Raw genomic sequence first — 46404 nt, 5'->3', positions numbered from 1 at the left:
GCATGGTTGAAAAGCCGCGTTCGCAAGTTGTTACCCCAATCCTCAAGTTTACGAGAGGCGATGGAATCCGTTCTCAAGCAGGCAGCGTCCTAACAAGCATGAATACAGCTATAAAATCAAAAGTCAGTAGATTTTCGATGAAGGGTTTAACGACTTGGGCAAATTTTAAGTAGATATTTTTGACAGGTTGCTATAAATAATTAGGGATGACAAATAAAACCCATATTTATACCTAAGTGTTTACCACATTCTTCTGCCTTCCGTTTTGAGTGCTTACGTAGTTATACGGGTAAAGTTAAGAATAAGCATAGCTACTTAAAATTCTCTGAGTGAATTTGACAGCAGCGGTATGGTGTATTAGTCATAAAACGATCGCCTGCACCAGCATCAAAAGAAGTTAGCGATCGCATCGTTGAACCTTTTGGCCAGCAGCCCAGTCTAAAGTCTCGTCCATCAAACAGCGGTGAGTGGAGATGCAATCGGTGTCATCTGTACCAATCGATGCGCTAACCAACGATCAACCCAACGACAAGCGCGACACCGACGCCAACCTCATCAAGCGTTGCAAGGAAGGCGACACGCAGAGCTTTCGACAGCTTTATCTGCGTCATCAGCAGCGAGTCAGGTCAACTATTTATCAACTTTGTGGCACCTCATCCCTGGACGATTTAGTGCAAGAGGTCTTCCTTCGCGTCTGGAAAGGATTACCAAAGTTGAGGGAAACATCTCAATTTTCCACCTGGCTTTATCGCATCAGCTGGAATGTCGCCTCCGACCAGCGGCGACAGTTTGCACAAGCGTATTCCCAGAGGCAAACCCTGACAAATTCTCTGCCAGTCGAGCAGTCAGCTCCCGATTTGATGCACCTGCACTATCAGGATATTGTGCAGCGCGGACTCAATGAACTAAGTTTCGATCATCGCGTTGTACTGGTTTTGCACGACTTGGAAGACGTTCCGCAAAAAGAGGTAGCAACTATCTTGTCGATTCCAGTAGGTACAGTGAAGTCTCGCCTCTTCCATGCCAGAACGTTGATGCGGCAATTTTTCCAGCAACAAGGAGTCCAACTATGACTCAGTTTCCTAATGATGACAAACGTTTGGTAGAGTTTCTACGCCAAAACCAGGGTGATGTTCCAACGGCTGCACCAGGCTTAGAGAGCAAGATTATGCAGGCGGTGGCGTCTTCGCCTAGACAATCGCACAAGCGGCGGCAGATGTGGATTGTACCACCAGCGATCGCTGCTTGTCTGCTAGCGGCTGTAACAGGATATCTGATGCTGGTGCCTACCACAGCATCCGTTAAAACTGCCGAGTTAGAAGCATTTATGGAAAATAACTGGGATAGCGTCGTAGACGAAACCCCAGAGACATCCAAAAGCCAAGATGCAGAAGCCTCTTGGTGGCTTGCAGACAATAACAATTAATTAGTCAGTAGAAAATAACTGATAACTGACAACTCACAATTAACAACCAACCCTAACAAAGGATTTCATTTCCATGTCACTAAGTCGTGTTTCTCTTGTAGCCCTTCTCATGCTATCTGTAGGTAGCAGCACAGCTTTTGCCGCTCCTATGCTGTTACCCCAAACGGTCGCACAAACCCCCGGCGATACCAGTCCTCAACCGCAGCGTCGTAAAAATCGGGATTCGTTCCTGAAGGAACTTAATTTAACCCCGCAGCAAATGCAGCAGATGCAGGCAATGCAGGCTAGATACAAACCCCAGATTTCCCAACGCGCACAAGCCATGCGTCAAGCTAAGCAAGAACTGGCTTCGCTGATGAGCAGCACTACAGCTTCCACTAGCCAAATTACCGCTAAAAATCAGCAAGTTGAACAGTTGGCGCAGCAGATAAGACAGCTGAAGTTTGAAAGCATGATGGCGATGCGGGAAATTATGACTCCAGAGCAACGCACTAAGTTTGCCCAGCTGATGCAACAGCGTCGGCAAAATCACCAAAATCGCGCTGGAAAAAGAAACGCACAATAGGGGCTGGGGGCTGGGTATAGGGTAAGATTCTTCCCAATTCCCAATTCCCAATCCCCAATTCCCAATGACCAATTACATTTATCTACACGGATTTGCTTCTAGTCCGAAATCTGCAAAAGCTGAATATTTCTTACGTCGCTTCCAATCTCTAAATATTTCCCTAAAACTCCTCGACCTCAATCAAGGCGACTTTTCTCACTTGACAATAACACGACAAATAGAACAAGTTGCCGCCGAATTTCCTACAGATGAAACACCAGTAACTTTAATTGGTTCCAGTTTAGGCGGTTTAACTGCTGCACATACTTCACAAAAATATTTAAAAGTCAAACAATTAGTTTTATTAGCTCCAGCCTTTGGGTTTCTCTCCCACTGGTTGCCAAGATTAGGGGAAGAACAAGTGCAACGCTGGCAGGAGGAGAAGTATTTGCAGGTGTATCACTATGGAGACAAGCGATCGCTTCCTCTGCATTACAAGTTTGTCACCGACGCTTCCCAATATCTAGACGAACACCTACAACGGCCAATTCCCACCCTCATCCTACACGGGCGTTACGATGAAGTTATTCCGATCACAGCCAGCCGCGACTATGCAGCCTCACGCCCTTGGGTGGAATTAATCGAACTAGAAGACGATCACAGCTTGGGAAACGTCCTCTCTGAGATGTGGAAATTGATTCAAGCCTTCTGCCAGTTGTAGTAGGTTGGCCCCTTGGAACCTCACCCAACACTGAAACTTTCTTTTGACTGCACCCCAATTTATCGGGGAGTTTAGGCGATCGCATGAGTACCTAAAAAAATTAAACCCGCCACAAGAGAGGCGGGTTTATCAACGAAATGAACGGTCAGAATACTCAAACGAAAGACGAAAAGTTAATGACAACTAGGATTAATTTAACTTACTAGAGTGGGCTGAATTCGCAACGAACCTTTTTCTAACTTTGCGTCTCTTCCACCAATTCAGGCAGTAATTTTAGCTCTACGTCCAAAAACTCAAAAAAAGAAGCGAATGAGTTTGAACGCGATGCTAATTTGTATTGATAGCAACCAGATTCGGTGTTGCGTGGGATAAGAGCGGGAGGCACAGGCTCAAATCCGAAGTTTGTTATCGAAGTTTCGTACTTCGTTGTGCCTATATTTAAGTTACCACCTAATTTTGAATAAAAGCTCGATATTTAATAAAATTCATACTCCTTTATCTGATGCAACGATTTGAAAATGTTTGTTTATAAACTGAAGAATAAGGGCGGGTTTCAAACCCGCCCTTATTAGAAGAAAGTGCCTTTTAACGCTTACTGACCTGAGGAACTACCGCCTGATGTAGTGCCAGTTGTCCCACCAGTGGTAGAAGTGCCGCTTGGTGTGGTGCCAGTTGTCCCGCCAGTGGTAGAAGTGTCGCCTGGTGTGGTGCCAGTTGTCCCGCCAGTAGTGCTACCTGGTGTCGTAGTAGTTGTCCCGCCCGTGCTACCCGGTGTCGTAGTAGTGGTGCCGTTGGTGCTGCTACTACCTGGTGTCGTAGTAGTGGTGCCGTTGGTGCTGCTACCCGGTGTGGTAGTGGTGGTACCCCTGGTGCTGCTACTACCTGGTGTGGTGCCGTTGGTAGAAGTGCGACCTGGTGTGGTAGTGGTGGTGCGGTTGGTAGAAGTACCAGAAGTACCTGTTCGGTTTTGGCTTTGTGGTTGAGCAGGAGCTTCGTTAATAATTGTCGTGTTGTTTGGTCGAGCTGGTTGTTGGCTAGAAGGCGCAGGAGAAACGTTAACGTTAACATCCGGCGCTTTTTGAGCAGGTGGTGCTGCTTGTCGCTGAGGAACCGGAACTGGAACCGCTTTTTCCACAACTCTTTCTCTGATTATGGTGTTAGTTTCGGCTGGCTCTTGAGAAGCATCAGATGAACTCGAATTGGGTGCCGTTGAGTTCGGTGAAACTGAAGGCACAGGTGAAGCTGTAGGTACAGGTACAGGTACAATCTGAGCTGGTGGATTGTATTGTTCTACCTGATTATTTCGCTGGTTGAGGAGGAAGAGACTACCGAGGGTTAGACCCAGCAGAGAGGTAAGACCAATTCCTAGCAATAAGCCACGAGCAGCATTGTTATTATCGCGGACTTCTTGTACTTCATCTTGGCGGTGGTGTTCAGTAACCCGACCATGTACATAGCCATCCCGGTAGGAGTTCGCCTTGGCAGGATCTACGGTGTTATTTGTATGAACTGTTTTATTGGTGTGAACCTGACTGTTGGGGTCCGGGTTAACTTCATGGTTATCGTTATTGCGATTTTGTAAGTTAGACATGGTTACTACCAAAACTCCTGAATGAATAAATTTTTAAAACTTGTGTATTTTCAGTAGATGTGAGCAACATCTGATGTACTCCACCGCCGTTGCTTTACTTGATTTTTGATGCTTGACTCTTTGTTACTGCTTTGAGATGGAGTATCGTTGAGGGCAGGCACTATAAGCAGAGAATCTTCATTTTTGTGAGCTATAAAGAAGAGAGCGGCAACAAGAAAACTTATAATCGACGTGAGGCTAAGATTCATTAGCCCATTAATAACGGCATTGCTATTTTTATCAGCTAAGTAACTCCGTTCCTGAAAACGACGCTCAGAAGCTCGATTTTGAAGGTTGCTATTCCGGGAGGTAAACCGATGAGAATTAGCTTTTCCCTGATTGACCGATTCTGGCGTCTGATTTGTATCGGTTTTAGGGTAGTTGCACATGGGGAAAAGATCGAACTTGTAATTTAGCTGAGGACACAGAGAACACCCTGAAATTTGTAGGCGATCGCATTCGGCTAAGAAGTTATTTCACCTAGCTTTTTGTCCTGTAAGCTATAAGATATCCGCTGGAAACTACCAAATAGCTCTATCTGGAAAGGTATTATGTACTACACCCAAGGATTGACCTTCCTCAGTAGTTCCTTGGCGTTGTCAAGTTCTAACAACCTTTCAATGACCGATCTCTAGCGCAATAGAGCACTCCAGGTTGCGGGGCCAACAACACCGTCGGCGGTTAGCTTAAATCTCTGTTGAGCGGCTATGACGGCTGCTTGGGTAGAAGCATCAAAGACACCATTGACTGCTCTTCTGTAAAGGCCAAGGGTTCGCAATCGCTGTTGCAATGTGGTGACGGCGGGGCCTTGCATTCCCACTCGGAGAATGGGAAAGTCAGTAGCGGATCTGGTAGCCTGGCTTACCCGTGCTTGTGGAGTGGGGCGGGGTGTTGGCTGACGGTTGGGGGTTCTGGTGGTTCTGGTAGGCGTTGTCTGACGCTGGGGGACTCTAACTGCCGGACGGGGAGTTGGTGTTGGGGTAGGAGTGGCGGCGGCTGTTGTTGTGGTTGGGACAGGAAAAGATGCGGCTCCTGTGGTTGATGTGGGTGCTGGTGTTGGGGCGGGTGTCGTTGCTGCTACTGTTGCTGACGGTGGGGTGGTAGGAAATAAGCGTCTCCAGGTTTCTGCACCAACGACTCCATCAGGCTTTAATCCTGCTGCTTGCTGAAACCGGGAGACTGCGATCGCTGTACTATCTCCATACACGCCATTCACTTCGCCAGTATAGTAACCCAAGAGTTTAAGAACTGCCTGGAGTTCACTCACTTCACCACCTTGGCTTCCAGTTTTTAAGTTTGGGCGGTTGATTGCTGTAGGCGTTGTCTGGGCAAAAGAAGGCAAATTGTTAAAGCCAAAGGGCAAAAGTAAAAAGGCAAAAGGCAAAAGAAATAATTTTTTCATCGTCACTTTTTCCTCTTTACTTTTCCTTTTTAAGGTTGAATTTCTATCTTTTCAGATGGGCCAACTAGCGATACGTAAGGTTCTATGAAGTATTGGGAAGCCGCTGTTTGCGCCATTTCTGGGGTGACACTGGTAATTTTTTCCTGAAACTGGGTGTCAAACTCTATTCCCAATCCTAAAATTTCGTACCAGCCGAAAACCTGGGCAATTTGGGAATTTGTTTGTTTGCCTAGAGCGTACTGACCGAGCAGTTTGTTCTTGGCAGATTGCAGTTCCGTGTCGCTCAGTTGAGTGGTGCAAAGTCGTTCCACTTCGGTTCGCAAGCCTTCATAAGCGATCGCAGTGTTTTCCGGTGCCGTACCCATATATACTACAAACTGCGACGTTTCTAACCGTGTGGGAAAAAAAGCTGACACATCGTAAGCCAATCCTCGCTTTTCCCGCAGTTCTACAAACAATCGGCTGGAAAGACCGTTACCCAGGTAAGTATTCAGCAATTTCAGGGCTGAATAGTCGGTTTCTTTCACTGATGGGGCTATGTGTCCCAACATTACAATTGATTGCTGCGTCTCTTGCGGAGTTTTTGCCCAGTGGGGTTGGGGGGTAATTTTGGGTAGAGTTAGGGTAGGCAAGGGTGTTGGGGGAGCTTGCCAATCTCCAAACACTTGATTAACCAAATCTACCGCATCTTCTGGGCTTAAGCGGCCTACTAAACTAATTACGATGTTATCGGGGCGGAAATAAGTTTGATGGTAGCTCTGGAGGTGGGCGCGATTTAGCCCAGACATAGTGGCTTCTGTTCCCAGGCTGGATAAGGCGTAGGGATGATCTTGATACATCGCCTGTCGCAACTGGTCAAAAGCAATTGTAAACGGCTGCTCCTGCTGGGAACGAATATCTTGCAAGGCGAGACGGCGTTCCAGTTCCACTTCCGCTTCAGGGAAAGTAGGCGATCGCATAATTTGCCCCGCCAGACTTAACATATCGGCAAAGTCTGCGGAAACTGTCTTGAGACTGAGTAAAAAATAATCCGCAGCCGCATCAGTACCTAAACTGGCTCCGACCGACTCCACTCGCTCAGCAATTTCCAGGGAAGAAAGTTTTTCAGTCCCTTTGGTGATTACTGCTGCTAACAGGTGAGATACTCCAGCCTCTTCTCGTGCTTCCCAAGCCCCTCCAGCCCGCACAAAAATGCGTCCGGCAATGATATCAGCCGCTGGATTCTCTACTGTAATTAATACGATGCCATTATCTAAAACGGTGCGATGAATATTTGGATGAACAAGCGATCGCGTCACACTTTGAGCCATTGGTAATTGAAGGATTGCTAATTAAAGTATGGCTAATTGCTAGTTGCCAATTGCCACCTCTATTCACGCTAACAGGCTTTGAGGCTTGTGACTGCATATCGATAGGGTGAGAGATACTGCTGCGCTAGTTGCTGGAGTTGGCAACTCTCAAAAGACTGAATTTTCTCTGGATAGGTGACTGCTAGTTCAGCAGCGGCGATGGTGTTGTAGTAACCATATAAGCCTGCTAGTTGGCTGGGTGTCTCTGTAGAAAAAGCATAGTCATTACACAGCAGGCGCTTACAGCGAGCAACTTCTGCCTCCGAAACAGGTCTATTCTGCAACTCGGAGATCGCATCGCCAATGAGTGCTTCGACTCGATCTAAATTCTCTGGCTCTAAGTAAGCACTAATTGTAAACAAACTTGAGTCTTGCTGAAGCGAGAAACTACTACTAATGTGCTGCACTAATTGTTGTTCTTCGCGCAAGTTTCTTACTAAGCGGGAAGTTCGCCCTTCTGACAACAGTACGGCTAGCAAATCTAAACCACAAGCGCTTTGCAGCTGATCTACACCTGGCCCCGTCCATGCCATCATTAGACGTGCCTGCTCTAGCCTAGGTAAGTAGAATTCCTGGCGGCGAATGTCGATTATCGGAGGTTCGGCTTCAGCTAGGTTTAGGGGACAAGCAAGCGGGGAACAGAAGTGTTGGAATGACCGATTTATCAGTTCTAGTGCTGGTTCTTTGGCAACTCCGCCGATAATTACCACGGTCATGTTTTCGGGTTGGTAATGGGAACGGTGGAAGCAGCGCATCTCGTCAGGCGATCGCTCCATCAGTATTTCTTCCGTTCCCAAAACCGGGCGTCCGTAAGGGTGACGCTGGTAAATGCTTTCTGTTAGTGCTTGGAATCCTAGAAAATCCGGATTGTCGTATGTCTGGCGGATTTCCTCTAAAACTACATCCCGTTCCCGCTCAAATTCTAAATCGGGGATGGCGGCGTTTAAGAGAATTTCTGCTAGTGCAGGCAGAGTGTCTTCTAAATACTGCGCTGCTGTGGTAATGAAAAAATGTGCATAGTCGTGGCTTGTCGCAGCGTTTGTCATCCCGCCGCGACTTTCTATTACATGGTCAAATACACCAGGCGGTAGCCTATCGGTGCCTTTGAAAATCATGTGTTCCAGAAAGTGCGCCATTCCCAACCACTCTTGGGGTTCTCGCGTCGCACCTGCTTTAACCCAAACATCTACCACCACTACCGGGGTGGCTGGTAGATGTTGATGAATCACGGTTAAACCGTTGTCCAGCGTTACTACATCAGCTGGGAATTGTGAAGTCTTTAATAGTTGTAACAAACTCTTTTATCTCTAACCCAAGTTAGATGCGCTTTAAATTACCTTATCTTTATCCCAACACAAATATTAAAGTGTGTTGATCCAGAGGTTAAATCTCTGTAGTTATGTATTAACAATTATGAGGAATCCCTCACAATTTCTGTAGCTAGTTATACAAAAATCCCCTTATCGTGAAGACAAGGGGATTTAATTTTTTAAGTTCACCGCAACGCCGTCTTACCTCAGTTTATGACCTGGTGAAAACCAGGTGGGTACCGTGGCTCTGGCTTAAAGTTTCCGGGTACTTGCCCGGTCTACTGCTGCCAGAACACTTTGGTTCCCTTAAGAACAAAGCATAGTCAAAAAACGTTATTGGCAGTCACCAACGCCGCAGTAGAACTTTTTTTATTGTAGCAGGGGAAAGGGTAAATAAGAGAAGGCAGGCAGAGCCTCGCTTTCGTGGTTGTTAGGGACAGCCTGGGATTGAGTTGAGCTGGGGGTTCCCGGCTTTAGATCAGCGCTGTTGGGGGTACCAGATGGACTCGATGGTTTGCGCGATCGCTTCTGCTTCTGCTCTATTGGCTGTATCTAGCAAAACTGTAACATGACCCAACTTGCGACCGGGGCGGGATTCGGTTTTGCCGTACCAGTGGAGGTGAGAAGCGGGTAAGTCGGCTAGTTGTTGCCGTTTGGCAAAATAATCATTCTGGGAATACTCGTAACCGAGTAAGTTTACCATGACGGCACCAGCGCTCTTGAGGGCGGGATTGCCCAATGGTAAACCACAAACGGCTCTTAGATGCTGCTCAAACTGGGATGTAACAGAAGCATCCAGGGTGAAGTGTCCGGAATTGTGAGTGCGGGGAGCAATTTCATTTACCAACACTTTACCGTCATTGGTCAAGAATAGCTCAATGCCGAAGATGCCAACGGCTTGTAGACTGTTTAGCAAAGAGTGCGCGATCGCATTTACCTCTTCCTCCACTGCTAAACTAATCTCAGCTGGCACCAAAACGCGATGACAAACTTGGTCTTCCTGCTGGGTTTCCACAACTGGATAAACAACAATTTCCCCATCCAGAGAACGCGCCGCCATCACAGCCAATTCTCGCTCAAAGGGGACAAATTCTTCTAACAAAACTGGCGCATATTTGAGCTTTTGCCAAGTTGACTGCAAAGCTTCACTATCTTTAATAATGAAAGTTCCTTGACCGTCGTAACCGTGGCGGCGGGTTTTCAGAACCAGAGGAAAATCCAACTGCGGAAGATTCAGTGGTTGAGGGAATGATTTAGTCAGATTTAATTCATCATTCCCAACTTCTCCCTCAAGCGTCATAAAACTGGGAGTTGGTAAGCCGATATCCTCTAAATAACAACGCTGATCGTATTTATCTAACAGGGGAGCTAATACTTCCAACCCAGGACGAAAAGATATACCTTGTTGTGCCAATTGCCTCAAGGCTGGAAGATTAATAAACTCATTTTCAAAGGTAATTACATCGCAGCGATTCGCCAACTCAAGTGTAGCGGCGGCATCATCAATTGCAGCAAAAATCGTAGAATCAGCAATTTCCACAGCCGGATCTATCGCATGGGGAGTTTGCACTACTAATTTCACCCCCAAGGACTCAGATGCACCAGCCATCATCCAAGCTAATTGTCCGCCGCCAATTACACCTACCCGTTTCATCGACACCCCAAAGAATCGCGAGTTGCAACGCCTGTTTTAGAATTGACACCAGATGCTTTGGCACAGAGTTCTTTTATTTGCGCTCTATTCAAAATCGCATCAGAAAAGTCTGCGCCAGTAATATTTACATCATCAAAAATCGTCCGTAATAAGATACTTTCCACTAAAACGGCATCGCTTAAATCAGAGCCGATTAATTTTACCTGATCTACCATCGCATGAGTTAAATCTGCCCCGTGTAAATTAACATTTGTCATCACAGAGGCACTAAAAATTGCTCCCCGCAAATCAGCACCCTCAAAGTTAGCTAGTTCCATATTAGCGTTGGAAAATTCAGCTACTTCTAGGGTTTGACCGGAAAAATCCCTTCCTTTGAGTTCCGCGTTGCTAAACGACAAGGGAGGAGGATAATCTGATGCTTGTGCTGGTAATGCCCAGATTAAGAGAATTATTGCCAGTAAGAATGCTGCTAGTTGGCGAAGGTTCATAAAAAAGTGCTGAGTGTTAACAATAATTGTAGGGTAGGGCGATCGCTATATTTCCCGCCTATAGCAGTCGTATTTCATTTGTATGTCGCGAAACCCATCAAATCCCTTCCCTTGTTGGGTTTCGTTTCTATTTGAAATGTAGAGACGCGAAATGCAAGTGTCTCTACTGGAAACGAAGCGCCCAGACGCGGAGGAAGAGGAAAGAAGGAATTTCATAAATAAATTAGGATTGCTACATCAGTTTCCAGATTGGGGGGAAAGGGTTAAAATTTTGAGAGTTAGTTTCAACTAAAGCTTATGCCATATTTTTTGGTAACTTGGCTGATTACAGCGATCGCGCTGGTGATTACAACTTATATTGTCCCTGGTTTTGCGGTCAAAACTTTTGTTGATGCCCTTATTGCTGCGATTGTTTTGGGGTTAGCGAATGCAATTGTCAAACCTCTATTGGTACTTTTGACATTGCCCCTGACGCTGGTAACTCTGGGGCTATTTCTATTTGTTGTGAACGCACTTACTCTTTGGCTGGTAGCATATCTTACGCCTGGTTTTGTAATTACAAATTTATTGTCTGCTTTGGTGGGTTCAATTGTGTTGACTGTGGTGGCTAGTGGGCTGAACTTTTTGTTCAACAGAGCCGCCCAATAAGTTAACAATTTTCGTTATCAAATCCCAAGTAACCGCGTGGGGTAATCATCCAGTCGGCGTGGGTGCGGGTGCTTTGATTACCAATTAACACGGTAGTCAACATATCGATTGACATGGTGAGCAATTTGTCAAGTGTCGTCAGAGCAATTTGTTCGTCTTGTCGATAGGCAGATTTGACAATTGCTACAGGTGTTTTGGGGTCGCGGTATTGCAGAAAGATTTCTGTAGCTGTGGCAATTTGTTGGGTGCGAGTTTGCGATCGCGGGTTATACAAAGCTGTGACAAAATCAGCTTGGGCCGCTGCTTTTAATCTCTTCTCAATCACTTCCCAGGGTGTCAGCAAGTCGCTTAAACTAATCGCGCAGAAGTCGTGCATCAAAGGCGCACCAACGCGGGAGGCGGCTGCTTGTAAGGCGGTGATCCCTGGAAAAACTTGAACTCCGGGAGTTTTGCCATCCCAGCCTTTGGCTTGCAATTCTTCCAGCACTAACCCCGCCATACCATAAATACCGCAGTCGCCAGAGGAGACAACCGCTACAGTTAATCCCCAGTTGGCTAATTCAATCGCCCTTTCGGCGCGTTGACGTTCTTGGGTAATCGGTAAAGCTTCTACAATTTGTCCAGGGCGCAAAAGTGGGGTGATTAAGTCGATGTAGAGAGAGTAACCAATGACTGCATCGGCTTGAGAAATGGCTGTTTGGGCGGCTGGAGTCATCTGATCTAATTTTCCTGGCCCAGTACCAATTAGGAATAAACAGCCTGTGCGTCCAGTGTATTCTAAGTTGGATTGCGCGATCGCTACCGTTACCGCCCCCGGTTGCCCTTCCAATCTAAAAATTTGTTTGGGAACCAGTAGTTTACTAACTTCAGGAAAACGGGCTTCTCCAGCTGCATATATTGCTGCTGCTTCGGCGACGCTGGGAGTTCCAACTTCTGCTTCTACAACATTTGAAGGGTTGGGAACTGTAACTGAACGTAGTATTTCAGCCCGAAAGGTTCGCAAAGGTAAATTGCGATCGCGACAAAATTCCACTAGCCCAACTTCATCGGCTTTGAGATCAATTGTACCGATACCTGCGATCGCGCCAATAGCCAAGTGATTCTTCCGAAAAACTTGCTCAATTGCTGTTTCAATTAACTTTCTAGACGTTCCCCGTTCGCAACCAATTCCTACCCATAAAACTCTAGGATGCCATTGTACTTTCGGTAAATCTGATTCGTTTGAGAATTGTCGCTGTGTGGAACTGATCCAGATTCTCGCTTTGGGTGAAACTGATTCTTCTTTATGTGCGGCGGTATATTCCGGAAATCCGAAATAAAACGGATGTTGGGGTAGATGATTTTGCCACAAGGTAGATCCAGCTTCTTGAATGACTTGAACGAGTTCGCCTCTTGCAACAGCTGCACTAACTTCTGTCCAATCTCCCTCGCCGCGACTCCAGCCAAAGGGAACTCCGAGTATATCAACACCTGGTAATTTTAATGCAGATGATGCGCCCGTTAAAACTGGAGTTGCACCAATAGAGTGCGCGATCGCTCTTGCCAATTGATCGGCTTTTCCCTGATGACCACTGCACAAACTAATAACAAATTTACCATTTTCATCCAACACCACCACCGCCGGATCGCGGGATTTATCCTGTAACAAAGGTGCAATCAGTCGCACCACCGCCCCTGCTGCTAAACAGAAAATAAACGCCTGATGTTGATGCCAAATTTCGGTTAAATGGTCTTTCAGAGAACCGTGATAAACCTGTAGAGACGTTGAATGCAACGCCTCTACATTGGTTAAGGAATTCGGTATCCAAAGGGTTGCGCCAGCCGTCTGAGTTAGAGGCTGTAATATTTTGGCGGCGCTGGGGGTAGTGGCGATCGCAGCTATCGGCTGAAACTCGCGCCAAACTAATACCATCTATATTTCTTCGTCCTCTTCCTCGTCAAAATCTTCATCGTCTTCGTCGAAATCTTCATCGAAATCTTCATCGTCTTCGTCGAAATCTTCGTCCAAATCTTCATCATCCTCTTCGTCTGGCGAAATGTTTTCTATTCTCAGAACATCAGCCTTTACCGGGATGCCTTCCTTGAAAAAGTAAGGTTTCTTAGTCAAAATGTCTTTGGTTTCGTCGAATTCGGTGACACTTCCGATTGTCTCCCACTCGGAATAAACAAGGTTGGTCATATAATAGCCGTCGATAATATAGGAGTAATTTACATTAGTCAAACGCGAATCGGGCAACAAAGCGAGCGCGTGGGACTGTTGACCAGTTGAATGCTGGATAAATGAGGCTTTACGAGCATTGTGACAAACAGACATAAAAACCCCCACAAAACCTGAAATTGTAGCTTAGGCAACTATCAAGACACTAATAAACCTTAAAAGCTGAGAATTAGCTTATTTTTATAAATTTTTTATCTTTGCCGCCAATATCGCCTATTTTACGGTTAATTACCAAGGGTTACAATTAGCCTTAATGTCGGTTCTCAAGTTCTGGCTAATAGTTAAAGTCAGTTTTAACTGATTAAAGACTTTTTCAAAGTTTTAACTTGTTTTAACGGCTGTAGAGACGCTTTTATTTCACCAAGACTTACGCAGTTAATTAGTGAATGCCTGATTCTGTCGTAGGGGCATGGCATTGCCATGCCCCTACAGCGTATTGACGTGCGTAAGCCCTATTCACGTCTCTACAATCTTGTGCTATTCCCTAACCACCAACCTGAATATTAACGGTTGAAGGCTGATGACTAATCGCTGGTGTCTGAGTGCTAACCACAGGCACTCCATGCAACATCGTTGTGCGGGTGACGGAACTGTTAGCTAAACTAAACAGCGGATTAGAAAGAATTCCGGCTACAGATGTCGCTATTAACGACAGTACCAAAGTCACTTGTAAAGGACGCATTCCTGGTAAATTCCAGCGAATTTCTGGATAGTTCTTCACAGCTTCGGACATTTCTTGTGGTTCCTTGACTACCATCATCCTCACAACGCGGATGTAGTAGTAAATGGAGACGACGCTAGTAACTAAACCTAGCAATACTAAGCCGTAAGCACCAGCTTTCCAAGCTGCCCAGAACAGGTAAATTTTACCGAAGAAGCCAGCTAGAGGCGGAATTCCTCCCAAAGAAAGTAAGCAAATGCTTAAAACTAGCGTCAAGAGCGGATCTTTTTGATACAGTCCTGAGTATTCGCTAATTTGGTCGGTACCTGTGCGGAGGCTGAATAGAATCACACACGCGAAGCCGCCCAGGTTCATGAACAGGTATACCAACAGGTAAAAAACCATGCTAGAGTAACCTGCTTCGGTTCCGGTAATTAAACCGATCATTACGAAGCCAGCTTGGGCGATGGAAGAGTAGGCGAGTAGCCGCTTCATGCTGGTTTGGGTGAGGGCGACGACGTTACCCAAAACCATGCTCAAAACTGCGAGGGCGGTGAAAACAAAGTGCCATTGTTCGGTGATCAGGGGGAAGGCTGTCACCATTAGGCGAATCGCGAGGGCGAAACCAGCGGCTTTGGAACCGACTGAGAGGAAGGCGACAACAGGCGTTGGCGAACCTTCATAAACGTCTGGTGTCCACTGGTGGAAGGGAACAGCGGAAATTTTGAAGGCGATACCCGCGATCGCAAATACCAAAGCTATGACTAACCCAAAGGATAAATCTGTGCTGGCGTTGGCCATTGCTGTAGCGATCGCGCTTAATTCTGTCTCTCCTCCGGATAATCCGTATAGCAGCGACAGACCGTAGAGGAATATCGCGGAACTGGAAGCCCCAATCAGCAGATACTTTAACGCTGCTTCGTTGGAACGGGGATCGCGCTTCATGTATCCCGTCATCAAGTAAGAGGAGATACTGAGGGTTTCCAGAGAGACGAAAATCATCACCAGTTCATTCGCACCTGAGAGGAACATTCCCCCCAGGGTTGCGCTGATCATAATGCCGATAAATTCTGCCAAAGATGTGCCACTCTGCTCAATGTAGCGGATGGACATCAAAATGGTGACGGCACAAGACAGGGCAATAATACCGCGAAATACTACGCTCAGGGCATCTGAGTTAAAGCCGCCGAGGAAAGAGACGGTGTTGGTGTTATCCCATTGATAGTACAGGGCTACGATAGCGGAGAGTAACCCTGCGATTGCTATGTAAGGTGTGACGCGGGAGGATGTCCGCCCTACAATCAAGTCAACCACTAGAACTGCTAAGAGGGTGACAATTACAATCCCCTCTGGCAATATTGTCCCAGCATTCAGCTGGGCTGCAAGTTCAGCAAAACTCATGAGTTATATAGGTTTTGGGTATCAGGCTTATTGTCTGGGACTCTTAATTATTATTGCGTCTCTGGCTGAGGTCTGCTCTAGTTTTTTTTGGGTGGACTGCCAAGACCCTCTCAGAGGTATCTTGTAGAGACGCAAGCGATCGCATCTGGAGAGGGTGTTTAATGAAACACTAAAATAAGTCAAATAAGCGTTAATAAATTCAGAAAATTTATCCCAGGTAAACAGCAATTGTGCAGTCTTGGTGGACTGTTACGGATGAGGAATTGATCCTCATCAGTTCTAAAAATCCCGATTCGCAACTTGAGCGCAATGCTGACGGCACATTGGTAATTATGCCACCAACCGGAGAAATTTCCGGTAATCGAGAGGCAAAAGCCGGAGCTTATCTGGTGAGTTGGCTAGAAAGTCACGATTTAGGCGAGGTTTTTGGCCCCAGTACAGACTTCAAAGCAAATACAGCTATTAAATCGCCGGATGCTGCTTTTGTCGCTAGGGGAAGATTAGCAGAAGATTAGGATGAGCAAGAAGATAGATTTTTAAATTTAGCTCCCGATTTTGCGATAGAAATTCGTTCTAAAGCCGACAGTTTAGAAACGCTTCAGGCAAAAATGCGAGAGTACATTGATAATGGGGTGCGATTGGGATGGTTGTGTGACCGCCAGAATCAGCAAGCTTGGGTTTATCGGGCGGATGGCTCGGTGGCGCAGTATCTCGCTACAGCCGTTTTAAATGGTGAGGATGTGGTGATTCGATTTACTTTAGCTGTGAGAAGTTTGTTGTAAGCGCGATCGCGTTTGGCGAAATCAACCTCCCTTTGAAGTTCATAAATTGAACTGCTAGTAATACCTTTAATCCAGTTATCAAAGTACCCTCTATTTTGATTTCAGGAATTTATTGGTTTTTAATAAATTGAAATTCCCAGCTAATCAAATTGTTTTTGAAAGCACCAGCTTTGCGATCGCTCTCCACTTTAGGCGATAAACTGGAATTAGCACTTCTTGCTCTAGCGTAAGTTTCTCAATCTTAATCTGCGACATATCTCCACCCTTTAGGCTCATATTCCCGCTGAATTCGCACCATCCAACCGCCTTGAGGAATAGAGATAGCGTTATGCTCCTCGTGGGTTAAAGTTGCTGTCTCAGAAAGGACGCGCAGATACAGTGTGCCATTTTCCTCGTAGAGTTCAGCTTGTCCGTCACTGATCCGGTGCTTGTGTCCAGTCACCTCGCCTTCCGCTAAAGTCAGGTGAGACAGCTTTTGTCCCTGGGTTTGGTCAACCCAAAGTAAAATTACATCGCCTTGTCGAATCGGTTGCATCGCTTATGCTCCTACTGCTAGGCGCGTTTGGCCTATATGTTGGCATCATGTTGGCATCCATTCTGGCACAGGATAGAAAGTCGTCAAGGTCGCCATTAAGATTCCATATAAGTTAAACATTGAGATAGCTTTAAATTAAGTCTGGCGACGCGAGGGCATATGCCGCTCTTTTTGCGAACCACCGCCAGTCTTAAAACCTTCTCCAGGCAAGCTTTACCCGCGCTCCGTCAGGCTTGAGTCTGTGGGCGCATCCCTTGACATTTGGCATAAATTAATTTAATAAGACTGTTCAGCCCAGCTGCTATTCCGGAAGTTCCCATGTCAACCCTCGTCATCGTCGAATCCCCCACCAAAGCACGCACCATCAGTAAATTTCTGCCCTCCACCTACCGCGTCGAGGCGTCGATGGGTCATGTGCGCGACCTTCCCCAATCTGGTAAAGAAATTCCCGAAGCTTACAAAGGGGAAAAATGGGCGCAGCTAGGGGTAAATGTGGATGCCGATTTTGAACCCCTGTATGTTGTCCCCAGCGATAAAAAGAAGATAGTCACTACCCTAAAAAACGCCTTGAAAGAGGCTGATGAATTGGTGCTGGCAACTGACGAAGACCGCGAAGGCGAAAGCATATCCTGGCATTTATTGCAACTGCTGAAGCCGAAGGTTCCCATTAAGCGCATGGTGTTTCACGAAATCACCAAAGAAGCCATCCGCGATGCTTTGAAAAACTGCCGCAGTATTGATGAGCAGGTGGTACGCGCTCAAGAAACACGGCGGATTCTCGACCGATTGGTAGGTTATACCCTGTCGCCGCTGCTGTGGAAGAAAATCTCTTATGGGTTATCGGCGGGACGGGTGCAGTCTGTGGCGGTGCGGTTGTTGGTGAGCCGAGAACGCCAGCGTCGCGCTTTCCGCCAAGGTACTTATTGGGATCTGAAGGCAACTTTAAGCAAAGATAAGACACCTTTTGAGGCGCGGCTTGTTAACTTTAGAGGAATTAGAGTCGCTACGGGAAGCGATTTTGATGAAGCTACAGGACAAATTGTTGCTGGTCGCAATGTGGTTTTGCTCTCGGAAGCGGAAGCCAGAAGCTTAGAAGCGGGACTGGCTGATAAAACTTGGACAGTGGCTGATTTGGAAGAAAAACCAGTTACTCGCAAACCTTCGCCACCGTTTACCACTTCGACGCTGCAACAGGAGGCTAACCGAAAACTGCACCTGTCGGCGCGGGATACAATGCGGACTGCTCAAAGTTTGTACGAGCAGGGGTATATTACCTATATGCGGACGGATTCGGTGCATTTGTCTGGGCAAGCGATCGCAGCTGCTCGGAGTTGTGTCGAGAAAATGTACGGTAAGGAGTATCTCAGTCCGGAACCCCGCCAGTACACCACCAAAAGCAAAGGTGCACAGGAAGCACACGAAGCCATCCGTCCTGCTGGTGCCACTTTCCGCACTCCTGATGAAACTGGTTTGAGTGGTCGGGAAAAAGCTCTCTACGACCTGATTTGGAAGCGCACTGTCGCTACTCAGATGGCAGACTCGCGCCAAACTCAAATTACTGTGCAGTTGCAAGTTGAAGACGCGGGTTTTCGCGCTAGTGGCAAACGGATTGATTTCTATGGCTTTTTACGCGCCTATGTGGAAGGTTCCGACGATCCAGAGGCAGCACTGGAAAACATGGAAGTAATTTTACCTTCTCTGAAAAAAGGCGATCGCCCAAACTGCACTAAGCTAGAATCCATCGGTCACGAAACTCAACCGCCCGCACGATACACCGAAGCTTCCCTGGTAAAAACCTTAGAAAGCGAAGGGATTGGTCGTCCTAGCACCTACGCCAGCATCATTGGCACGATTATCGACCGGGGCTATGCTCAGATGAATGGTAACGCCCTAGTTCCCACCTTCACCGCTTTTGCTGTCACTGCGCTGCTAGAAAAATACTTTCCCGACTTGGTGAATACCAGCTTCACTTCCAAGATGGAGCAAACCCTGGATGAAATCTCGACTGGGGAAGCTAAATGGTTGCCATATCTGAAAAAGTTCTACTTGGGAGACCAGGGTCTGGCAACCCAAGTTAAGGAACGGGAAAACGAGATCGATGCTACAGATGCCCGTACTATCGAATTAGACGATCTCGGTGGCGCGAAAGTCCGGATTGGTCAATATGGGCCTTACATTGAGGCTGAGAATGGCTCTGAAGCAGTGAAAGCCTCAATTCCCAAGGATCTTACCCCGTCAGACATTAATGCCGATTTAGTCGAGACGCTGCTACAGCAGAAAACCGAAGGCCCCGACAAAGTAGGCTTGCATCCGGAAACTGGGGAACCGATTTATGTGCTAATTGGCACCTATGGACCCTATGTCCAGCTAGGCGATGCTACTGAGGAAAACAAAAAACCCAAACGCGCCTCCCTGCCTAAAGGTGTCAACATTGAAGATGTCACCTTAGACATGGCGGTAGGTTTGCTGTCTTTGCCGCGTAATTTGGGGATTAACCCAGCTACAGGCGGCAAAGTCCAAGCAGGTTTGGGGCGTTTTGGCCCTTACGTTGTCCACGACCAAGGCAAGGAGGGGAAAGAATACCGCTCTTTGAAAGCTGGAGATGATGTATTGACAATTGGGCTAGAACGTGCAGTAGAGCTACTGTCGGAGCCGAAAAAGGGACGCGGCGGCACTCGCAGCAAGTCTAAGGCACCCTTACGGGAACTGGGTACTCACCCAGCAGACAATGAACCAGTGAATATCTACGATGGCCCCTATGGTGCTTATGTGAAACATGGCAAAGTAAATGCTTCGCTTCCAGAAGGGGAAACAGTGGAAAATATAACGCTCGAAACTGCACTGAAAGCTTTAGCAGAAAAGGCAGGTTCGACGAAAACCACTCGCAAGTCAACGGCTAAGAGTGGAACTACTAAGAAAACCACAACTACGAAGAAGACTACATCTACTACCAAGAAAAAATCTTCCTAGTAGAATTGATGCGATCGCTCTTTGAAAGCGATCGCATCGGCTGTTTCACAGTATCAGTAGTCATAGAAATTTACCTTTGGTAATTGGTGGATTTTTTCCCAATTGTAGAGACGTATACAACGTCTCTACAATATCCCAATATCAATTATCTAATGGGCTAAATCTGGGAAAACCTCCTGCACAGCAGGATGCACTAACCGATGATTCTGTACATTCACACCCCTCGCCAAAGCCGGGTCTGATTCTAATGCTTTCAGTCCTTGATTCGCCAATTTCAAGACATAGGGTAAGGTACTATTATTAAGTGCCTGAGTTGCAGTCCAGGGAACTGCTCCCGGCATATTAGGAACGCCGTAATGAACAACACCCTCATCTATATATGTAGGATTAGTGTGAGAAGTAGGGCGCAGCGTCTCCACACATCCGCCTTGGTCTACAGCCACATCTACAATTACCGAACCGGGAAGCATCTGTTTTACTAAACTTCTCGCTACGAGGATGGGGGCGCGACGACCTAAGACTAAAACTGCACCAATAAGTAAGTCGGCTTCTCTGACAACGGCTTCAATTTGCAAAGAGTTACTATAGAGCAGTTCAACTCTGGAACCAAAGAGGGTTTCTAAATAAGCTAAACGCTCGACATTGACATCCAAAATCTGCACATGAGCGCCTACACCTACCGCCATCCTTGCGGCTTCTGTACCAACGACGCCGCCTCCTAAAATTACGACTTTACCAGGACGAACGCCGGGAACGCCGCCTAAGAGAACTCCGCGACCTCCTTGCTGGCGTTCGAGAAATCTTGCCCCAAATTGGACGGCGAGGCGACCAGCAATGATACTCATGGGGGTGAGGAGAGGCAGAGTTTTTTTGTCTGGTATTTCTACGGTTTCGTAAGCGATCGCGCAAACTCCACTATCAATCAAATTCTCGGTTAAAGTCCGATCTGCTGCTAAGTGTAAATAAGTAAACAGCAGCTGCTCTTTCTGGATAAACTCGTACTCGTGCTTGAGTGGTTCTTTCACCTTAACTACGAGTTCTCGATTCCAAGCGTCCTTAGCTTGGGAGACAATTTTCGCCCCAGCAAGAATAAAATCTTCATCGGTGAAGCCAGCACCAACACCAGCGCCACTTTCCACAAATACTGCATGACCATTTTCATACAGCACCCGGACGCTGCTAGGACTTAACCCGACTCGAAATTCTTGATCTTTAGTTTCCTTTGGAACGCCAATTTCCATTTCTCACCTCGATGATTAGCTTTGTTATTATCGACCGTATCTACAACTAATATCTATTAGTTGCACATTGGAAAAGTTACTCTATAAAGGTATAGAGAGTTTAAGTTTTACTTTTCTTCTTTAACTGAATTTGTGTGTATTTGTCTCTAGGCAAAGAGTGAAGTTTTTCTCTCCTATTCGGGAGAAGCCCTTTAAGAAGGCTGCTATAACAATTATAATTGAGTTATAAAAGTTCCAATTTACACCAAAGTCGGTAACTTTATCAAAACCAGGTTTCTTTGGCTTCACAAAGCATAAAGGAATTGCTATATTTTATCGAAAGCATTTAAAACTCAAAACGGAAAATCTCAAAATTCCGTTGCAAATGAAGTGGCTGCCCCACCCAAAGCAAGCTAAGGCATGGTCATCACAGAAGTTTATGAGATTTCCTGCTTTCCCATTGACTCAAGGACTAGCACCTTTAAAATATATTAAGGATTGTAAAATACTCTAGAAGCATCAAGACGTAAGGATTGCCAAACTATGACCCAACTTCAACCCACCGTCACTCCCAAGCTGGAGCAGCCAAAGTTTGGCTTTAATGATTACGCAGAGCGCTTGAATGGTCGAGCGGCAATGATTGGCTTTCTGCTGATGGTGATTATCGAATACGTCACCGGGAAAGGTGTACTATCCTGGCTGGGCTTGCAATAATCAGGAATCTTGACTTTAGGGCTGAGGAATGAGGAAGAAGATAAGCGATAGGATGTGTCTTATTCACTCAGCACTCAGTCCGCGATAGAAGCGCCGTGAGAGCTATTATGGCTCAGTCTGGGAGCAACCGATGTGTAATGCTTGTTTTCTAACTTCAGGCTCCTGGCTGCTAGATGAGATAACCTGAAATTAGAATAAATACTATAGGGAATAGAGTAAGTCGTGATGAATGCTTTGATGCCTAGATTTTTGAAGTCAGCTTACCGTAAAGAACCAATTACCAGTTTTATTGTCATTGTTGGTGCCGTAGATGCAGTGATTGGCGGAGTGGATCAAAGCTGGTCATTGCTGACCTTTGGAGTGGCGATGGTGGGGATAGCGATCGCTCTGCGGTGGTGGCAGCAGCAGCAGCAGGAAGTTGAACCCCAACCCCAAAAAGCACAACGCTATCTCCCCGCTTCTTCCCCCCGGACTGCTTTACCTACACTGAGTGCATCTAAACACAATCCACCCCGGTAAAGACTTTGTAAGCAGAATACAAGAATGATAGCCAGTTCTACTTCAGGTAAATGGCTGAAAATTGGTGAAGTTGCAGATCGTAGTGGTCTTTCGGTGAAAACTATTCGCTACTACGAAGATATTGGGCTATTGTCCCCAGTGGTGAAACGAACAGAATCCGGCTATCGACTGTTTAGTAGCGAGATAATTAATCGGCTGGCGTTCATCAAGCGATCGCAATCTCTCGGACTCAGTTTGGGCGAGATACAAGAAATTTTAACTGTCCACGATGAGGGTGAGTTGCCTTGTGGTGCATTAAAACAGCATCTGCTTTCTAAAGTAGACGCGATCGCTTCTCAAATTGAATCCCTCGAAATCCTCAAAGCTGAACTACAAGGGTTACTCTCTGGTTGGCAAGACCGTCCACCCGCTCACCGCATCGATCAGACTATTTGCCCCAATATTCAAGATTAAAGGCAAAACAAACAAGGTAGAAAATCAGAATGAAAAAGGAAAAGTGCCAAAATTTAAAGTTACGTACATCGAAAAAAATAGAAAACCGTAATTTTATTTACACTTTTCTCTTTTTCCCTACTTTTATCTTTTGCCTTTTACCTTTCGCCTTTTTTCAAGTTAAGGCTCAGACTGAAATTCCCCAGGTTCTGCCGTCTGAAACTTCAGACACCTCACTACCTCAAGCCTGGAAAAATGTGCAGCTCATCCGCACACTCAAAGGTCACTCCACAACTGTTGAATCCTTAGCCTTCAGTCCTGATGGGACAATTCTTATTAGTGGGGGCAGTGACAATGAGGGCAGAATTAGATTTTGGTGGTTGAAAACAGGAAGGCAAGTTTCTAGCCTCCGGGCGCATCGTCGGGCAGTTCTTGCCCTAAAATTTAGCCCCGATGGAGAAACATTGACCAGTTCTAGTAATGACTCTTCACTCAATTTTTGGAACTGGAAAACTGGAAAATATACTCGTACCTTTTTAGACCATACGAGTAATATTTTGTCAACAGCAATCACGCCAGATAATGAAATTCTGGTAACAGGTGCTTTGGATGGAATTAGAGCATGGAATCTGAAGACACAGCGCCCTATATATACTTTGGTGCGGTTTGATAACCAAACCTACGCTGTAGCGGCTAGTTCGCAAGGAGATATCCTTGCAAGTGGGGGTAGAAACCCAGTAATTAAGCTGTGGAACATCAAGACTGGAAGCTCCATTGGTTCAATTCCGGGGCATTCTGGTGCAATCAGCACCCTGGCATTTGACCCTAGAGGTAATATTTTGGTCAGTGGCAGTTATGACCGCACAATTAAAGTTTGGAATTTAATAACTGCGCGATCGCTCTACACGCTTTCAGGACATACAGGCTTGATTCGGGCTATTGCCATCCATCCTTCGGGAGAAATGCTTGCCAGTGCCAGTCGTGATGGTGTCCGCTTGTGGAATTTGAGAACTGGTGAGCTAATAGCTTTACTTGTAGGACATTCAGACTGGGTGAACTCGGTAGCTTTTAGTCCTGATGGAAGCACCCTTGCGACTGGCGGTTTTGATAGAACAATTAAAATTTGGCAAGTTCCCGGCACACAAACCGATACTCAAGTAGGTAAATAGATTGTTTAACCTCATCCCGCGCCAGCGATTGTAAAGGAAGCCGAGGCGATTGACTTAGATTTCTTAATTGAAGATATGCCTAAAATTCTGGGTTCGATGAAGATGGGGAGCGATCGCATCCGCGAAATTGTCTTATCGTTGCGTAACTTCTCCCGTCTGGATGAAGCCGAAATGAAGGCAGTAGATATCCATCAAGGCATTGATAACACTCTGCTGATCTTGCAAAATCGCCTAAAAGCAAGGGTCAGCTATCCCGCGATTGAAGTTGTTAAAGAGTATGGCAACTTACCTCACGTAGAATGCTACCCTGGACAGCTTAATCAGGTATTTATGAACATCCTGAACAATGCGATTGATGCTCTCGAAGCGCTGGAAGGGTTAGACGAGCCGGAAGCAAACCTTCCAGCTTTCCCACGTTTGAATTCGCAGATTCGGATTTCTACCGAAGTTCGAGATAAAAATCACGTAACGATTAAGATTCAGGACAATGGTTCAGGAATGACAGAGCAAATAAAAGCCCGCTTATTTGACCCCTTCTTTACCACCAAACCTGTCGGAAAAGGTACTGGCTTGGGATTATCTATCAGTTATCAAATTGTGGTTGATAAACATGGCGGCGTTTTGAAGTGTTTCTCAGAACCAGCAAAAGGAACTGAGTTTTTAATTGCCATCCCAATTTGCCAACGCCAATAGTGAACAAAAATTTTCATCCAACGCTTGTTCGTGCGAGAGTGCATGAACCTATCACACAAAAAAACAGAGGGAAGTTAACCTTCCCTCTGTTTGATTTTTTGTTGTTTTCAGCTTCGCCTTGGTCTTTTAGCTTTTTCCGGAGCATCTGCTGTTGCTTTTTCAATTGTCTAGCTCTTGCAGACCCGCCTTTACCTTTGTCGTTTCTCCCCTGTTTGCGAGGAGATTCCCAGCTTTTTAGTCTCATGGTTATAACCCCTAATCCAACATCTGATACCCGCAGCCCCCTTAGAAAGGGGGCTTCTAAAATTGAATAGTGGGCAGGGAGAGAATCGAACTCTCACAACCTTGCGGTCGTCAGATTTTGAGTCTGATGCGTCTACCAGTTTCGCCACCCGCCCTTGGGTTTAGCTTTATCATTATAGCCTATTGAATGCTGCTCTAGCAAGTTTTGGTATTCTTGGCTACTTGCCCAGCGATCAATTTCTCTAGCCCGTAAAACTGGGACTGGGTGGGAGAGTTGGGCTGTTTGGGCTGATTTGAGCATTTCACCTAGCTGGTTGTTGCTGATATCGTCGTAAGCTTTGGCTTGGGCTAAAAATGCCTCTAGGTTTAGTTGAGGCGCGATCGCGGGTGAACCTCCCGCAAGTTTCATTAAAACGGAACTCACTACTCTGGGGTTTTGGGTGGCTAGTAGTGCAGCGCGATCGCAGGTAAACTCCGCACATCGCAACCACTCCATCATCTGCGATCGCACGCTTTCAGCTACTACACTCCCCCAAGTGGGAATTAATCCCGCCGCTAACACGATAATATTCAACGGCGTCAGGTAAACCCCATGTTCGCACTTGAGGTGTCCCAATTCATGGGCAATTACTGCCTGAATTTCTTCCTGTGTCAGCATATCAATTAACGAGGTATGCAACACGATAAACGGTTGCTTGCCTCGCATGGCAAATGTGTAGGCGTTTGGCGCTGGATGCTGGCGTACATACAGTTGCGGGGGTTCGAGATCCAGAATCTGGCAAGCTTCTAACAGCAGTTTATGCAGATGCGGCAGCTGTTGAGGCCCGACTAGCACTCCCGCTGCTATATTTTCTAGGTAAAAAACTTGTTCTGCTAGCGGCCCCAGCAGATTCCGCACTAGCATATCCAACCCCGGCACCTGTTTCAAGGCTGTGGTTGCCTCCAAATCCAGCGGATGGCGGAACTTGTCTGCGGAAAGACCAATTAACGGTGTCTTTGTTGGCAACATGGAGACAATCTCAAAAAATAAGGATTTTATGTGGTGCTGTTCTGGTTCAAGGCTTTGGTTATTGCCCCTAGAACAGGTAATCCTCAATTAGTATAGCGAGGGATCAGGGATCTAGGGTTTTCGTTGCTGTTGTCTGCCTTCACGGTGACAATTTGTTGTAATTTTTTATACCTATTTTTATACCGTACATGGTATATTTAGATAATGGAAATCTGTACTTTGGCAAGAAATACACAAATTTCTATTATTTTAAAAATCGTTTTTAAGTAAATAATATCATTAAAATAGAGGAAAAAGATAGCTGTTTTTTCAAAGAGAAGAAAGTAAAAAAACAGCTTGATTTAATGAGAGTAGAATTAGGCAAATAACCAATTTTTGACTTTAGTTAAACTATCCCAGTCAGGTTTTCTGGAAAAGCCATCGGCGATACTTTCTTCAACGTCTTCGCGTAATTCAGCTTCAAGCGCGATCGCACGCCCAGCGACTTCAACGTGTTGGCGGACACCCTTTTTTCCAGTTTCGAGCATAGCGATCGCCAAGTTAATCCGAGCTTGAGGATCGGAGGGATTCAACTTGACAGCTTTTTGAGCAGCTTTGGCAGCCAAAGATGGGTTGTTATCCAACAAATATAACCAAGACAGACAAACCCACGCAGCATTTGTTTTAGGGGAGCGATCGCAAATTTCCTTAAAGACAGGAATCAAAGTATCCGGGCCTTCACCCGCTTTATAGCGTTCCAGTCCGATATCGAAAAGGTCGTTAACTTGCTCGGTCATTTTAAAAAGGCAATCAAGTAAAAAGTAATTCGTACTTGGGGACTGGGAAGAGGAAAAATTTGCATTCTTATTTTACCCAGTCCCCAGTCCCTAGTCCCCAGTCCCCAATTTAGACACCAAAAGACTTACCACAGCCACAGTTTTGAGCAGCGTTGGGATTGGTGAATTGAAAACCGCCGCCAATCATAGCATCGCTGTAATCAAGCACTAAGCCATAGAGATATAGCATACTCTTGGGGTCACAGACAATTTTGAAGCCCTCGTAGTCGTAAATCTCATCATTTTCCTGGATTTTGCTGGCATCTTCAAAATCCATCATGTAAGACATTCCCGAACAGCCTCCTTGGCGGACACCGACGCGCAGGCACAAATCCTTACCTTGTTTCTCCCGCAATTGAAGAACGTGCTTTAGAGCCGCTTCTGTCAACTGTATACCTCGTGTTTGCGACTGAGTTGCTTGTGTCATCGCGCTCATTCGACTCCTATTTGCTGTTTGTTATAGACGATTTGAGTAAACCAGCCCACTGTATTAATTTTATCGAACATTGCTAAGCATACAGGGACTAGCGAAGCAAAGCTTTTTATTAGCTATGGTAACTAGCGCTCATATAGCAGGGCTATAGCCAAGAGAAATTGTATAGCAGCGTACATACAAGCGGGCAAAATAGAAGTTTATTAAGCAGACGGTATATAGACGATTAGTATTTAAAATGAGGATCTACCAACATAAAGCGCAGACCGCTTTTTCCTTCACTCAGTTGGCTTAGTATATGTCTGTTCTCAATCGCTCTACCCTCCGTCGGCTTAAAACACTACACCAAATTCCCAGCGTCTGGGAGGGCGATCGCCGTCGATTATCCGCTGGTATGGCACAAAGCTTAGAGTCGGATACTCAGGAAGATGGTGACTGCATTGTTTGGTTAGATGGTGTCGAAGGCATGGTACGGGCAATGGATATGGTAACGTCCGAAACCGGGCCCGAAGCAATGGTTCGCGCCTTGTTGCGTGCAATGGAGTATCCTCACAGCCCAGCAAAACCAGCCCGACCTCAGAAAATAATAGTCCGCGATCGCGAAGTACAGTTTTATCTGCGGGGTATTCTTCAGGATCTAGAGATTGCCATTGATTATGTACCAGAGTTGCCTCTGGTTGACGAGCTGTTTCGCTCTTTTCAGGAGATGTCCAGCACTCGTCCGCCAAAGCTACCGCCAGAGTATGTGGAGTTACTGGAGGAAAAGGCTCAGGAAATTTGGGAAGATGCACCTTGGGAAATGCTGGCTGACCACCAAATTATCTCAATTGAAATTAACCAGTGGGATATTGGTACTCTTTACGCCTCGGTGATGGGAATGCTGGGCATGGAGTACGGAATTTTGTTGTATCGTTCTCTTGATTCTCTGAAGCGATTTCGGGCTTCGGTCTTAGCAAAGGAGTCTTTTGAGGAACTCGAAGAAGCATTTCTAGGGCAAGATTGCTTATTTATGACCTTCGAGAAGGCGGAAGATTCCTTCGATGAAGATGAAGACGAGGACGAAATAGATTTATCTGACTTGGCCCTATCAGAAATAGGGCCAAGTTTCGGCAACGTGCATCCTTTGGAGGGAATGCGACCGTTTTTGTATGAAGAGGAAGCGATCGCAGTTTATTTTGCACTGGAAGCTTTGCATCGCTTTTTCCGCGCATCCCATCGCCAACTCTCCGACGACAAGTTCCCCAGCCTCACCAAACGCTTCCGCATCCCCACACCCCCAGCCGTAGAACCAAAGCAAACTCTCTCGGTAAAGGTGGAAACTGTGCCAGAAGTGGCGGCGGAACTGTTTAATATGGCGCAGTTGGCAGCGGACGATGAGGACGAGGAGGAATTCGACGACGAATTCGACGATGAATTCGAGGATATGACGGTGCCGTTGCGGGATGATTTGATACCCAAAGGTTCTTTCTTCAGTCTGGGGATGATGACTTGGGAACGGCTGGACTTGCTGCGTCAGACAGCAGAACATTATCAACCTAAGGATATCGCGGCGGCGGGAGAAGGTTTGCCTGTGATTTTGATTCAAACTTCCCGTCCGAAGGCAAAGGAGTTGATTGAAAAGATCCAGGGTGCCGGAGGGCTGAAAGGAGTATGCTTTAATCCGGGAGAAGATCCTGAAGAAGGCGATCTCTACGACTTGGGAATCTTACAAACTGAAAATGGCAATATGTACCTTTTTGGTGAGTTTACAGGAGATGACCCTGTCCATATCGAAGCCCGTCGCAAGTGGGATCAGCGTTGTCAGAAAACTAAAGGCTACTGCGGCGTGATTATTGCCAGAGGACTAAAAGGCGCATCGAAGGGAAATCCTCAGCTTGGTGACATGATGGCATTATTTGAAGCGCGATCGCTCTCCTCTGAAGAATTAGGCTTGGGTATGCTTCAGCTAATCCCTCAGTTCGGCTTTGAGTTGGAATAAAGTAGGGGCAGTGTGTCCTCGCCTCTACTAACTTCGATACTTAACCGTTGATCCATTTATGGATGCTATGCCTTCCCTGAAAACGGATAATCAAACTCTGTATGAGACTGACTACCTGCAATGGATTGAAAAAACTGTCGAAAAATTGCAGAGTCAGGACTATGGAAACGTGGACTGGGAAAACCTCATTGAGGAAATTGAAAACATGGGGAGGAGGGAGCGCAGAAGCCTGAAGAGTAATCTTCTTGTCGTCTTGCTTCACCTACTCAAGTGGCAATTTCAGCCTGAACGTAGAAGCGGTAGCTGGGAAGGTAGTATTGTTGAACACCGCAGGCGGGTTAGGGAAGCTCTTAGCGATTCGCCTAGTCTTCAACCCTATCTCGACATTTTTGCTGATTGTTACGCGCAAGCTGTTAAACAAGCAAAAGCTGAAACTGGCTTGTCATTAGAGACATTTCCAATTCTCAGTCCCTATTCTCTCTCAGAAGTGATTGATGATGATTTTTTACCTCGCTTCACTACAGAATCGGAGCAGTAATTTTAGCTGCTGCCCGTCTGGGAGTAACCATTCTTAGTTAAACTTTGTAAAGAAGTTGAAAAGGACAGATTGAATGCGGGTTGCAATCGTCGGGGCGGGATTGGCTGGAATGGCTGCGGCAGTCGATCTAGTCGATGCTGGTTATGAAGTCGAAATCTTCGAGTCTCGTCCGTTTGTCGGGGGAAAAGCTGGCAGTTGGGTAGATGCTGATGGCAATCATGTTGAGATGGGGTTGCACGTCTTCTTTGGTAACTACTACCAGCTATTTGAATTGTTTAAGAAGGTAGGGGCGTTTGAGAATCTGCACCGGAAAGAACACGTCCACACCTTTATCAACAAAGGCGGCGTTACGGGGGCATTAGATTTTCGCTTCATCACGGGTGCGCCTTTCAATGGCTTGAAGGCATTTTTTACGACATCGCAACTGTCATTGCAGGATAAAGTACAGAATGCGATCGCTCTCGGCACCAGTACAATCGTGCGCGGTTTGGTAGACTTCGAGGGGTCGATGAAAACCATTCGCTCTCTTGATAAAATCAGCTTTGCTGACTGGTTCCGCAGTCACGGCGGCAGCAATGGCAGCATCAAGCGGATGTGGAACCCGATAGCCTACGCACTGGGTTTTATCGATTGCGAGAATATTTCTGCCCGTTGTATGTTGACAATATTCCAGATGTTTGCATCTAGAACCGAGGCATCGGTGTTGCGAATGCTGTGCGGTTCTCCTGATGAATATCTGCACAAGCCGATTATTAAATATTTGGAAGCAAGAGGCGCGAAAATCTACACTCGTCGCCAGTTAAGAGAAATTCTGTTTGCTGGGGAAGGGAACGAAACGCGAGTTACTGGTTTCCGAATTGCCAAAGGCGACGGAGAAGAAACCATCACCGCTGATGCTTATGTCTGCGCCTGCGATGTGCCGGGAATCAAGCGCATCATACCGCAAGATTGGCGGAAATGGTCGGAATTTGACAACATTTATAAACTGGATGCGGTGCCAGTGGCAACAGTTCAGTTGCGGTTTGATGGTTGGGTGACTGAGTTACACAACCAGGCAGAACGGAAACAGAAGGATCATGCGGCGGGGATAGATAATCTGTTATATACGGCAGATGCTGACTTTTCCTGTTTTGCCGATTTAGCTTTAACCAGTCCATCTGATTATTACCGAGAAGGAGAAGGTTCGCTGTTGCAGTTGGTGCTGACTCCGGGAGATCCGTTTATCAAGGAAAGTAATGAAGCGATCGCGCAACACGTCCTCAAACAAGTACACGATCTATTCCCCTCTTCCCGCGAGTTGAACATGACCTGGTACAGTGTGGTTAAGTTGGCTCAGTCTCTCTATCGCGAAGCACCAGGAATGGATGTGTATCGTCCGCAACAAAAAACCCCAATAGCAAATTTCTTCCTTGCGGGTAGTTATACGCAGCAAGATTACATCGATAGTATGGAAGGAGCAACTTTGTCTGGTCGTCGGGCTGCTAAGCAGATTTTGGAGAATATTAAGGTGGGGGTAAGTGAGTTGTCTGCGGTTTAAGAGGAAGAACAAAAGGAATAATAAGTAGAAAAATAAATGTCAGATTGGTTAGAGCATAGTGTGCAGGTAGAAGTTCCAATTCCTATTGATGAGGTGTGGGATCTTTGGTCTGATTTGGAACAAATGCCGCGTTGGATGAAGTGGATTGATTCTGTTAAGGTTTTGGAAGAAGATCCAACTCTATCTCGCTGGAAACTAGCAACTGGTGGTTTAGAATTCAGCTGGTTAGCCCGGATTGTGAAAATGGAACCAAATCAGATTATTCAGTGGGAATCTGTTGATGGTTTGCCTAATCGGGGTGCAATTCGCTTTTACGATCGCAAGGATAGTAGTATCGTTAAACTGACCGTGGCTTACGGTATTCCTGGCTGGCTAGGCAAGCTGGTGGATAATCTATTTCTAGGGCGGGCTGTTGAATCAACTATCCAAGCTGATTTGGATCGTTTTCGAGAATACGCTATTCAATCTCAAGCTAAATCGTCATCAGGAAATTGAGTAAGCTGGCTTCCGGGAACGAAACCCAGCCCCAAGAATTCTTAACCGAGTATTGATAGCTAACGAACTGGTACGAAGCTGATACCTACAAGTATCAAACCACCAACCAAACACACTAGATAAACGCCTAATAAAGACAGCCTGCTTCCCCAGTTAGAATGGGACTCCCGACAGCGTTGGGCAATATCTTTTACCATTTTGTATTTTTGAGCAAAAGGTAGGGAACCGTAACCAGACTTCTTAAGGGTGCGAAAAATAGCCAGTAGTACACTATCAGAATCGTCAGTTGATTGTGGTAGTTCTCGCCGCAATTTCCTCAAGATTTTGGCGCTGCGGAAACTAGCAGGAATTGTGAAGGCAATTAGCAATCCCAGGAAAATAAAAATCGCACTCGCCGAACCCAAACTCACGCCTACAAAAACCAGAAGACCAACTGCGAAAAGTTTGAAGAAAACATCTGTGTAAGGATGGCGGGAAAATATTAGTAAATCCAAGATACGTCCGCCATCCAGCGGCAATATAGGCAGTAGATTGAAGTAATTGATGATCATCAGCAAGCCGATAGCCTCATGCAACCCTAAAGAGCGTTGGAGAGAATCGGGAATTGCCAAAGCGATCGCACTCCCTAAGATTATCCCCGGAACGGGCCCTGCCAACAACACCATCACTTTTTCTTGCACCGTAGCATTATCTTTGCGTCCGGTAGCAGCAGCACCGAATAAGGGTAAGAAGAAAATCGAGGTGTCTTTATAACCAAACGCTTTCATCGCCAAAAAGTGACCCATTTCGTGGAGAAATAGCACAGCGATGAGGATAAGCAGTGTCTGCAAGTCGAAAAACGGTAGAAAGGAAACAGCAAACACTGCCAAACTACCAAGCAACAACCAGGACTTTATCCCCTTTCTGGTGCGTCCCCGTTCTATGCGTTCCATCCGACGAAATCCCTCAACTTCCACCTCTTCAGGAATTTGTACGGTGACAGAGGGATTGGTTTTTGCCTTGGAAGTCCACTTTTTGAGAAGATTAGTATACTTGTTGCTTTCCCGTCCCATTTTGACGGCTGCTTTGAAAGCTGCAAGCCCTTTGAGTTCAAATAGCTGTGTGTTTTTGATTGGTGACAATTCGCCTAATTTTACCAGACTGTCGAGGTAGGTGGCATGATGCGATCGCAATGTCTCTATAAATTTCTCTGGAGACATTTCTTGGGGCGTTTTCGTCAATTCCAGCTTAGTTTTATGAACTTGCCACTGCTGTTGTGTTTCCACAACATAAGGATCTTGAAGAATTGTATTCGGTATCGTTCCCATAACACCGAAAGCCTGCCCGTTCATTGTTTGTAGCAGGACACCATCTTCCAAAAATGTGAAAAAATTAATAGTAAAAAGTTTAACCGATTCGGGTAAACTACGAATATCTACACTGGCAAATGTCTTAAACTCCTCGTTATATAACAGCATTTCCCAAGTCTTCGAGGCATCCAGATACGTCATTTGAGCGACATTCAAATAGCAACAGAACTTAAACTCTAATTGTTCAAGTTCTAGCAAGGGAATCTCAAATAAATCTCTAATATAGACGGGTATCTGGTCTTTATCTGTAAAATTGTAGTTGATGTACTGGAGAGTTAAACCCAAAAGGCGCTGAAAAATAATCAAATAGCGTCCTATTATCAGCAAACAATAGATTGCTAAACCGTAAAGTAAATATTCCATCTTTTTCCCCAACCTCGTGTCCGGTTTGCTACCAGGCGGGATCAACGTAGAGATTGATAGTTAACTGCTCGCTCCCTGCTGGGACTGCCGTAATACAAGCACAGATGGTATCTTTGCCCTCGACCTCCACTTCGCAGGCGTGACACGAACCCATTAGGCAGCCAGTGGGAATGAACACCCCAGCCCGCTCTGCTACCTGTAATAACGGTTCTCCTGCCTTAGCGTCAACCGTAACATCATCAGGTAAAAAATGTACGCGGATACTCATACTCGCTAATTGAAGGATTGCTAATTGTTGAAAAGCCATTAGCTAATAGCTAATAACTAATAAGTTAGGCCTACAAAAATAGGTTTAAATCCAGGTGCGCCATAATCGCATCTGCCAGCAAGTCCAAAACTGCTTCTCGCTGTTCGCGGTAGTTAGCAACTCCTGTGGCAAGAGACGGAAGTCCCCGCTGCTGCCGCAAGTTATTTAACCAGGAGCGTCGCCAAGGGCCGTTATCAAAAATACCGTGCAGATAAGTTCCGATAACTGATTGATTTGCATCGACAATTCCCAAATTAGGATCGTCAAATAACGGTTTGCAGGAGGATTGTTTTTGTGCGTATGCAGAGGCCGGGTTTATTTCTTCCGATTCCAGCAGCCGCGTGCGTCCCTGATGGATTTCGTAACCTGTAACTGGTAAACCAGACTGAGGATAGTTAGAAGTTACCAGTCGCTGGCGGGCGATTTTCTGGGCTGTGAGGACGGTTTTTACAGGTAACAATTCCAGACCTTTAAAGCGTCCCGTTTCTCCTTCAACTCCTTCTGGATCGGCGAGAAATTTGCCTAGCATCTGGAAACCACCACAGATTCCCAGAATAGTGCCACCTGCTGCTGCATAATTTTGAATTGCCTGTGCCATGCCAGTTTTTTGCAGAACCAGCAAGTCAGCGATGGTAGTTTTGGAACCGGGAATAATTACGGCATCCGGATGTCCCAAGGTATCTTTGGGGCTAAGGTATTTTACTGTGACGCTGGGTTCGGCTTCTAGGGGGTCGAAGTCGGTGAAGTTAGAAATTCGGGGAAGGCGGATAACGGCAATAGTGAGATCGCTCTGATTCTTGGTGGTGCGACGGTCGAATAAGCCTAAAGAATCTTCAGCGGGGAAGGCATTGTCTATCCAGGGAATCACACCAACAACGGGAATGCCAGTGCGTTTTTCCAGCCAGGTGATGCCGGAGTCTAGAAGCGATCGCTGTCCGCGAAATTTATTTATGACAACACCTTTAATTAGCGCCCGTTCCTCTGGTTCTAGCAACTCCAGAGTCCCCACCACATGGGCAAAAGCGCCGCCCCGGTCGATATCCACCACCAGCATAGTTGCGGCGTTTAAATGCTTTGCTACCCGCATATTAGCCATGTCGCGGTGCTTGAGGTTAATTTCTGCGGGGCTACCTGCTCCCTCGCACACCACCAAATCGAATTCTTCCGAGAGACGTTGCAGGGATTCTTCAACTGCTTGCCAGCCGATGTCAAAATACTGCTCGTAGTATTCTGCGGCACCAGCTACCCCGACGGCTTTACCCTTGATAATAACCTGCGAAGTCATGTCTCCTTGGGGCTTGAGTAAAATCGGGTTCATCTCTACCCAAGGTGTCACCCCAGATGCCCAAGCTTGCACTGCCTGAGCATAACCAATTTCTCCTCCGGTGGGTGTGACGTAGGAATTGAGCGCCATATTCTGCGCCTTAAAGGGAGCAACCCGCCAACCGCGCCGCGACAGAATGCGGCACAGGGAGGCAGTTATTAGTGATTTTCCTGCGTGGGAAGTTGTCCCCACAACCATAATGGCTTTCATATGAGTTATCAGTTAGGAGTTACGAGTTATCAATTAGGAGTTACGAGTTATCAGTTAGGAGCCAGGAGTCATTAGAAAACTGGCAACTGACAATTCAAAACAGTCGAAACCAACGATTTAACGCATTATAGAAGCGATCGCTTAAAGACGGAGCAGGCACTACGCCGCCCTGTTTCTCCCATTGTTCTACCAGTTGGCGTCCCAACGGTGTGAGGCGGAAGCTATCGGTGATGCCTTGTCCATCCACTTCTCGTCGCAGAATGCCCACCTGGATCAGCCACGATAGATAATTTTCGGCGGCTAACTCGCGCAATGGCTTGCGGGTGTATTGGCGCTGCACACCTGAAGAAACGATTGCTCCCAAAGGAACGCTTGTAGAACGCATCGCTGCAAATAAAGGCAGCAGGAAGGGAGAACAACGCATCGCCCGTTCGGCCCTTTTTATACTTTGAGGGGAATATTGAATTACGGGGGAGCTTTTCGCTGCAACAGAGTTCATAGTCAATACCAGTAAACAGCAGGAAATTTAAAGTAGCGATCGCTGCCAATGCCCTTTTTACATTGACTTATTTTTGCAGTCTGCGGAGAGTGGTTTTTTCTTGTAGCCTGAGACTTACTGCCGTCAACTACCTTAACCTAACCCAAGCGCAATCGTAAAATATTGTAAAATCTTATGGCTTAAACGATCGTAACCCAGAAGGAAACAGAATTTATGGCTTTAGCAGTTGGTACGATGGCACCTGCCTTCACAGCCAAAGACACCAACGGTAACACCGTTTCTCTATCTGATTTTTCGGGGAAAACGGTAATTCTGTATTTTTATCCCAAAGACGATACTCCAGGCTGCACCAAACAAGCTTGTAGTTTTCGGGATGCCTATACAGACTATCAGGGAAAAAACATTGTAGTGCTGGGTGTCAGCAAAGATGATGAGGACTCGCACCAGAAATTCACTGAGAAATTCAATCTGCCTTTTCCCCTACTAGCAGATGTCGATGGCAGCATTATCAAAGCTTATGACGTTGAAGGTAGCAGCGGTTATGCCCAGCGTGTAACCTATGTTATTGATGGTGGCGGCAAGATTATTCATGTCGATTCCAGCGTTAATACTGCTTCTCACGCGAGTGATATTTTAGCGGCACTTGCTTCTTAAGCTGAGTGCAAGGTAAGCTAACCAAATAAAAAGAGGGGTATTATAAATACCCCTCTTTTTCCTAATTTGCAGTTTTAGGTTGGTTTCATACAACCCTTAGAAAATATCGAAAATTGCGACATTTTGTAGGAGCATGGCATTGCCATACCCCTACCACAAAGCAAAATCAACGTTGCAGAATTTTCCTTTAATAAATCAAACCACCCAGCTCTTTTTATTCCGGTTGTAAGTGGTTTTGAGGAACGACACCCAACACCAAAAATCATTTGTTAGGTTTCGTTCCTAGGTAGTTTCCTAAAAGATTAATTCTGTGTCGGTGTATTTGTAACTGGGTTTGTCTGATTGTTCGGGGAAGCTTGATTTTGATTGCGAAGCCGCTCTAATTGTAAACGCCTAAACTCATCGGCGGCAGTATTTATGTTTTGACGCTGTTCGATAGAATACTCATTCAAATCGCGAGTATTTCCCAGCGTGGCTCGATGAATTAAGTCTAAAACACCGAAAGAACTTCCATTGTCACTTCGAGAAAACGGATCTGTATTTTGCTCGTTTTGGAAGGTATCTGAAGGTTTTACTTCTCCTGGTGGAGTTAGGGTTGATTGAGCTAATGTTGCTTGAGGCAGCAGGCAAGAGAGGACTCCCATGCCAGCAAGGACACCGAAAACCAGCTGGGTTTTTATCTTCATGGCAATTTGGGGTATAACACGCTACTCATGATTGTACGTTAAGCAAAGCGGCGACGCAGCAGGGGTTGAATTGCTAGTAATACTAAAGCATCGAAACCGATAAGCACTAGCAGAGCTGCTCCAAAAGTTACAGCCCCCCACGGAGCCTGCATTACCACACTACCGAGTCCCCAGTCGCTATTAAGATATAGGTAGCGAATTGACTCAATGGCGTAACTTAGAGGGTTGAGGGTAGCAACTATCTGCAACCATTTGGGCATGAAGGACAAGGGAGCGAGGGCAGTGCTGGCGAACAGTAGCGGCAAGTTAGTAACAAAAATTACCGCAATTAGCTCGACGTGACCAGGTAAAGCAAAAGTCAAACCAAGGCTTAAAGCAGTTACGCCGACAACGAGGAGGAAGACAATTAGAGCGATCGCGCTCAACCCCAGTATATTTGGCAATCCCGCACCCAGCAAAGCACTAGCTGTAACAATTACAGCCGTTTGGATAAAGCTCAAAGCGATGATGTAAATAGCACTCGCCGCAACAATCGAGAATCGGGAAGCTAGAGGAGCCACCAACAAACGGTTAAGAAACCCGAATTCCCGGTCAAACATTACTGGCAACCCAGCATTCAACGCTCCCGCAAAGGCTGTAAAAACAATTACTCCAGCACCGAGAAATTGTCCGTAGCTGAGACTATTACCAAACAAGCCTTGAGGCGCATTTTGAAACAGCGCTCCGAACAAAACCAACCACATCAGCGGTTGAATTATCCCAGCAATTAGAGTAGAGGGACGGCGTTGCAACTGTATAAACAAACGCTTTGTTAAAGCCAGAGTTTCTTGAATAAAATCGCCAAGCAAACCGGATGCAACTGGTTGACTAGCAGCTTGTGGCTGCAAACGAATGTCAGGTTTTGGAGGTGTTAACGTACTACTCATCTGAATCTCCCTATGATAATTGTCGGGAGGCTGAGCCTCCCAAACCTCTGTCCTGGGCTGCGGCCGGGGAACGAGATATCAAAGCTATGCCTTGATATAAAATCTAAACCTATCGCATATTTTGTTTCTTCTCGGCCTTGGGATCGCGGCTAGCAGATGCTGCAAGTTCAGCATCCATCAAAGTTTTACCCGTAGCAGCCAAGTAAACATCATCTAAACTAGGTCTAGCTTGGGCAATGCCAAAAGTCGGTAAGCCTGCTGATTGTAATGATTGCTGAATCGTTATCAAAGCGTCACTTTGCGGCTTCACCACTAAATTTAGAGAGTTACCTTGAGCGCCATTGATAATCACTTCTTGGACAAAAGGTAAAGATACTAGCATATCTTTGGCTTTTTGGGCTTCCTCGATCGGGGAAAACTCGCGGATGCGGAGAGTAATGCGATCGCCTCCTACTTTATCCTTTAACTCAGACGGCGTTCCAGAGGCAATTACCACACCTTTGTCAATAATCGCCACCCGATCCGCCAGCGCGTCAATTTCCTCTAAATAATGGCTGGTAATTAACACAGATGTACCACTCGCCCGCAGCTGGCGTAAAAAGTCCCAAACCACCACACGGGTTTCAATATCCAATCCCACCGTCGGTTCATCTAAAACCAAGACATCCGGCTGATGCAACAACCCAGCTGCCAAATCCAGACGCTTGCGTAAACCTCCAGAATAAGTGCCAGTCTTTTTATCGGCGTATTCATGCAATCCCAGTAAACCCAGCACCGCTTCAATTCTCTGTTTCGCCACTGCACCGGGGAGGTGGTAAAGTGCAGCGGACAGTTGTAGCATTTCCCGCCCAGTTAGCACCTTATCCAGCGCAACTTCCTGAGCCACATAACCTAGTCTAGCCCTTGCCGCTCTAGGATTATCGATAACTGAGATGCCAGATACCTCAACTTTGCCAGCATCAGGCTTGGTCAAGGTACACAAGACACGCAGAGTCGTAGTTTTCCCAGCACCATTTGGCCCTAGAAGACCAAAAATTTCACCAGGTTCGACCTGAAAAGAAACGTTTTTAACGGCTTCTACTGAACCGTAGCGTTTGGCGAGCTTTTCGATTAAAACAGCGGGAGCCATAGATGTCCCAATTTTACAAATCTAAACAATCTTTATTTCTATTCTAACGGGCGAAGGATGCAGGGATTAAGCCAATAGTTCGTTGAAGCGGTTCGTATTAGGCCGGATGAAAATAATCGTATATCTCCTGAGCTAAACGCGGGCCAATACCGGAAACCTCAGCCAGCTGCTTTGGTGACGCTTCCCGAATATAGTCAACCGAGCGAAAATGCGCCAAAAGTTCCTTTTGTCGCTGAAAACCCAAACCCGGAATTTCATCCAAACGCGATCGCCTTAACTTATCACTCCGTTGCTGACGGTGGAAACTCACAGCAAAACGGTGCGCTTCATCCCGCAATCGCCGCAAAAGTTGCACGCCCGGTTGTTCCGCATCTGTCTGAAGTGGTAAAGATTCACCAGGTAAGAAAATCTCTTCTCGCTGTTTAGCAAGACTCACGACTCGCAAATCTTCCATCAAATTCATCTCTTGCAAAACAGCGACAACAGATGAAAGCTGACCTTTCCCACCGTCAATCATCACCACATCAGGCCAATCGGAATTTCCCACTCGTTGTAATTGCGGATCTTCAGCATACTTGCGAAAACGCCGCCCAATGACTTCCGCAAGACTAGCAAAGTCGTCAGAGTGACCAGATGTAACAGTGGGATTCTTAATTTTATAGTGGCGATAGTGCTGCTTTGCGGGCAAGCCGTCAATAAACACTACTTGGGAGGCTACAGCATTCGACCCTTGGATGTGGGAAATATCGTAACCTTCGATGCGGTGAGGTAAATCTGGCAAATCCAGAATCGCCGCTAAATCCTGCATCGCTTGTTCGTTGCGATCGCCTACTCGTTGCATCCGCGCCAGTTCGTGTTGGGCATTGCGCTCCACCATCTCAACCAATTCTGCCTTAGTTTGGCGCTGTGGCGCGAGAATACTAACTTTTCGCCCTTTGCGTTCTGTTAAGAATTCCCCTAGCATCTCGCCTTCTGGCAATTCATGCTGCACTAGAATTTCTGTGGGGATTTCCACAGACTCAGCGTTTTGGTAATGATCGTCTAAAACGCGCTGCAATATTGCTCCCGGAGTTCCTGAGTCCGCTTCAGCAACAAAGCCTAAACGTCCCACCAGTTTTCCCGCCCGAATCTGGAACAATTGAATACAGGCGTGTTTCTCGTCGGCGGCCAGAGCGATCGCATCCCGCGAAACGGTATCATCTGGCAAAGACACTTTTTGGTCAGCTGTCAGCGACTTTAACCCCGCAATCTGATCCCGTTTCCTCGCCGCTGCCTCAAAGTTTAATTCCGCCGCCGCTTGTTCCATTTGCGCTGTCAAGATGTCAATTAATTCGCCAGTGCGTCCCTGGAACACCATTGCTACTTTTTGCACTGTTTTATGGTATTCCTCTGGGGAAATAAGTTGCTGACAGACACCAGGACAGCGCCCGATGTCGTAATTTAGACAAGGACGATCTGTAAATAGCGGTTGCGGTCGTTGTCGCAGCATAAATATTCGCTTGGCTACTCGCAGGCTATTTCGCAACAGTCCTGCATCAGTATAAGGCCCATAATACTTGTCTCCTTTTTTACCTACGCGCCGATTTCTGGTGATGAAAATACGGGGATATTGTTCTGACCAGGTGATCAGTACGTAGGGATATTTTTTATCATCCTTTAGGAGTACATTGAAGTAAGGTTGGTGCTGTTTGACAAGATTTGCCTCTAGCGCCAAGGCTTCGGCTTCGGTGTCGGTGACGATGAATTCAATCTCGGCAACCTGGCGTACCATCATCGCAATGCGATCGCTTAATTTCTGAGAGTCTCGGAAATAGGAACGAACGCGCGATCGCAACTTCTTCGATTTGCCGATGTAGAGAATGCGATCGCACCCGTCCCGCATGATATAGACTCCCGGTTCTGGGGGAATCTCCTTCAGCCGATTCTCCAACCGTTCTGGATCTTTGACTAGCGGCAATGTTTTCCCCGCTGGGGTAATTTCAGCAGACGAGACATAACCGCTTTGAGTTGTAGCGGGGGATAACTCGTTCCCATCCCTCAGCATTTGCGGATCTGTCATAAACAAAGCACTCCTTGAAAGCAGCAGTCTTGAACTGGAATAGGCCTTTGAGAAAAGGGTAGCGCGATCGCTAAATCAGTAAAATCTCGCAAGATGTATTTTTGGACGATTTCCCAATTCAGTAGTATTTCAGGCTAGGCATTTAAAAAAAAATTAAAATCTCAGTAATATTTCGCACCTAGCACTATTTTTGTATTCTCTATAACCTAATTTTATATCAATTTTAAAGATTCGATAAAGGAATTAGTCTCTTGGATGAATTTATAGTAGTCAATTTGATTTTTATCTGGAATAAGTTAAATTAATTTTGAATTTTGATATGCTGATATAACCAAGTAATCGCTTTATTTACTACCTTACACACCCGGTTAAAGTCATGAAATTAGAAGAGTTTGAGGCTAACTACCGAAACGCTATGGATGAAACACTCAATCAACTTCAAACAGTTGTTTTCTTATTATCACGAGTCGAAACTCAGGTTGGGGAAATCAGTCATTCTATACAAACTCTTAGCAAAACAGTGGAGGAATATATTAACAAGAACAAAATCGAATAAATTGAACAAACTAACAAGAAGCCTCTTAACTCCCCATCTGGAGTTCTTCTTGTATGGCTTGCTTCAAATCAACGATATTTACAGGTTTAACGATAAAGCGACGGGCGCCCAATCTAAGAGCTTTTTCTTTGTCTACTTGAAAAGCAAAGGCTGAAACAACAATTACAGGAATGTGCAGCCAGTCTGTCCCTTCTTGGATTTGTTGGAGTATGGTATAACCATCGATATCCGGTAACTTCAAGTCTAGCAAAATCAAGTCAGGTTGGAAGTCAACCAGTGCCTGAAAAAAGCCCGATCCCTCTGCCAATGCGAAAACTTCGTATCCCAGATATCCTAGGTAGTCATTCAGCAACTCTCGATTCATGGGACTATCCTCAACGATCAAAATTCGCTTGGCAGCAGTGGAGGCGCTGGAGTTTAATTTTTGGTTGGTCGTTGAACTTTGTGTTTCGCTGCTCATGATTCGTTAGCTGTGAAGGATTGCTGAAAATTATATGAGCATTAACAGAATAATTGTGATTTATTTTACCTGAGCCTTCCTTAAAAATCTATGAAAATAAAAAGTTATATTATAATTGAGTTTAAAATGTAGTAAAAAATCAACCTGCCTCAGAAACTTATCTTTTCCCATAGCCCGCATCCCTAGGATAGGTATTGCCCAGACTTTGCTTTAGTGGCAGGCAATGGGGAAGATACGGTATGCACTATTTAATTATGTCCGCCTACTTATTGGCTAAGTAAACTATCCAAAACAGAAAAACTCTAACCTACTCCCAGCAAGGTTGAAATCAATTTGGATAAAATAGACAAGTAACTACATTCTTCAAAGCATTTTTCAACCACATTTTCTAAAGGAGTTTAACTTTGGCTTTGGTGCAATCGTCTTCTAATGCCAATGAATCTAAAGCACTTACCACTTTAGACCAGCTAGATAGCCCTCAAGAGTGGAATCTTTGTGACCTCTACAAAGGCTTTGACGATCCCCATCTGGCGCAGGATTTGCAGGTACTCCAGCACGATGCAAGCCAGTTTAGGCAAAATTACCGGGGAAAAGTCAGTTTCCTGACACCGGAAGAACTGGGGCAATGTCTGCAACAGCTAGAAGCATTGGCAGAAAAATCTGGCTATCTTTATGCCTTCCCTTCTCTGGTTTTCTCAGCGGATACGCGCAACAATGAAGCAAAGCAATTTCTAGATAAGGTAAGAGAAGCCTTAACTGGAATTGAAAACCAACTGCTGTTTTTTGACCTAGAATTGCAGGATTTAGACGCTGCTAAATTTAGCGAATTGCAGACATCAGCAGCCTTATCTACCTACAGCCACTACTTAGATCGGATCGCCCAATATCGCCCTCACAAACTTTCTGAAGAAGTCGAGCAAACCCGTAATCAAGATAGTTTAACAGGTCGGCAAGCGTTTATTCAATTGCGTTCTATTCATCTCGGCGAACAGGAGTATGAACCTGTTACCACGCCAGAGGGAAAAACATCTGACACCGAGGCGGAACTGGGTGCATTACTGTTTCATCCCTCAGCTGAGGTGCGCTACAACGCTTATCGGTCGGTGCGGAAAGTGATGCAGCAGCACAACTTGCTGTATGGCTATATTTTAAACACTGTGACGCAAGATCATCGGCTGGAAAGTCAGATGCGATCGCACGCCTCGACGTTGTATAAACAACTGTTGGCGGATGAAGTCTCGGAGGCTGTGTTTCGGGCGATTATGGAAGGAACGCGATCGCGTTTTGATCTGTTCCAACGATACTATCAGCTAAAAGCAAAATCGCTGAATCAAGAAATTCGCATTTGCGACATCTATGCACCTTGGACAGATGGCGACGACCAGGCTGCGCCAATTGAGTACAAAAATGGTGTAGAAACTCTGCTATCTGCTTTAGAACAGTTTGACATCAACTATGCTCGACGGGCAGAAGAATTTTTCGTGAAAAACTGGGTAGATGCCAAAGTGCGTCCCGGTAAGCGCGGCGGTGCCTTCTGCTCGTACACTCATGGTAAACACAGTTACTTGTTGCTTTCTTACACAGAAGATTACAACTCTCTGTTTACGTTAGCGCACGAGATGGGGCATGGCTTGCACTTTGCCTGGATAGGCGATCGCCAAACTTATTTTAACAGTAATCCGCCAATGGTGCTGGCAGAAATTGCCTCAACCTTTAATGAATTGCTGTTGTTGGATTACTTGCTGAAAACCGCTGGCGACGACGAAAAACTTAAGCGATCGCTAATAACTCGGCAATTGGAAGATCAGCTAAATTTACTATTCCGCCAAAGCACAATTAGCCGCTTAGAATTGGCAATTCACGAACGCGCCGTCCAAGGTAGTTTTGACCACACTTTTGTTAACGAAAAGTGGACGGAACTTTACCGCGAACTCTGTGGCGATACGGTGGAAATTTTACCCGAACACCAGTATGATTGGGCGCGGATTGGCCACATTTACTTTAAACCGTTCTACTGCTATCAATACACAGCTTCCAACATTGTCAGCCTCGCTTGTTACCAAAAATATCTTCAGGTAGGCAAAGATTTTATTCCTGGCTACCTGGATCTATTAGCAGCAGGGGGAAGCATGAATCAGGTGGAAGCGTTACGCAAGTATGTGGGAATAGACATCGAAGATCCAGCTACAATTAGCGGTGCTTTGACTTATGTTGAGGGTCTTTTAGATCAACTGCAAGCAACGCTTTAATCGCCCAAATTTCTCGTATTTCTCGCTACCAGGCTCAGCCTGGTAGCGCAGTTTAGGAGGCTGGAGCCTCCTTTCAAGAGCTGAAGAAAGTCTTTCCAAACGTACTGAGGAATTTGATAACGAATTTTATGACAATTTGCGATCGCGCTTCTGAACGACAATGCCTTGATGCTGGTGGTAGCATCCCACAAGGAACTGAGTGTTTACGGGAGTGAGTATCGGTTTGTCTGTGAGTTTTTTAACCTGGGTCACGTTCTCAAGCTGGGCGAACTGCTTACTGCCTAGAGGCTTCCAATGCTCATTTAGTTAATGAAGTTAATGAGAATGTTCTAAATGTGCAGTCTAATGGTTATGCCGCTGCCAGGAATTCAATGATTTGGTTGCACTTGAGGTACTGAAGAGGGAAAATTTTTCGGAATATCAGGTAATACATCAGCAGGTGGTATTGAACTTTCATTTGGGCTTGCAACATCAACAGTTGTCTTTTCACACGATGGTTTTCCAGAATCAAGAATTTCCTGTTTTAAATAAAATTCAATTTTATCTTTATTTACTATCCAGTCGCTATTAGTATATACAATATTCCAAATCCCAAAAATCATAATACACAGCATCGAAACAGAAAAATAGCGTAGTGCAGCTCGATATAGATCAAGCATAAAATTCGTTACACGCTCATTGTAATCTTGTGAGCTAAGTAGATCCTTGCATAACATTCTTTTAGCTACCTCTGAATTTGAAAAAATATAGCTATTGTCAGTAGTCTGGCTTCGATCAACTCCAAAGTATACCGTCAACAGAAAAATAGTAAGGAACAACAAAGTAAGTGGTAAGACAGACCAAATACCTATGGCTTTTGCAGATGCAATGCTTGTTGTACTAGAGATCAAACCAAGCAGCAGAGAAGTCAAGGTTAGTAAAGTGCGTGCTTTTGTATCTACTCTATCTCGGCGCTCTTTCACCTCTTTGTTTTTGTCCTTAAGAAAATCAATCTTGTCATCAGAAATATCGATTTCTTCAGGAGGAAGAGCAAGCTCACTCTTAGATTGATATTGTCTTTGCTGAACCTCAGCAAGAGTGCATTCGATCACAGAAAGCCGCATGAGTAACCATGTGATGTAAACCGATAAACTCATATCTGAGGTTATGAAAAATTGAGCTGCATTGACTTGAGCAATAAACTTGCTATGTCCGTTACTCCTTCTAAATCTAACCAAGCCCACTGACCATTCGGATTAACCTCAAAGAAAACCCACTTGTAATCTTTAGTAAATGCCATGTCAATCGCCGCAAATCTTAACTCGTAAGAACGACAAAGCTCTAATATTTTATTTCTTAAAAGAGAGGGTAAGGTGACTATTTCATATCGAGCATTTTGCATATTATTCTTTCGTATATCTATAGTTTGTAATTTATATTCTTTGGAGGCATAAATTGCAACAGCAATGACTTCATCATCTATTACGCTGATTCTAATATCGTATATTTTTTCAACTTTCTCCTGAAATAGAGTCGGACATAAAGACAAAAGCTCTCGGTTTTTATTAAGCTGGTTTAGACTAACCTCATTAGTAAAAATCAATGTATCTTCTTGGGAATTTTCTCTTTCGATATACCCATGAGAAATCGGTTTAACAATAAGACTTTCTTTACATTCTTTCCAAAAGTCTATAGTTTCTTCAAAAGATTGAGTGACTAAAGTTTTGGGAATTGTAATTCCTAGCCTTTTGGCGCGACTTAATTGTTCTATCTTGGATGCGGCTGAAGCGTTATTCCTTGGGTGATTAATCCATAATTTAGTAGGGATATGAGCTAAAAAACCCTCAATGGCTGCACTCCACTCACTAAGTGTATGTGCTTGCTCACCTTTGTCAAAAGTCTTTTTTACTGGCGGTTTCAGAGGTTGTGGTCTTCTATACCAGATAGAATTAATATTTTCTGGCACTAACGTTCGATGGTCTACAACAAGTGAGAGGTTATCAAACTTCAGGAGTTACGCAGTTGAACTGAAGATGCGGTAGAAGGAAGGAATGAATTGTTAGCTTCCATCGTTTCCAGTGCCTCTATGTGAACGTTGAACTGAAGATGCGGTAGAAGGA

45 protein-coding genes, 1 tRNA gene, 1 other RNA gene and 2 pseudogenes are annotated in these 46404 nt (G+C 45.7%); 19 read left to right on the top strand and 30 right to left on the bottom strand.

Annotated features, from left to right (window positions below):
* The first annotated feature begins 473 nt into the window (after window positions 1-473).
* The 4 genes from H6F66_RS21250 to H6F66_RS21235 all read left to right on the top strand — a co-directional run bounded on the left by H6F66_RS21250 (window position 474) and on the right by H6F66_RS21235 (window position 2691).
* Window positions 474-1073, top strand: coding sequence for a sigma-70 family RNA polymerase sigma factor (locus H6F66_RS21250; protein ID WP_190425052.1), 600 nt, complete (start codon window positions 474-476; stop codon window positions 1071-1073).
* On the top strand, window positions 1070-1426 hold the full coding sequence (locus H6F66_RS21245; protein ID WP_190425049.1) for a hypothetical protein: 357 nt from the start codon (window positions 1070-1072) through the stop codon (window positions 1424-1426). The genes H6F66_RS21250 and H6F66_RS21245 overlap by 4 nt, the downstream gene beginning before the upstream one ends.
* Before the next feature lie 73 nt (window positions 1427-1499).
* Window positions 1500-1991, top strand: a complete 492-nt coding sequence (locus H6F66_RS21240) for a periplasmic heavy metal sensor (protein ID WP_190425045.1) — start codon at window positions 1500-1502, stop codon at window positions 1989-1991.
* Window positions 1992-2055: 64 nt separating this feature from the next.
* The gene (locus tag H6F66_RS21235) at window positions 2056-2691 is read left to right on the top strand and encodes a YqiA/YcfP family alpha/beta fold hydrolase (RefSeq protein ID WP_190425042.1); all 636 of its coding nucleotides are present in this window, start codon (window positions 2056-2058) and stop codon (window positions 2689-2691) included.
* A 592-nt stretch (window positions 2692-3283) separates the two neighbouring features.
* Here the strand turns inward: H6F66_RS21235 and H6F66_RS21230 are convergent.
* From H6F66_RS21230 to H6F66_RS21195, 8 genes are all read right to left on the bottom strand, one after another.
* Window positions 3284-4282 carry a hypothetical protein gene (locus H6F66_RS21230; RefSeq protein ID WP_190425040.1) on the bottom strand — a complete coding sequence of 333 codons (999 nt, stop codon included), beginning with the start codon at window positions 4280-4282 and terminating at the stop codon, window positions 3284-3286.
* Window positions 4283-4332: 50 nt separating this feature from the next.
* Window positions 4333-4710 (bottom strand): hypothetical protein, encoded by a 378-nt coding sequence (locus tag H6F66_RS21225; RefSeq protein ID WP_190425037.1) that lies wholly within the window; start codon window positions 4708-4710, stop codon window positions 4333-4335.
* Window positions 4711-4952: 242 nt separating this feature from the next.
* The gene (locus H6F66_RS21220) at window positions 4953-5723 is read right to left on the bottom strand and encodes a peptidoglycan-binding domain-containing protein (RefSeq protein ID WP_190425035.1); all 771 of its coding nucleotides are present in this window, start codon (window positions 5721-5723) and stop codon (window positions 4953-4955) included.
* A gap of 29 nt (window positions 5724-5752) precedes the next feature.
* Window positions 5753-7033, bottom strand: coding sequence for a pitrilysin family protein (locus tag H6F66_RS21215; RefSeq protein ID WP_190425033.1), 1281 nt, complete (start codon window positions 7031-7033; stop codon window positions 5753-5755).
* A gap of 68 nt (window positions 7034-7101) precedes the next feature.
* Window positions 7102-8367 (bottom strand): pitrilysin family protein, encoded by a 1266-nt coding sequence (locus H6F66_RS21210; RefSeq protein WP_190425031.1) that lies wholly within the window; start codon window positions 8365-8367, stop codon window positions 7102-7104.
* A gap of 196 nt (window positions 8368-8563) precedes the next feature.
* Window positions 8564-8746, bottom strand: a non-coding RNA gene (gene ssrS, locus H6F66_RS21205) — 6S RNA.
* 114 nt (window positions 8747-8860) lie between these two features.
* A complete protein-coding gene (locus H6F66_RS21200) occupies window positions 8861-10036 on the bottom strand; it encodes a 5-(carboxyamino)imidazole ribonucleotide synthase (RefSeq protein WP_190425028.1) in 1176 nt (391 codons plus the stop codon).
* Window positions 10033-10524 carry a pentapeptide repeat-containing protein gene (locus H6F66_RS21195; protein WP_190425025.1) on the bottom strand — a complete coding sequence of 164 codons (492 nt, stop codon included), beginning with the start codon at window positions 10522-10524 and terminating at the stop codon, window positions 10033-10035. The genes H6F66_RS21200 and H6F66_RS21195 overlap by 4 nt, the downstream gene beginning before the upstream one ends.
* 297 nt (window positions 10525-10821) lie before the next feature.
* Between H6F66_RS21195 and H6F66_RS21190 the strand changes: the two genes are divergently transcribed.
* A complete protein-coding gene (locus H6F66_RS21190; RefSeq protein WP_190425022.1) occupies window positions 10822-11172 on the top strand; it encodes a phage holin family protein in 351 nt (116 codons plus the stop codon).
* Window position 11173: 1 nt separating this feature from the next.
* Here H6F66_RS21190 and cobJ read toward each other — a convergent pair whose 3' ends face one another.
* The 3 genes from cobJ to H6F66_RS21175 form a co-directional block, all read right to left on the bottom strand.
* The gene (gene cobJ / locus H6F66_RS21185; RefSeq protein WP_190425019.1) at window positions 11174-13084 is read right to left on the bottom strand and encodes a precorrin-3B C(17)-methyltransferase; all 1911 of its coding nucleotides are present in this window, start codon (window positions 13082-13084) and stop codon (window positions 11174-11176) included.
* Window positions 13085-13351, bottom strand: coding sequence for a hypothetical protein (locus H6F66_RS21180; RefSeq protein WP_190425016.1), 267 nt, complete (start codon window positions 13349-13351; stop codon window positions 13085-13087). It abuts the gene before it with no gap.
* 523 nt (window positions 13352-13874) lie between these two features.
* Window positions 13875-15452 (bottom strand): NAD(P)H-quinone oxidoreductase subunit N, encoded by a 1578-nt coding sequence (locus tag H6F66_RS21175; RefSeq protein ID WP_190425014.1) that lies wholly within the window; start codon window positions 15450-15452, stop codon window positions 13875-13877.
* Window positions 15453-15679: 227 nt separating this feature from the next.
* On the opposite strand from H6F66_RS21175, the pseudogene H6F66_RS21170 reads away from it, so the two are divergent.
* A pseudogene (locus H6F66_RS21170) lies at window positions 15680-16234 on the top strand (Uma2 family endonuclease).
* Between the two features lie 241 nt (window positions 16235-16475).
* Here the strand turns inward: H6F66_RS21170 and H6F66_RS21165 are convergent.
* The gene (locus H6F66_RS21165; RefSeq protein ID WP_190425011.1) at window positions 16476-16769 is read right to left on the bottom strand and encodes a hypothetical protein; all 294 of its coding nucleotides are present in this window, start codon (window positions 16767-16769) and stop codon (window positions 16476-16478) included.
* Between the two features lie 318 nt (window positions 16770-17087).
* Here H6F66_RS21165 and topA point away from each other — a divergent pair, with 318 nt between their 5' ends.
* Window positions 17088-19739 (top strand): type I DNA topoisomerase, encoded by a 2652-nt coding sequence (gene topA, locus H6F66_RS21160; protein ID WP_190425008.1) that lies wholly within the window; start codon window positions 17088-17090, stop codon window positions 19737-19739.
* 149 nt (window positions 19740-19888) lie between these two features.
* Here the strand turns inward: topA and ald are convergent, their stop codons facing one another.
* The gene (gene ald / locus H6F66_RS21155) at window positions 19889-20980 is read right to left on the bottom strand and encodes an alanine dehydrogenase (protein WP_190425005.1); all 1092 of its coding nucleotides are present in this window, start codon (window positions 20978-20980) and stop codon (window positions 19889-19891) included.
* A 522-nt stretch (window positions 20981-21502) separates the two neighbouring features.
* Between ald and H6F66_RS21150 the strand changes: the two genes are divergently transcribed.
* The 5 genes and pseudogenes from H6F66_RS21150 to H6F66_RS21130 all read left to right on the top strand — a co-directional run.
* A complete protein-coding gene (locus tag H6F66_RS21150; protein ID WP_190425002.1) occupies window positions 21503-21673 on the top strand; it encodes a chlorophyll a/b-binding protein in 171 nt (56 codons plus the stop codon).
* Between the two features lie 225 nt (window positions 21674-21898).
* Window positions 21899-22192 (top strand): hypothetical protein, encoded by a 294-nt coding sequence (locus tag H6F66_RS21145; RefSeq protein ID WP_190425065.1) that lies wholly within the window; start codon window positions 21899-21901, stop codon window positions 22190-22192.
* Window positions 22193-22216: 24 nt separating this feature from the next.
* Window positions 22217-22645, top strand: a complete 429-nt coding sequence (locus tag H6F66_RS21140; protein WP_190424999.1) for a heavy metal-responsive transcriptional regulator — start codon at window positions 22217-22219, stop codon at window positions 22643-22645.
* A gap of 29 nt (window positions 22646-22674) precedes the next feature.
* Window positions 22675-23793 carry a WD40 repeat domain-containing protein gene (locus H6F66_RS21135; RefSeq protein ID WP_190424996.1) on the top strand — a complete coding sequence of 373 codons (1119 nt, stop codon included), beginning with the start codon at window positions 22675-22677 and terminating at the stop codon, window positions 23791-23793.
* Window positions 23794-23826: 33 nt separating this feature from the next.
* Window positions 23827-24486 (top strand): annotated as a pseudogene (locus H6F66_RS21130) (ATP-binding protein); the annotation flags it as partial.
* A 13-nt stretch (window positions 24487-24499) separates the two neighbouring features.
* Here H6F66_RS21130 and H6F66_RS29490 read toward each other — a convergent pair.
* The 5 genes from H6F66_RS29490 to H6F66_RS21110 form a co-directional block, all read right to left on the bottom strand.
* Window positions 24500-24730: a hypothetical protein gene (locus H6F66_RS29490; RefSeq protein WP_347269414.1), complete on the bottom strand. Its 231-nt coding sequence runs from the start codon at window positions 24728-24730 to the stop codon at window positions 24500-24502.
* 70 nt (window positions 24731-24800) lie between these two features.
* Window positions 24801-24884: transfer RNA gene (locus H6F66_RS21125), tRNA-Leu, on the bottom strand.
* Window positions 24863-25738 (bottom strand): M48 family metallopeptidase, encoded by an 876-nt coding sequence (locus H6F66_RS21120; protein WP_190424990.1) that lies wholly within the window; start codon window positions 25736-25738, stop codon window positions 24863-24865. The genes H6F66_RS21125 and H6F66_RS21120 overlap by 22 nt, the downstream gene beginning before the upstream one ends.
* A 356-nt stretch (window positions 25739-26094) precedes the next feature.
* Complete coding sequence (locus H6F66_RS21115) at window positions 26095-26514, bottom strand: tetratricopeptide repeat protein (protein WP_190424987.1); 420 nt, start codon at window positions 26512-26514, stop codon at window positions 26095-26097.
* Window positions 26515-26623: 109 nt separating this feature from the next.
* Window positions 26624-26980: an iron-sulfur cluster assembly accessory protein gene (locus H6F66_RS21110; RefSeq protein WP_190424984.1), complete on the bottom strand. Its 357-nt coding sequence runs from the start codon at window positions 26978-26980 to the stop codon at window positions 26624-26626.
* A gap of 304 nt (window positions 26981-27284) precedes the next feature.
* Between H6F66_RS21110 and H6F66_RS21105 the strand changes: the two genes are divergently transcribed.
* The 4 genes from H6F66_RS21105 to H6F66_RS21090 all read left to right on the top strand — a co-directional run bounded on the left by H6F66_RS21105 (window position 27285) and on the right by H6F66_RS21090 (window position 31534).
* Window positions 27285-28964, top strand: a complete 1680-nt coding sequence (locus tag H6F66_RS21105; protein WP_190424981.1) for a hypothetical protein — start codon at window positions 27285-27287, stop codon at window positions 28962-28964.
* Window positions 28965-29031: 67 nt separating this feature from the next.
* Window positions 29032-29502, top strand: a complete 471-nt coding sequence (locus H6F66_RS21100) for a DUF29 family protein (protein ID WP_190424978.1) — start codon at window positions 29032-29034, stop codon at window positions 29500-29502.
* A gap of 73 nt (window positions 29503-29575) precedes the next feature.
* Complete coding sequence (gene zds / locus H6F66_RS21095) at window positions 29576-31039, top strand: 9,9'-di-cis-zeta-carotene desaturase (RefSeq protein ID WP_190424975.1); 1464 nt, start codon at window positions 29576-29578, stop codon at window positions 31037-31039.
* Window positions 31040-31075: 36 nt separating this feature from the next.
* Entirely contained in the window at window positions 31076-31534 is a 459-nt protein-coding gene (locus H6F66_RS21090; protein WP_190424972.1) for an SRPBCC family protein, read from the top strand.
* Window positions 31535-31593: 59 nt separating this feature from the next.
* On the opposite strand, the gene H6F66_RS21085 is transcribed toward H6F66_RS21090, so the two are convergent.
* The 4 genes from H6F66_RS21085 to H6F66_RS21070 form a co-directional block, all read right to left on the bottom strand.
* Window positions 31594-33246, bottom strand: a complete 1653-nt coding sequence (locus H6F66_RS21085; RefSeq protein WP_190424970.1) for a site-2 protease family protein — start codon at window positions 33244-33246, stop codon at window positions 31594-31596.
* 28 nt (window positions 33247-33274) lie between these two features.
* Window positions 33275-33514: a 2Fe-2S iron-sulfur cluster-binding protein gene (locus tag H6F66_RS21080; protein ID WP_190425062.1), complete on the bottom strand. Its 240-nt coding sequence runs from the start codon at window positions 33512-33514 to the stop codon at window positions 33275-33277.
* 70 nt (window positions 33515-33584) lie between these two features.
* Window positions 33585-35087 carry a cobyric acid synthase CobQ gene (gene cobQ / locus H6F66_RS21075; RefSeq protein ID WP_190424967.1) on the bottom strand — a complete coding sequence of 501 codons (1503 nt, stop codon included), beginning with the start codon at window positions 35085-35087 and terminating at the stop codon, window positions 33585-33587.
* A 94-nt stretch (window positions 35088-35181) separates the two neighbouring features.
* A complete protein-coding gene (locus tag H6F66_RS21070; RefSeq protein ID WP_190424963.1) occupies window positions 35182-35586 on the bottom strand; it encodes an Npun_F0494 family protein in 405 nt (134 codons plus the stop codon).
* Between the two features lie 213 nt (window positions 35587-35799).
* On the opposite strand from H6F66_RS21070, the gene H6F66_RS21065 reads away from it, so the two are divergent.
* Window positions 35800-36240, top strand: coding sequence for a peroxiredoxin (locus tag H6F66_RS21065; protein WP_190424960.1), 441 nt, complete (start codon window positions 35800-35802; stop codon window positions 36238-36240).
* A 302-nt stretch (window positions 36241-36542) separates the two neighbouring features.
* Here the strand turns inward: H6F66_RS21065 and H6F66_RS21060 are convergent, their stop codons facing one another.
* The 4 genes from H6F66_RS21060 to uvrC form a co-directional block, all read right to left on the bottom strand.
* On the bottom strand, window positions 36543-36926 hold the full coding sequence (locus tag H6F66_RS21060) for a hypothetical protein (protein ID WP_190424958.1): 384 nt from the start codon (window positions 36924-36926) through the stop codon (window positions 36543-36545).
* 38 nt (window positions 36927-36964) lie between these two features.
* Complete coding sequence (locus tag H6F66_RS21055) at window positions 36965-37852, bottom strand: ABC transporter permease (protein ID WP_190424955.1); 888 nt, start codon at window positions 37850-37852, stop codon at window positions 36965-36967.
* A 109-nt stretch (window positions 37853-37961) separates the two neighbouring features.
* Complete coding sequence (locus H6F66_RS21050; protein ID WP_190424953.1) at window positions 37962-38981, bottom strand: ABC transporter ATP-binding protein; 1020 nt, start codon at window positions 38979-38981, stop codon at window positions 37962-37964.
* Between the two features lie 97 nt (window positions 38982-39078).
* Entirely contained in the window at window positions 39079-40959 is a 1881-nt protein-coding gene (gene uvrC / locus H6F66_RS21045) for an excinuclease ABC subunit UvrC (protein WP_190425058.1), read from the bottom strand.
* 457 nt (window positions 40960-41416) lie between these two features.
* Here uvrC and H6F66_RS21040 point away from each other — a divergent pair, with 457 nt between their 5' ends.
* The gene (locus H6F66_RS21040; RefSeq protein WP_190424951.1) at window positions 41417-41596 is read left to right on the top strand and encodes a hypothetical protein; all 180 of its coding nucleotides are present in this window, start codon (window positions 41417-41419) and stop codon (window positions 41594-41596) included.
* A gap of 25 nt (window positions 41597-41621) precedes the next feature.
* Here the strand turns inward: H6F66_RS21040 and H6F66_RS21035 are convergent, their stop codons facing one another.
* Entirely contained in the window at window positions 41622-42056 is a 435-nt protein-coding gene (locus H6F66_RS21035) for a response regulator (RefSeq protein WP_190424949.1), read from the bottom strand.
* Window positions 42057-42469: 413 nt separating this feature from the next.
* Between H6F66_RS21035 and H6F66_RS21030 the strand changes: the two genes are divergently transcribed.
* On the top strand, window positions 42470-44305 hold the full coding sequence (locus tag H6F66_RS21030; RefSeq protein WP_190425055.1) for a M3 family metallopeptidase: 1836 nt from the start codon (window positions 42470-42472) through the stop codon (window positions 44303-44305).
* A 126-nt stretch (window positions 44306-44431) separates the two neighbouring features.
* On the opposite strand, the gene H6F66_RS29070 is transcribed toward H6F66_RS21030, so the two are convergent.
* From H6F66_RS29070 to H6F66_RS21020, 3 genes are all read right to left on the bottom strand, one after another.
* The gene (locus H6F66_RS29070) at window positions 44432-44557 is read right to left on the bottom strand and encodes a hypothetical protein (RefSeq protein WP_277873828.1); all 126 of its coding nucleotides are present in this window, start codon (window positions 44555-44557) and stop codon (window positions 44432-44434) included.
* A 116-nt stretch (window positions 44558-44673) separates the two neighbouring features.
* Window positions 44674-45441, bottom strand: coding sequence for a hypothetical protein (locus H6F66_RS21025; protein WP_190424947.1), 768 nt, complete (start codon window positions 45439-45441; stop codon window positions 44674-44676).
* 8 nt (window positions 45442-45449) lie between these two features.
* Window positions 45450-46250, bottom strand: coding sequence for a hypothetical protein (locus H6F66_RS21020; RefSeq protein WP_190424945.1), 801 nt, complete (start codon window positions 46248-46250; stop codon window positions 45450-45452).
* Window positions 46251-46404: the final 154 nt, after the last annotated feature.

This window comes from Trichocoleus sp. FACHB-6, from assembly GCF_014695815.1.
In the GTDB taxonomy this organism is placed as follows: Bacteria; Cyanobacteriota; Cyanobacteriia; order Cyanobacteriales; family FACHB-T130; genus Funiculus; species Funiculus sociatus.
Note: the sequence above shows the minus strand (reverse complement) of the source record. Positions and strands in the feature narration are given on the sequence as shown.

Bases quoted from the DNA above. Each gene is read 5' to 3' on its own strand.
- H6F66_RS21215 (WP_190425033.1), bottom strand. From the start codon at position 7,033: ATGGCTCAAAGTGTGACGCGATCGCTTGTTCATCCAAATATTCATCGC.
- H6F66_RS21140 (WP_190424999.1), top strand. From the start codon at position 22,217: ATGATAGCCAGTTCTACTTCAGGTAAATGGCTGAAAATTGGTGAAGTT.
- H6F66_RS21070 (WP_190424963.1), bottom strand. From the start codon at position 35,586: ATGAACTCTGTTGCAGCGAAAAGCTCCCCCGTAATTCAATATTCCCCT.
- H6F66_RS21145 (WP_190425065.1), top strand. From the start codon at position 21,899: ATGAATGCTTTGATGCCTAGATTTTTGAAGTCAGCTTACCGTAAAGAA.
- H6F66_RS21175 (WP_190425014.1), bottom strand. From the start codon at position 15,452: ATGAGTTTTGCTGAACTTGCAGCCCAGCTGAATGCTGGGACAATATTG.
- H6F66_RS21080 (WP_190425062.1), bottom strand. From the start codon at position 33,514: ATGAGTATCCGCGTACATTTTTTACCTGATGATGTTACGGTTGACGCT.
- H6F66_RS21245 (WP_190425049.1), top strand. From the start codon at position 1,070: ATGACTCAGTTTCCTAATGATGACAAACGTTTGGTAGAGTTTCTACGC.
- H6F66_RS21230 (WP_190425040.1), bottom strand. From the start codon at position 4,282: ATGTCTAACTTACAAAATCGCAATAACGATAACCATGAAGTTAACCCG.
- H6F66_RS21105 (WP_190424981.1), top strand. From the start codon at position 27,285: ATGTCTGTTCTCAATCGCTCTACCCTCCGTCGGCTTAAAACACTACAC.
- H6F66_RS21040 (WP_190424951.1), top strand. From the start codon at position 41,417: ATGAAATTAGAAGAGTTTGAGGCTAACTACCGAAACGCTATGGATGAA.
- H6F66_RS21115 (WP_190424987.1), bottom strand. From the start codon at position 26,514: ATGACCGAGCAAGTTAACGACCTTTTCGATATCGGACTGGAACGCTAT.
- ald (WP_190425005.1), bottom strand. From the start codon at position 20,980: ATGGAAATTGGCGTTCCAAAGGAAACTAAAGATCAAGAATTTCGAGTC.
- H6F66_RS21200 (WP_190425028.1), bottom strand. From the start codon at position 10,036: ATGAAACGGGTAGGTGTAATTGGCGGCGGACAATTAGCTTGGATGATG.
- topA (WP_190425008.1), top strand. From the start codon at position 17,088: ATGTCAACCCTCGTCATCGTCGAATCCCCCACCAAAGCACGCACCATC.
- H6F66_RS21190 (WP_190425022.1), top strand. From the start codon at position 10,822: ATGCCATATTTTTTGGTAACTTGGCTGATTACAGCGATCGCGCTGGTG.
- H6F66_RS21135 (WP_190424996.1), top strand. From the start codon at position 22,675: ATGAAAAAGGAAAAGTGCCAAAATTTAAAGTTACGTACATCGAAAAAA.
- H6F66_RS21180 (WP_190425016.1), bottom strand. From the start codon at position 13,351: ATGACCAACCTTGTTTATTCCGAGTGGGAGACAATCGGAAGTGTCACC.
- H6F66_RS21060 (WP_190424958.1), bottom strand. From the start codon at position 36,926: ATGAAGATAAAAACCCAGCTGGTTTTCGGTGTCCTTGCTGGCATGGGA.
- cobQ (WP_190424967.1), bottom strand. From the start codon at position 35,087: ATGAAAGCCATTATGGTTGTGGGGACAACTTCCCACGCAGGAAAATCA.
- H6F66_RS21090 (WP_190424972.1), top strand. From the start codon at position 31,076: ATGTCAGATTGGTTAGAGCATAGTGTGCAGGTAGAAGTTCCAATTCCT.
- cobJ (WP_190425019.1), bottom strand. From the start codon at position 13,084: ATGGTATTAGTTTGGCGCGAGTTTCAGCCGATAGCTGCGATCGCCACT.
- H6F66_RS21035 (WP_190424949.1), bottom strand. From the start codon at position 42,056: ATGAGCAGCGAAACACAAAGTTCAACGACCAACCAAAAATTAAACTCC.
- H6F66_RS21100 (WP_190424978.1), top strand. From the start codon at position 29,032: ATGCCTTCCCTGAAAACGGATAATCAAACTCTGTATGAGACTGACTAC.
- H6F66_RS21250 (WP_190425052.1), top strand. From the start codon at position 474: ATGCAATCGGTGTCATCTGTACCAATCGATGCGCTAACCAACGATCAA.
- H6F66_RS21235 (WP_190425042.1), top strand. From the start codon at position 2,056: ATGACCAATTACATTTATCTACACGGATTTGCTTCTAGTCCGAAATCT.
- H6F66_RS21195 (WP_190425025.1), bottom strand. From the start codon at position 10,524: ATGAACCTTCGCCAACTAGCAGCATTCTTACTGGCAATAATTCTCTTA.
- H6F66_RS21050 (WP_190424953.1), bottom strand. From the start codon at position 38,981: ATGGCTCCCGCTGTTTTAATCGAAAAGCTCGCCAAACGCTACGGTTCA.
- H6F66_RS29490 (WP_347269414.1), bottom strand. From the start codon at position 24,730: ATGAGACTAAAAAGCTGGGAATCTCCTCGCAAACAGGGGAGAAACGAC.
- H6F66_RS21065 (WP_190424960.1), top strand. From the start codon at position 35,800: ATGGCTTTAGCAGTTGGTACGATGGCACCTGCCTTCACAGCCAAAGAC.
- H6F66_RS21220 (WP_190425035.1), bottom strand. From the start codon at position 5,723: ATGAAAAAATTATTTCTTTTGCCTTTTGCCTTTTTACTTTTGCCCTTT.
- H6F66_RS21240 (WP_190425045.1), top strand. From the start codon at position 1,500: ATGTCACTAAGTCGTGTTTCTCTTGTAGCCCTTCTCATGCTATCTGTA.
- H6F66_RS21225 (WP_190425037.1), bottom strand. From the start codon at position 4,710: ATGTGCAACTACCCTAAAACCGATACAAATCAGACGCCAGAATCGGTC.
- H6F66_RS21150 (WP_190425002.1), top strand. From the start codon at position 21,503: ATGACCCAACTTCAACCCACCGTCACTCCCAAGCTGGAGCAGCCAAAG.
- H6F66_RS21120 (WP_190424990.1), bottom strand. From the start codon at position 25,738: ATGTTGCCAACAAAGACACCGTTAATTGGTCTTTCCGCAGACAAGTTC.
- H6F66_RS21025 (WP_190424947.1), bottom strand. From the start codon at position 45,441: ATGAGTTTATCGGTTTACATCACATGGTTACTCATGCGGCTTTCTGTG.
- H6F66_RS21085 (WP_190424970.1), bottom strand. From the start codon at position 33,246: ATGGAATATTTACTTTACGGTTTAGCAATCTATTGTTTGCTGATAATA.
- H6F66_RS21055 (WP_190424955.1), bottom strand. From the start codon at position 37,852: ATGAGTAGTACGTTAACACCTCCAAAACCTGACATTCGTTTGCAGCCA.
- H6F66_RS21110 (WP_190424984.1), bottom strand. From the start codon at position 26,980: ATGACACAAGCAACTCAGTCGCAAACACGAGGTATACAGTTGACAGAA.
- H6F66_RS21165 (WP_190425011.1), bottom strand. From the start codon at position 16,769: ATGCAACCGATTCGACAAGGCGATGTAATTTTACTTTGGGTTGACCAA.
- zds (WP_190424975.1), top strand. From the start codon at position 29,576: ATGCGGGTTGCAATCGTCGGGGCGGGATTGGCTGGAATGGCTGCGGCA.